The sequence below is a fragment of the Streptomyces ambofaciens ATCC 23877 genome, assembly GCF_001267885.1.
GTDB classification, from domain to species: Bacteria; Actinomycetota; Actinomycetes; order Streptomycetales; family Streptomycetaceae; genus Streptomyces; species Streptomyces ambofaciens.
The window spans coordinates 1,077,779-1,135,449 of the sequence record NZ_CP012382.1; the positions used below are offsets into that span (position 1 = coordinate 1,077,779).

At 72.9% G+C, this 57,671-nt stretch carries 43 protein-coding genes and 2 pseudogenes (2 of these 45 running past the window's edge); 20 read left to right on the plus strand and 25 right to left on the minus strand.

What is annotated here, in order from left to right; all coding sequences use genetic code 11:
* The 6 genes from SAM23877_RS39620 to eccD all read right to left on the minus strand — a co-directional run.
* Window positions 1-254 carry the beginning of an AAWKG family protein gene (locus SAM23877_RS39620; RefSeq protein ID WP_053127216.1) on the minus strand. It extends 3,145 nt beyond the left edge of the window, so only the first 254 of its 3,399 coding nucleotides appear in the window; its start codon is at window positions 252-254; its stop codon lies off the left edge, out of view.
* 12 nt (window positions 255-266) lie between these two features.
* Entirely contained in the window at window positions 267-713 is a 447-nt protein-coding gene (locus SAM23877_RS04790) for a type VII secretion system-associated protein (RefSeq protein WP_053127217.1), read from the minus strand.
* A gap of 28 nt (window positions 714-741) precedes the next feature.
* A complete protein-coding gene (locus tag SAM23877_RS04795; protein ID WP_053127218.1) occupies window positions 742-1,062 on the minus strand; it encodes a WXG100 family type VII secretion target in 321 nt (106 codons plus the stop codon).
* Window positions 1,063-1,129: 67 nt separating this feature from the next.
* Window positions 1,130-1,480 carry a hypothetical protein gene (locus SAM23877_RS04800; protein ID WP_053127219.1) on the minus strand — a complete coding sequence of 117 codons (351 nt, stop codon included), beginning with the start codon at window positions 1,478-1,480 and terminating at the stop codon, window positions 1,130-1,132.
* 363 nt (window positions 1,481-1,843) lie between these two features.
* Complete coding sequence (gene eccB / locus SAM23877_RS04805) at window positions 1,844-3,325, minus strand: type VII secretion protein EccB (RefSeq protein WP_053127220.1); 1,482 nt, start codon at window positions 3,323-3,325, stop codon at window positions 1,844-1,846.
* A 17-nt stretch (window positions 3,326-3,342) separates the two neighbouring features.
* Window positions 3,343-4,740, minus strand: coding sequence for a type VII secretion integral membrane protein EccD (gene eccD, locus SAM23877_RS04810; RefSeq protein WP_053127221.1), 1,398 nt, complete (start codon window positions 4,738-4,740; stop codon window positions 3,343-3,345).
* 357 nt (window positions 4,741-5,097) lie between these two features.
* On the opposite strand from eccD, the gene eccCa reads away from it, so the two are divergent.
* Entirely contained in the window at window positions 5,098-9,036 is a 3,939-nt protein-coding gene (gene eccCa, locus SAM23877_RS04815; protein WP_053127222.1) for a type VII secretion protein EccCa, read from the plus strand.
* Window positions 9,037-9,206: 170 nt separating this feature from the next.
* Here eccCa and SAM23877_RS04820 read toward each other — a convergent pair whose 3' ends face one another.
* A complete protein-coding gene (locus SAM23877_RS04820; protein ID WP_244902918.1) occupies window positions 9,207-10,445 on the minus strand; it encodes a S8 family serine peptidase in 1,239 nt (412 codons plus the stop codon).
* A 74-nt stretch (window positions 10,446-10,519) separates the two neighbouring features.
* Between SAM23877_RS04820 and SAM23877_RS04825 the strand changes: the two genes are divergently transcribed.
* Window positions 10,520-13,843, plus strand: a complete 3,324-nt coding sequence (locus SAM23877_RS04825; protein ID WP_053127223.1) for a right-handed parallel beta-helix repeat-containing protein — start codon at window positions 10,520-10,522, stop codon at window positions 13,841-13,843.
* Window positions 13,844-13,923: 80 nt separating this feature from the next.
* On the opposite strand, the gene SAM23877_RS04830 is transcribed toward SAM23877_RS04825, so the two are convergent.
* The 4 genes from SAM23877_RS04830 to SAM23877_RS04840 form a co-directional block, all read right to left on the minus strand.
* On the minus strand, window positions 13,924-15,273 hold the full coding sequence (locus SAM23877_RS04830; protein ID WP_053127224.1) for a hypothetical protein: 1,350 nt from the start codon (window positions 15,271-15,273) through the stop codon (window positions 13,924-13,926).
* A 63-nt stretch (window positions 15,274-15,336) separates the two neighbouring features.
* Window positions 15,337-18,465, minus strand: a complete 3,129-nt coding sequence (locus SAM23877_RS38875) for a hypothetical protein (RefSeq protein WP_063796770.1) — start codon at window positions 18,463-18,465, stop codon at window positions 15,337-15,339.
* A complete protein-coding gene (locus SAM23877_RS04835) occupies window positions 18,462-19,115 on the minus strand; it encodes a type VII secretion system-associated protein (RefSeq protein WP_063796771.1) in 654 nt (217 codons plus the stop codon). The genes SAM23877_RS38875 and SAM23877_RS04835 overlap by 4 nt, the downstream gene beginning before the upstream one ends.
* Window positions 19,112-20,155 carry a sugar-binding transcriptional regulator gene (locus SAM23877_RS04840; RefSeq protein WP_053127225.1) on the minus strand — a complete coding sequence of 348 codons (1,044 nt, stop codon included), beginning with the start codon at window positions 20,153-20,155 and terminating at the stop codon, window positions 19,112-19,114. Before SAM23877_RS04840 ends, SAM23877_RS04835 begins: the two co-directional genes overlap by 4 nt.
* A gap of 273 nt (window positions 20,156-20,428) precedes the next feature.
* Here SAM23877_RS04840 and SAM23877_RS04845 point away from each other — a divergent pair, with 273 nt between their 5' ends.
* Window positions 20,429-22,129 (plus strand): VanW family protein, encoded by a 1,701-nt coding sequence (locus tag SAM23877_RS04845; protein ID WP_053127226.1) that lies wholly within the window; start codon window positions 20,429-20,431, stop codon window positions 22,127-22,129.
* 21 nt (window positions 22,130-22,150) lie between these two features.
* Here the strand turns inward: SAM23877_RS04845 and SAM23877_RS41120 are convergent.
* The 7 genes and pseudogenes from SAM23877_RS41120 to SAM23877_RS04885 form a co-directional block, all read right to left on the minus strand.
* Window positions 22,151-22,924 (minus strand): annotated as a pseudogene (locus SAM23877_RS41120) (extracellular solute-binding protein); the annotation flags it as partial.
* A gap of 202 nt (window positions 22,925-23,126) precedes the next feature.
* Window positions 23,127-23,465: pseudogene (locus SAM23877_RS42055) on the minus strand (extracellular solute-binding protein); the annotation flags it as partial.
* 103 nt (window positions 23,466-23,568) lie between these two features.
* Window positions 23,569-25,992 carry a glycoside hydrolase family 3 protein gene (locus SAM23877_RS04865; protein ID WP_244902919.1) on the minus strand — a complete coding sequence of 808 codons (2,424 nt, stop codon included), beginning with the start codon at window positions 25,990-25,992 and terminating at the stop codon, window positions 23,569-23,571.
* Window positions 25,993-26,498: 506 nt separating this feature from the next.
* Window positions 26,499-29,090, minus strand: a complete 2,592-nt coding sequence (locus tag SAM23877_RS04870) for an alpha-L-rhamnosidase (protein ID WP_053127231.1) — start codon at window positions 29,088-29,090, stop codon at window positions 26,499-26,501.
* Between the two features lie 115 nt (window positions 29,091-29,205).
* On the minus strand, window positions 29,206-30,111 hold the full coding sequence (locus tag SAM23877_RS04875; protein WP_053127232.1) for a carbohydrate ABC transporter permease: 906 nt from the start codon (window positions 30,109-30,111) through the stop codon (window positions 29,206-29,208).
* Window positions 30,112-30,116: 5 nt separating this feature from the next.
* A complete protein-coding gene (locus SAM23877_RS04880; protein ID WP_053127233.1) occupies window positions 30,117-31,001 on the minus strand; it encodes a carbohydrate ABC transporter permease in 885 nt (294 codons plus the stop codon).
* A gap of 84 nt (window positions 31,002-31,085) precedes the next feature.
* Window positions 31,086-32,405 carry an ABC transporter substrate-binding protein gene (locus SAM23877_RS04885; protein WP_053127234.1) on the minus strand — a complete coding sequence of 440 codons (1,320 nt, stop codon included), beginning with the start codon at window positions 32,403-32,405 and terminating at the stop codon, window positions 31,086-31,088.
* Window positions 32,406-32,671: 266 nt separating this feature from the next.
* On the opposite strand from SAM23877_RS04885, the gene SAM23877_RS04890 reads away from it, so the two are divergent.
* Window positions 32,672-33,721 carry a LacI family DNA-binding transcriptional regulator gene (locus SAM23877_RS04890; RefSeq protein WP_079030027.1) on the plus strand — a complete coding sequence of 350 codons (1,050 nt, stop codon included), beginning with the start codon at window positions 32,672-32,674 and terminating at the stop codon, window positions 33,719-33,721.
* 69 nt (window positions 33,722-33,790) lie between these two features.
* A complete protein-coding gene (locus SAM23877_RS04895) occupies window positions 33,791-34,834 on the plus strand; it encodes a LacI family DNA-binding transcriptional regulator (RefSeq protein WP_235614519.1) in 1,044 nt (347 codons plus the stop codon).
* Window positions 34,835-35,121: 287 nt separating this feature from the next.
* Here SAM23877_RS04895 and SAM23877_RS04900 read toward each other — a convergent pair whose 3' ends face one another.
* Window positions 35,122-36,039: a LysR family transcriptional regulator gene (locus SAM23877_RS04900; RefSeq protein ID WP_053127236.1), complete on the minus strand. Its 918-nt coding sequence runs from the start codon at window positions 36,037-36,039 to the stop codon at window positions 35,122-35,124.
* 127 nt (window positions 36,040-36,166) lie between these two features.
* Here SAM23877_RS04900 and SAM23877_RS04905 point away from each other — a divergent pair, with 127 nt between their 5' ends.
* The 15 genes from SAM23877_RS04905 (at window position 36,167) to SAM23877_RS04975 (ending at window position 51,114) form a co-directional block, all read left to right on the plus strand.
* Window positions 36,167-37,168 carry a fumarylacetoacetate hydrolase family protein gene (locus SAM23877_RS04905; protein ID WP_053127237.1) on the plus strand — a complete coding sequence of 334 codons (1,002 nt, stop codon included), beginning with the start codon at window positions 36,167-36,169 and terminating at the stop codon, window positions 37,166-37,168.
* Window positions 37,165-38,127, plus strand: coding sequence for a cyclase family protein (locus tag SAM23877_RS04910; RefSeq protein ID WP_053127238.1), 963 nt, complete (start codon window positions 37,165-37,167; stop codon window positions 38,125-38,127). Before SAM23877_RS04905 ends, SAM23877_RS04910 begins: the two co-directional genes overlap by 4 nt.
* A gap of 23 nt (window positions 38,128-38,150) precedes the next feature.
* Entirely contained in the window at window positions 38,151-39,281 is a 1,131-nt protein-coding gene (locus SAM23877_RS04915) for an FAD-dependent oxidoreductase (RefSeq protein ID WP_053127240.1), read from the plus strand.
* Entirely contained in the window at window positions 39,278-40,318 is a 1,041-nt protein-coding gene (locus SAM23877_RS04920; protein ID WP_079030029.1) for an amidohydrolase family protein, read from the plus strand. Before SAM23877_RS04915 ends, SAM23877_RS04920 begins: the two co-directional genes overlap by 4 nt.
* Before the next feature lie 7 nt (window positions 40,319-40,325).
* Window positions 40,326-41,258 carry a VOC family protein gene (locus SAM23877_RS04925; protein WP_053127242.1) on the plus strand — a complete coding sequence of 311 codons (933 nt, stop codon included), beginning with the start codon at window positions 40,326-40,328 and terminating at the stop codon, window positions 41,256-41,258.
* A 438-nt stretch (window positions 41,259-41,696) separates the two neighbouring features.
* On the plus strand, window positions 41,697-42,668 hold the full coding sequence (locus SAM23877_RS04930) for a fumarylacetoacetate hydrolase family protein (RefSeq protein WP_053127244.1): 972 nt from the start codon (window positions 41,697-41,699) through the stop codon (window positions 42,666-42,668).
* Window positions 42,665-43,417, plus strand: coding sequence for an SDR family NAD(P)-dependent oxidoreductase (locus SAM23877_RS04935; RefSeq protein WP_053127246.1), 753 nt, complete (start codon window positions 42,665-42,667; stop codon window positions 43,415-43,417). Before SAM23877_RS04930 ends, SAM23877_RS04935 begins: the two co-directional genes overlap by 4 nt.
* A complete protein-coding gene (locus SAM23877_RS04940; RefSeq protein ID WP_063796772.1) occupies window positions 43,417-44,211 on the plus strand; it encodes an SDR family NAD(P)-dependent oxidoreductase in 795 nt (264 codons plus the stop codon). The genes SAM23877_RS04935 and SAM23877_RS04940 overlap by 1 nt, the downstream gene beginning before the upstream one ends.
* A complete protein-coding gene (locus SAM23877_RS04945) occupies window positions 44,208-44,963 on the plus strand; it encodes a CoA transferase subunit A (protein WP_053127249.1) in 756 nt (251 codons plus the stop codon). Before SAM23877_RS04940 ends, SAM23877_RS04945 begins: the two co-directional genes overlap by 4 nt.
* Window positions 44,963-45,613 (plus strand): CoA transferase subunit B, encoded by a 651-nt coding sequence (locus SAM23877_RS04950; protein WP_053127251.1) that lies wholly within the window; start codon window positions 44,963-44,965, stop codon window positions 45,611-45,613. Before SAM23877_RS04945 ends, SAM23877_RS04950 begins: the two co-directional genes overlap by 1 nt.
* Before the next feature lie 167 nt (window positions 45,614-45,780).
* Window positions 45,781-46,995: an FAD-dependent monooxygenase gene (locus tag SAM23877_RS04955; RefSeq protein WP_053127253.1), complete on the plus strand. Its 1,215-nt coding sequence runs from the start codon at window positions 45,781-45,783 to the stop codon at window positions 46,993-46,995.
* A 31-nt stretch (window positions 46,996-47,026) separates the two neighbouring features.
* Window positions 47,027-48,067, plus strand: a complete 1,041-nt coding sequence (locus SAM23877_RS04960) for a cupin domain-containing protein (RefSeq protein WP_053127255.1) — start codon at window positions 47,027-47,029, stop codon at window positions 48,065-48,067.
* 33 nt (window positions 48,068-48,100) lie between these two features.
* Window positions 48,101-48,967 carry a fumarylacetoacetate hydrolase family protein gene (locus SAM23877_RS04965; RefSeq protein WP_053127257.1) on the plus strand — a complete coding sequence of 289 codons (867 nt, stop codon included), beginning with the start codon at window positions 48,101-48,103 and terminating at the stop codon, window positions 48,965-48,967.
* 95 nt (window positions 48,968-49,062) lie between these two features.
* Entirely contained in the window at window positions 49,063-49,506 is a 444-nt protein-coding gene (locus SAM23877_RS04970; RefSeq protein ID WP_053127259.1) for a MarR family winged helix-turn-helix transcriptional regulator, read from the plus strand.
* A gap of 198 nt (window positions 49,507-49,704) precedes the next feature.
* Window positions 49,705-51,114, plus strand: coding sequence for an MFS transporter (locus SAM23877_RS04975; RefSeq protein WP_053127261.1), 1,410 nt, complete (start codon window positions 49,705-49,707; stop codon window positions 51,112-51,114).
* A gap of 42 nt (window positions 51,115-51,156) precedes the next feature.
* Here the strand turns inward: SAM23877_RS04975 and SAM23877_RS04980 are convergent, their stop codons facing one another.
* From SAM23877_RS04980 to SAM23877_RS05005, 6 genes are all read right to left on the minus strand, one after another.
* A complete protein-coding gene (locus tag SAM23877_RS04980) occupies window positions 51,157-53,127 on the minus strand; it encodes a helix-turn-helix domain-containing protein (protein ID WP_053127263.1) in 1,971 nt (656 codons plus the stop codon).
* 109 nt (window positions 53,128-53,236) lie between these two features.
* A complete protein-coding gene (locus SAM23877_RS04985; RefSeq protein WP_053127265.1) occupies window positions 53,237-54,037 on the minus strand; it encodes a 3-hydroxybutyrate dehydrogenase in 801 nt (266 codons plus the stop codon).
* 54 nt (window positions 54,038-54,091) lie between these two features.
* Entirely contained in the window at window positions 54,092-54,571 is a 480-nt protein-coding gene (locus SAM23877_RS04990) for an NUDIX hydrolase (RefSeq protein ID WP_053127267.1), read from the minus strand.
* Between the two features lie 68 nt (window positions 54,572-54,639).
* Window positions 54,640-56,253 (minus strand): apolipoprotein N-acyltransferase, encoded by a 1,614-nt coding sequence (lnt, locus tag SAM23877_RS04995; RefSeq protein ID WP_053127269.1) that lies wholly within the window; start codon window positions 56,251-56,253, stop codon window positions 54,640-54,642.
* 85 nt (window positions 56,254-56,338) lie between these two features.
* Window positions 56,339-56,893 (minus strand): hypothetical protein, encoded by a 555-nt coding sequence (locus tag SAM23877_RS05000; RefSeq protein ID WP_053127272.1) that lies wholly within the window; start codon window positions 56,891-56,893, stop codon window positions 56,339-56,341.
* Between the two features lie 79 nt (window positions 56,894-56,972).
* Window positions 56,973-57,671, minus strand: the 3' portion of a protein-coding gene (locus tag SAM23877_RS05005; RefSeq protein WP_174532193.1) for a glutamate racemase. Its footprint extends 87 nt past the window's final position; the window shows 699 of its 786 coding nt (coding positions 88-786); its start codon lies beyond the right edge, outside the window — the gene reads right to left on this strand; its stop codon occupies window positions 56,973-56,975.

Here is a 57,671-nt window from a genome sequence, read left to right on the forward strand (position 1 = left end):
TCCTGGGAGTCGTCGCCGGGGCGGTAGAACGGGATGGTGTAGTCGGTGTTGTGCGTCTTCCATCCGCTCGAGGACAGGAAGCCCGACGAGTACTCCGGGCCACCGTGCTTGTCCAGCCGGACATGGATCAGCGGGATGCCGTCATTACCCTTCAGATCGTCGAACAACGTCTTCCGCTCCGGCAGGACGTAGCCGGTGAGCAGGTCAACCGCCTTCTTCCAGTTGTCGTTGTTGTTGTCCTCGGGATTGGCCATCGCCGAACTCCGCTACTCTTCCTCTTCGGTTCCACCCGGATTGCCGAGATCACTGTCGACGTCTTCGAAGATGTCCATGAAGTCGTCCGCGGTGATGTTCTCGAGGTTCTTGCCCTGCGCTTCGGCCAGTTCGTCGATGGTGTCCCACAGCGCCTGTTCGAGATCCTCGAAGAGCACCGTCTGGTCCTCCAGGATGCGCAGGACCTCGCCCGCGCCCTGCTGGACGACCTTGTTCAGGGCTCCCCCGCCGACCGCACTGTTCTCGCCGGCCATGAGGCCGATGACGAGCGGCTTCGCGGCGTCGATCGTCGTGGTCGAGATGCTGTCCGCGATGAACGAGATCGCCGGTCCGGCGGTCGGACTGTCCTTGAGGATGTTCTCCAGCGTCGTACGGAAGCCGTCGATCTGGTGGTTGATGAAGTTCTTCAGGAACGTGCTGTCGAGGACCGTGACGGCCACGTGATCACCCCTCCGTCACCGGCCGGCGTCAGCGGCTGCCGATCCTGATGTCGCCCCACCGCTGCGACAGGTTCTGCTCCGTGTAACGGTAGTTGGAGGAGATCTCGGTGAGCAGCCCGGAATGGTTGGCGAGCAGGTTCTTGATGTTCTCGACAGCGTTGTCCCACTTCGCCTGGACCTCGCTGTAGACGTCTTTGTCGTCACCGATCCAGCTGTTCCGGAGTTCGGCCAGCTCCATCTCCAGGTTGGCCAGGATGCTCATGATCGCCTGGGACTGGCCGACCATGTCGTCCGCCGCGCCTTCGGCATGGTTGTAGTCGACGTAGATGTAGCCGTCGGAGAAGTCCATCGGAGTCCTCGATTCACCGGGGGGACGACGAGTGTGGAAAGGGTTGGCTCTGCCGGGTGCCGCGAGATCAGTTCGACGACGTGCTGGTGCCGTTGAGCTCGTCGAACACCTGCGTGGAACGTGAGTACTCCGCGTCGATCGCGTCACTCGTGGACCCCTGCACCAGCCCGTGCTCCCTGAGGGTGCCGTTGAGCTCGTCGACCATCCGGTCCAGGTTGATCAGGATGGTGTCGACGTGCTCGTCCCACTGCTCCAGCAGCTTCTTGTACTTGCCGCCGTCCGCACCCCCGTAGTTCGAGGCGAGCGTGTGCGACGTCGACTGGACATCCTGCTGACAACGCTGGACACCGGTGAAGGCCTGTTCCAGGGCCATAATTCCATTGCGGGTCGCGCGTTCTTCGGACTGCTGCATGGCCATGAGAGAACTCCCTTTTCGGCGAAACTCACCGGGCTGCGGCCCCCACTTCACTCCGTGGGCAGACAGAGTGTCCCGGCGATCACGGCTGACGTACCGGGGCGATGGGGTGGCCAGATGCTATGCAGGTGACAACTTGTTTGGCAATTGCCCGCGGAACCGCCAAGTCCGCCACTCTAAAGCTCAATTGAGCACCGGGCGGGAATTACAGCCGCTCAAGTGAGCGGCGTGGGGAATTCGGCCGGACAGATCGGGTATCGGTGTCGGCCGCCGGGCGGCGCGGATCGCCCGGTTCACCATGAGGTGACCGCCCGGACACCGAGAATTCCCCTCCCGGACGGGTGCCGACGCGACCGATCGCCTTCCTCACGGCCCCGGTCGCCCGGAGCACCGCGTCGTCACGCGCGCCTCGCCCGCGGAGGCCGCCTCGGGGGTGAGATCGGGGCCGCTGGGCAGCATGGCGAGCATCGGGGACGGCATCGTCCGCGCGCGGAGGCCCTCGTAGCCCAGGGCCTTCACCGCCTCCTGGGACAGCAGCCGGTACTTCACACCCTCGTCGGTCACCAGGTACGTGGTGTCGCCCAGCGCACTGCCGCTCGCGCTCGACGCCCGCACCAACGCGCCCTTCCCCGTCCGTACGGCGATGGAGTCGACCTTCAGGCAGCCCGGTTCGACCTCGGGCGCCGGTGGCTGCACGGGCTCGGGCAGGGCAGCCTCGGGCAGCACCGAAGTGCCCACCCGCACACCCGAGTCCGCGGAGTCGACCTCCGCGCAGGCCACCGATCCGGTCGGGGTGGTGACCGCCTCCGGAGGCGTCGCGGGCAGGTCCGCCGCCCCGGAACCGCGCGCGTCGGGGGCGAGATGCCCGGCCAGGGTGTCCGCTCCGAGCGTCGTCACGGCCGCCGCGGCCCCGCCGTACGCCTTCTCACGCGTCCGCTCGTCGCCCAGCAGGAGGGCGGCACCGGTGTCGGTGAGCGGTACCAGCCCCTCGCGCGTGAGCAGGTGGTAGCGGGGCGGGGAACCGGGTACGTCGACCTTGAAGAGTTGCCCGACCCGGGTGCTCCGGCCGGCCAGTTCCGGACCCTTCTCCCCCCGACCCGGCACCTCGGCGGGCGCCAGGTCGGGCCCCAGCGGGAACGCGTCGAGGAACGCCGCGGACACCGGACGCGGAGTGACGTCGCCGTACCCGAGGGCCTCGGCCGCCTTGGCCCGCTCGTCCACGCGCAGCCGGCTGCCCTGCCACAGCAGGTACGTGGCGTCGTCCGGACCGGCGACCAGCATGCCCTCGCCACCGCCCAGTCGCCTGCCGCCGGGCACGTCCTCGGGGGCGTCGGCGCCGAGGGCCAGCGTCGTGGTCGTCGCGACGACGCCCGTCGTCCGGGGCAGGACGCCGGAACACACCAGCCAGGGCGTACGGTCCAGGTCGCCGGTGCCCGGCAGCGCCTCGGGCCCGTCGGGGATGCCGACGGGCGATCCGTGCGGCGTGCCGGCCAGCGAGGACGTGCCCACCGTCGTGACGCCGAGGTCGCCGCCGGTGACCAGCCGGGCCGACGCGTAGTTGCGCACCGGGCGCAGCCGCCCGTCCAGGTACAGGTAGCGCGCACCCGTCTGCTTGTCGACGACCAGATTCTCCCCCGAGCGCCACGAGTCGTTCCCGCCGGGCCGGATGAGTCCGAAGACGAAGGCACCGGCGCACACCAGCACGGCGATGATCACGCCGATCGCGGCACCCCGGTTGGTCCTGCCCAGCGGGCTCTCCGGGGCGTCGGGCTCGGTGCGCAGCATGGCCGACGCCAGTCGGCCCATGATGAACAGGTGCGCCTGTACTTGGTCGCGTTTGCTGTGCATGACGCCGTTCTCCCGGGTCAGCCGTTGATGCCGCGGAGCCGGCCGTAGACGCCCATCGACCAGAGCGTCAGCGGCAGGATGGCGAGGGCGGCGAGTGAGTGCAGCAACTCGGCCGCACGCCCCCAGTACGGGACGAGCCGACGTCCGGGAACGGTCCAGGAGGCGATGGTCAGCGCGGCGGCCAGCCCCGCCAGACCGGCCACCAGGGTCAGCCGGTCGGCCGGGACCAGAGAGCGCTCGGCGACGAACAGCAGCAGGACCGCGCCCCAGGCGCCGGCGGCGGTCAGCGCCAACCGCTGCCAGACGTTGCCCAGCCCCCGGCTGTGCAGCAGCAGGAGGAGCGAGAGGGCGACCACGGTGAGGATCTCGGCGAGGCCCGGCGAGGCCATGAGGGCCGCCAGGCAGGGCAGACAGACCAGGCCGATGGCGCCGTAGAGGGCGGTCATCCAGCCGTCCGCCAGCGCCGACCGCGCGTCGACCTCCGAGGACGAGTAGGGGTCGATGCCCTGCTGCAACTGCTGGACGTTGGTCGGCAGGGGTGGCATCCGCATGCCGGCCAGCCGGAACGACAGCGTCGGGACGAACCCGCCGAAGAGCACCACCACGACGGCGACCACGCCGGCCGCCTGCTGCGGTGCCAGGCCCAGGGTGATCAGGGCGGCGCCCAGCGCCCCCGCCGCCGCGACGCAGGCCGCGCCGATGAACAGCGCCGGATACACACCGACCGCCGCCAGGGCGAGCACCGTACCCGCCCCGCCGGCCGTGGAGGCGGCCAGCAGCCGTGCGCCGAGAACGGCCTCGCCGTCGGCGCCGCCCAGGTCACCACCCGGCAGCAGCCAGCCCGCCAGGGCGAAGTAGGGGGCGGCCATGAGGCCGAGCACCGAGCCCGCTCCGGAGTCCCCGACGGCCCGCGAGGCGGCGCCCGCACCGGCGATCAGCAGCACTCCGGCGGCCGCGGCGGCGACGGCCCGCGCCCAGCCCGCCGTACCCGGCAGGGCCAGCAGCACGACGCCCAGCGCGAGGGTGACCCCGGCCAGTGCGCGCAGCAGGACGCGGCCGGCCTCGGGACTCCAGCCGTACGGCCTGCGGCCCATGCCGTCGAAGACGCCGTCGACCAGATCGTCGATGTGCACCTCGGGGAGCGCCTGGTTGCGCGGCCGCAGATAAAGGTCTTCTCCGTCCCGCAGACCGAGGGAGTCCAAGGTACTCTCGGGATCGAGCGGCGGACCGCCGAGGCGCTGGAGGACCCAACCTCCGTGCTCCAGGCCCGCTTCCTCCAGATCGTCCCCTCCGTAGCCGAGCACTGTGGGCAGCAGATCGGCGACGGGGACGTCCGAGGGCACGGCCAGGTCGACGGTCCTGGCCGGAGCACGTACGGTGACGCGGCACAGGCTTGCCGTCTGAATCTCAGTCATGGGTTCGGAGTTCACACTTTCTGGCGGACCACGCGATAGGCGGTGGCTGGAAGTGGCGACGGCACACCGGTCGGTCGCCGAACGCGACGAAAAAGTCGGACGGGGCATGCGCCGACGAGTTTGACCGTACGCCGGGCTTTTCGCAACACCACTCCGGGAGTTCAGCGTCCCGGCACCCCATGGCAATACTCCCGCCGCCGTCTCGCGGGAATCTGACCCCTTACGGAAAATCTGCGGACGTTCACGAAGAGGTTCCTCCGCAATTCCTTCCGACACCGTCGATTTCCACACCATCGAGGAGGACGTTCGTTGAGCGTGATCCTGTTCCGCCGGCCGGCCCGCCGAAAAGGGCCGGAAATGCCGTCGGGGGAACTGAGTCTTCAGGAGCCGCCGACACTTCCGGAAGTCGTGCCGGACAGCTCCGCGGTGTGGACGTATCTGCCGATGGCGTTGATGTCCGTCTCCATGATGCTGATGTTCATGCGGCCGGGGATGAGTCGGGACAGCGGCGGGTTCATCTACATCGCGCTCGGTGTGATGGTGATCGCGTCGGCGGGGATGATGCTCGGCCAGGTCATGCGCCGCAACGGCGAACGCAAACAGCGAATGAAGGGTGAGCGCCGCGACTACCTGCGGTACCTGCGCCAGACCCGGCGCATGGTCCGGGCGTCCATCGTGGAGCAGCAGCGCGCCCTCGCCTGGCGCCATCCGGAGCCCGACGCGCTGTCCTCCCTGGTGCGCAGCACCCGGCTGTGGGAGCGGCGGGCGTCGGACGAGGACTTCGGCGAGGTCCGGATGGGTGTGGGCGACCAGCGTCTGGCGATGAGGCTGACGCCGCTGTCGACCAAGCCCGTCGAGGACCTGGAGCCGCTGTCCGCGCACGCGCTGCGCAGCTTCACCCGGGCCTACTCCACCGTCAGGGACCAGCCCATAGCGATCTATCTGCGGGCCTGGTCGAAGGTGCTGTTCCGCGGGGACGAGGAGCGGATACGCGGCCAGGTCCGGGCGCTGCTCGGCCAGTTGGCGGTGTTCCACTCCCCCGACGACCTGTGGATCGCGCTGTGCGTCTCGGACGAGCGGCGCGCGCAGTGGGAGTGGGCGAAGTGGCTGCCGCACGGCCTGCACCGGCACGAGGAGGACGGTGCCGGACCGGCCCGGATGATCGCCTCCGCCTTCACCGAGCTGGAGAACCTGCTCGGTGCCGAGTTCCTGGAGCGGCCGGGCGCCGACCCCGACGCGGTCCCGGGACGTGAGGAGCCGTACACGGTCGTCGTGATCGACGGCTGCACCGTGCCGGCGGGACACCGCTTCGACGGCCACGGGTTCCGCAACGCGGTGGTGCTCGACCTCACCGGGGCGCTCACCTGGAAGGCCGGGCGGACCACGTTGCGCCTGGAGGTGGGCGAGGACGGTGTCGCGCTGGTGCGCACCGACCGCGACCGCAAGGAGCAGTCGACCGTGCTCGGCCGGCCCGACCGGCTGGGGACGGTGGGAGCACTGGCGCTCGCCCGGCTGCTGGCGCCGTACCGGACGAGCGTGGGCGGTGACGACTCCAGACCGCTCGCCGACGATGTCGAACTGACGTCACTGCTGAACATCCCCGATCTGCACCGGCACGACCCGGCCACGCTGTGGGAGCGGTCGGCCGGCAGTGCCCGGCTGAGGGTGCCGATCGCGGTGAGCGGCGAGGGCAGGCCCGTGGAGCTGGACATCAAGGAGTCCGCGCAGGGCGGCACGGGCCCGCACGGCATGCTGATCGGCGCGACCGGTTCCGGCAAGAGCGAGCTGCTGCGCACGCTGGTGCTGGGGCTGGCGCTGACGAACTCCTCCGAGACCCTGAACTTCGTCCTCGTCGACTTCAAGGGCGGCGCGACCTTCCTCGGGCTCGACGAACTGCCGCACACCTCCGCGGTCATCACCAACCTCGCCGACGAGGTGGCGCTGGTCGCCCGGATGCAGGACGCCCTGCACGGGGAGCTGATCCGGCGCCAGGAGCTGCTGCGTGCCGCCGGGAACTACACCTCCGCGCTGGAGTACGAGCGGGCACGGCAGTCCGGGACGCCGCTGCAACCACTGCCCAGTCTGTTCGTGGTCGTCGACGAGTTCAGTGAACTGCTGGCCTCGCACCGCGACTTCATGGAGCTGTTCGTGATGATCGGCCGACTCGGGCGCAGCCTCGGGGTCCATCTGCTGCTCGCCTCCCAGCGGCTTGACGAGGGCCGCATGCACCAGCTGGAGAGCCATCTGTCGTACCGCATCGGTCTGCGGACGTTCTCCGCGATGGAGAGCCGGGGCGTGCTGGGCGTGCCGGACGCCTACGAGCTGCCCGCGCAGCCGGGCGCCGGATTCCTCAAGAGCGGCGTCGACGCGCTCACCCGGTTCCGGGCCGCGTACGTCTCGGGTCCGTACCGGCGGCGCCGGGCCGTCGTACAGGCGCAGGTGGCGCGTCAGGTGGTGCCGTGGACGGCCGAGTGGGTGGTGCCGCGGGCGCCCGCGGATCCGGACCCGGCGGGCGGGCCCGGCGAGCCGGAGCCCGATCCGGAGCCCGACGGCGGCGGGGAGACGCTGCTGTCGGTGGCGCTCGACCGGCTGCGCGGCTCGGGGCCGCCCGCCCACCAGGTGTGGCTGCCCCCGCTCGGCCGCCCCGCCACCCTGGACCAGGTCCTGCCTCCGCTGGCACCCGATCCCCGGTACGGCCTGACCACCGCCGACTGGCCTCTGCGGGGACGGCTCACGGTGCCGGTCGGCGTCGTGGACCGCCCCTTCGACCAGCTGCGCGACCTGCTGACCGTGGACCTGTCGGGGGCCGGCGGCCACGTGGCCGTCGCCGGGGGCCCGCAGAGCGGCAAGAGCACCCTGCTGCGGACCCTCGTCACCGCGCTGGCCCTCACCCACACGCCCCGCGAAGTGCAGTTCTACTGCCTGGACTTCGGCGGCGGCACACTGGCCGCGCTCGACGGGCTGCCGCATGTGAGCGGGGTCGCGGCGCGGGTGGACACCGAGCGGGTGGGCCGTACGATCGCGGAGGTCACCGCGCTGCTCGCCGGGCGGGAGCGGTTCTTCCTGGAGCACGGCATCGACTCCATGCCCACGTACCGCAAGCGGCGCGCGGCGGGCGAGTTCCCCGACGAGCCGCACGGGGACGTGTTCCTGGTCATCGACGGCTGGGCGACCGTGCGCCAGGACTTCGACCGGCACATCCCCACCTTCAACGCGCTGGCCGCCCGCGGGCTCAACTACGGCGTCCATCTGCTGGTCACCACCGCCCGTTGGGTGGAGCTGTCGTCCTCGGTGCGCGACCAGACCGGGACCCGGCTGGAACTGCGGATGGGTGATCCGATGGACTCCCAGATCGACTCCCGGAAGGCGGCGACGGTCCCGCGCAGCGCGGGGCGCGGGCTGACCTCCGACAAACTGCACTACCTGTCGGCGCTGCCGCGCGTCGACGGGGTCGAGGACGCCGACGACCTCGCGGACGGTGTCGCGGGGCTCGTCGCAGCGATCGCCGAGAACTGGACGGGGCCCCCCGCGCCGCGGGTGCGGATGCTGCCGGCGCGACTGCCCGCCGAGGAGCTGCCGGAGGCGGAGGGCGAGAACGGCCTGCGGATTGCCATCGGCCTGGACGAGAACGAACTGGCCCCGGTGTGGCACGACTTCGCCGAGAACCCGCACCTGATCGTGGTGGGTGACACGGAGAGCGGCAAGACGAACCTGCTGAAGCTGGTCGCCCGCGGCATCACCGGGCGGTACACGCCGGCCGAGGCGCGGATCATGACGGTGGACTACCGGCGCGAGCTGGTGGAGAGCGTTCCCGAGGCGTACCGGCTCGGGCACGCCGTGTCCCTGGACATGCTGCGCGACCTGGTCGACGGGGCGGCGCGGGCGGTCAGGCAGCGGGTCCCGGGCGAGGACATCGCTCCGTCGCGGATGCGGTCGTGCGACTGGTGGCAGGGGCCGCGGTTGTTCATCCTGGTCGACGACTACGACATGGTGGGCGGCGGGCCGATGACGCAGCCGTTCGCCCCGCTGCTGGATCATCTGGCGCTGGGGCACGAGGTGGGGCTGCACCTCGTCGTGGCGCGGTCGTCGGCGGGTGCCGGGCGCGGGCTCAACGAGGCGCTGCTGCGCAGGTTGCAGGAGGTCAACACCCCTGGGCTGCTGCTGTCGTGTCCGCCGAGCGAGGGGTACCTCTTCGGGAGCGTGAAGGGGCGGGAGCTGATTCCGGGGCGGGCCGTCCGGATCGCCCGGCGGAAGACGTCGCAGGTGCAGACGGCGATCGTGGAGGACGCGCCGTGACGCCTCCTCGGCCGGGCCGGCTCCGGGTACGACCGGCTGCCGGTGGTGCGGCCCGGCGACCGCGGGAGGCCGGTGCGCCCACCGGCGCGGTTTTCGGGGGAGGCGCCCGGTCCGCTCCGAGAGCGGGTGGGGCACGGCGCCCCGCGGCCGCGGCCGGGACTCGGCTGCGGCTAGGGAGCCGTCGGGGGGCGCCACTTCCTCGCCCTGCCGCGCGGGACGACCGCGGCGAGGGCCGCCAGCAGCAGGACCGTCGCCAGGCCCACGGCCGCGATCGTCAGGGCGCGGTCGCGGGGACCGGGGTCGGCGGGCGGCGGCATCCGCGCGGGTGCGGGGGTCGGCGCGGCAGCGGGAGTGCGGTCCTGGAGGAGGGACAGGGCGGCGTACGGGTCCAGGCGGGGGGCGTCCGACGGGTAGGCGCTGTCGAGGAGCCGCCGGGTGACCTCAGGTGCCGTGAGACCGGGGTGGTACGCGCGGACCAGTGCGGCGGTGCCCGCGACGCCCGCGGCGGCCAGCGAGGCTCCGGATCCGATGTAGTGGCCGGAGCCCTCGGGGCCGACGCTGACCATCGCGCTGCCGGGCGCGGACAGTTCGGGCTCGTGGGCGGGCGGCGCGTTCCGCTGTCGTACGCCGCCGGGCCCGAAGTCCACGACGGCGAGCGCGCCGGGCGCGGCGGCCGGCCAGTACGGGCCCACGGGCGGCTCCCCCTGCGGTCCCCGCTCCTCGCGGGGCACGGCGTCCGGAGCGGCGGGGGCGACGACCAGCGCGTCGCGCCGGGTGGCGTGGGCGACGGCCGCGGTGAGCTCGGCCTTGCCGGTGCCGAGGGCCTGGCCGACGTAGATGACCTGTGCGCCGCGGTCCGCCGCGGCCCGGATGCCGGCGGCCACGCGTTCCACGGAGGGGACCCCGCGGTCGTCGGTGCCCGGCAGGGCGAGGATCTCCGCCTGCGGGGCGATGCCGGTGATGCCGCTGCCCTTCTCCGGCGCGGCGGCGATCAGACCCGCGGCGAACGTGCCGTGCCCCACGCAGTCCTCGCCGGCTCCCCCCGCGGACTTCACCCGGCCGGACAGACTGGGGACGCCGGAGGCGACACCGGTGTCGACCACCGCGACGGTCACCCCGCCGCCGCGCGAGATCCGCTGGGCCCGGGACAGTCCGAGCGCCGCCTGCGACCACGCCGCTCCGGTGGCCGTCCGCCCCGAGGCCCCGGTGCACGGACTGCCCTCGCCGAGCCGGACGGGCAGCGGCGGCAGCAGCGTGGCCCCCGGGTCGCCGGAACCGGGACTTTCCGACGGCGCGGCGGGCGCGACCGGCGCGGTGGGGAGAGCGAGGGCCGGCCCGCCGGTGACCGGCAGGACCACGGCGACGGCCAGCACCAGACCTGCACTCCGGCCTTTCATGACATTCCGCATGAGTCGCATGATATGCACACGAGATGTACGGCACACAACGCCAACTACCGCGGCAGCACAAGGAGGTTCGAGGCGTGGCACGCCAGATACTGACGGTCGGCCCGGAACGGTCGGACGGCTTCCCGACGATCGGTGAGGCACTGGCCCAGGCCCGCACCGGGGCGGTGATCCGGGTCCGCCCCGGCCGCTACGCCGAGAACCTCGTCATCCGGCACCGGGTGACGATCGTCGGCGAGGGCGACCCGGGCACGGTCGAACTGTGCCCGCGGGACGGTACCGCCGTCACCCTCATGGCCGACGCCGTGATGCTCGGCGCCCTGACCCTGCGCGGCCGCGACAAGGAGGCCCCGGTCGTGGACGTACCGGCCGGTCAGGCCGCGCTCGACGGCTGCACCGTGACCGGCGCCGGCTGGACGGCGCTGCTGGTCCGCGGCACGGGCTCGCTGGCCGCCCGCGGCTGCCGGATAGGGAACCCCGGCGGCGCCGGACTCGTCGACTCCTCGCAGGCCGAGAGCGTCGTCGAGGACTGCGTGTTCGAGAACTTCGGCACTTCCGCGGTCGTCATCGGCGAGACCGCCGGCCCGCTCATCCGCGACTGCCGCATCCGCGGCGCGCGGGCCAACGGCGTCCTGGCGAGCGGCGAGTCGCGGGGCACCGTGGAGGGCTGCGACATCTCCGGCACCGACAAGCCGGCCATCGCCCTGGAGGGCCACAGCTCGACGCGCGTCCTGCGGTGCACCGTGCACCACACCTCGGTGGGCCTGCTGGTGACCAGCATGTCCCGCCCGGAGATCGAGGAGACCGCCTTCGAGTCCCTCGCGCAGAGCGGCGTCGTCATCTCCGGCGGGGCCGACCCGACGCTGCGCGGGTGCGTCACCCGGCGCACCAGGAACAGCGGGCTGCTCGTCCTGGACCGGTCGCGGGGGACTCTGGAGGGCTGCTCCTTCCACCACTCCACCGAGGCCGCCGTGCGGATCGTCGAGGGCAGCGCCCCGCTGCTGCGGGACACGGTGGTGAGCGACTGCGCCGACACCGCCGGGGCGGTGCAGCTCGCGGACGACTCCACGGCCGAGTTCGAACGCCTGGAGGTCCTCGACGCGGCGGGTGTCGGCATCTCGGTGCGCTCCGCCGCCGACCCCCTGCTGCGCCGCGCCCGGGTGACCGGTGCCGGCGGCCACGGCATCGTGTTCACCGACGACGGCCGCGGGCGCCTGGAGCACTGCGAGATCGAGTCCGTGGGCGGCTGCGCGCTGCACATCGACGACGACTCCGGCCCCGAGGTCAGCGACACCGTCGTGCGTTCCGCCGCCCGCTCGGGCCTGCTCGTCGGCGAACGCGGCCGGGGCACCCTGCGGGACTGCGAGATCGGCGACAGCGCCGACGCAGGGGTCGGGGTGCGGGACGGCGCGGAGATCACCCTGGAGCGGGTCCGGGTGCACGGCTCGCGGGCCCACGGCGTCCAGGTGTCGCGCGGCGGCCGGGCCGTCCTCAGCGCCTGTGAGATCACCGGGAACACGGGCGACGGCATACGGGTCGACAGCGCGGACCCGGTCGACGTCACGCGGTGCGTCGTACGCGACAACCGGGGCGCGGGGCTGCGCGGAAGCCGCGCCGGCGAGCGGCTCACGGTCGAACTGCTGACCAGCGCGGACAACGGCCTGCCGGACAGCTGGGGCGAGTCGGCCGCGACGGCCGCGGAGGACGGCGCCCCGGGCGGCTGCGGCAAGGAGCCGGAACCCGTCGGCCCGTTGGCCGAACTGGAGGCGCTCGTCGGGCTGGAGAACGTCAAGCACCAGGTGAACACGCTGGTCAACCTGAACCAGCTCGCGGAGCGCCGGCGGCGGCTCGGCATGCCGGTCCCGTCGATGAGCCGGCACCTGATCTTCGCGGGACCGCCGGGCACCGGCAAGACCACCGTCGCCCGGCTCTACGGCGGCATCCTCGCGGACCTGGGCGTGCTCAGGAGCGGTCACCTGGTCGAGGTCGCCCGCGCCGATCTCGTCGCGCAGGTCATCGGTGGCACGGCCATCAAGACCACCGAGGCGTTCACCAGCGCGCTGGGCGGGGTGCTGTTCATCGACGAGGCCTACACCCTCACGGTCGAGGGGTCGTCCAACGACTTCGGCCGCGAGGCCGTCGACACCCTGCTGAAGCTCATGGAGGACCACCGCGACGACGTGGTCGTGGTGGCGGCCGGCTACTCCGAGCAGATGGAGTCGTTCCTGACCGCCAACCCGGGACTCGCCTCCCGGTTCTCCCGCACCGTCGAGTTCGGCAACTACGCGGTGCAGGAGCTGGTGACGATCACCGAGAGCCTCTGCCGGCGGCACCAGTTCGAACTCGGCCCGCTGACCCGTGAGGCCCTCGCCGTACGCTTCGAGCAGATGACGCGCGACGCGACCTTCGGCAACGGCCGTGCGGCCCGCGCCGTGTTCGAGGACATGGTGGACCGGCAGGCCCTGCGGCTCGCGGCCATGTCCGACCCGGCGGAGGACGACCTGACGCTGCTCCTGCCGCAGGACGTCGGTGACGCGGAGGCGGCGGCCGTCGGCGGGACGGCCCAGGAGGCCGACGACGCGGCCGATCCGATGACCGAACTCACCGCCATGGTGGGGCTCGGGGCCGTGAAGCGGGAGGTCGCCGATCTGGTCAGTCTGCTGACCAACGCCCGGCAGCGGATCGCCGCGGGACTGCCCGCCCCCCGGATCAGCAACCATCTGGTCTTCAGCGGACCGCCCGGCACCGGCAAGACCACCGTCGCCCGGCTGTACGCCCGGCTCCTGCACTCGCTGGGAGTGCTCCCCCGCGACTCCCTGGTGGAGGTGGCGCGGGCGGACCTGGTGGGCCAGTACGTCGGCCACACCGCCCAGCGGACCAAGGACGTCTTCACCAGCGCGCTCGGCGGGGTGCTGTTCGTCGACGAGGCCTACACCCTCACCCCCGAGGGGTCATCCAACGACTTCGGCCGCGAGGCCGTCGACACCCTGCTGAAGCTCATGGAGGACCACCGCGACGAGATCGTCGTCGTGGTCGCCGGCTACACCGAGGAGATGGAACGCTTCCTGGCCTCCAACCCCGGCCTGACCTCCCGGTTCTCCAAGTTCGTGCGGTTCGAGGACTACAGCACGGACGAGCTGGTGACCATCGTGTCCCGGCACGCCGCCGCCTCCGGGTACGAGTGCGCCGCCGCCACCGTCGAGGCGCTGCGCGCCCATGTGGACGCCGTCCCGCGCGACCGGTCCTTCGGCAACGCCCGGCTCGCCCGGCAGCTGCTGGAGACGATGATGACGAGCCAGGCCCGTCGGCTGGGCGCACTGGATTCGCCCAGTCTCGCCGACCTCACGACGCTCCTGCCGGAGGATCTTCCGTCGGCGCGACGGCAGGGGGCGGCCCTGTGACGCGGTGAAGGCGGACGCCCGCCGGGGTGGACCGGCGGGCGTCCGCGCGCTGCCGCGCACTCACCCGGTGGGCGCGCCGCTCACACCGTGAACCTGACGGCTTCCAGCCAGAGCCGCGGTTCCGTCGACCCACCGAAGATCCAGCCCTGGGGCGACTCGCACGCCAGACCGCCCCAGTCGCGCTTGCCGAGCTTGTGGTTCTGGCACACGTTGCCGGACTCGACACCGACGGTGAAGCCGCTGAGGTTCGGCGCGTTCGAGGCGGCGCTGCCCAACGTCAGGTCCGTGCCGTCGGCCGCGCCGGACCACTTGGTCGTCCATCCGTCCTTCTGGACGAACTCGTTGCCGTTGACCCTCTTCGCGTCCGACACCGCGATGTTGATGGCGGTGACGGGCCGCCCCTTGCCCTCCTGGCCCGCGGTGGCCCCGTCGCACACGGGGGCCGTCCAGCCCGCGCCCTTCGCGTGGACCCGGTAGCAGATGTGCCGGCCGGGGCTCGACGCGGCCAGCCGCTGCACGGCGTAGGCGGCGGTGTTCGGCGGGAGCACGGGAGCCTTGTGCTCCTCGACCCGGGGCTCCGCCTTCTTCTTGGTCCGGGTCTCCGCCTTCTCCGTCACCGCCTCGGCCGGCACCGCGGCGGGGGCCGAGCTCGGCGCGGCGGCCGGTTCCTCGACGACCGGGCTCGGCTCGGCGGACGGCCGCTCGGTGGAGGGCCGCGGTGTGGGCTCCGCCGGGGCGTAGTCCCCCTTCGGCACCTCCAGGGGCTCCTCCTCCAGCAGCGTGTCGGACCCGGCGGCCACCGCCACGTCGTCCTTCTTCTGCCGCGAGTCGTCCGTGGCCCAGATCAGCAGCGGCACCGCGAGGAGGACGACGCCCGCGATACCGGCGGCGGCGACCAGGGGCTTCTTCGGATTCCCGGACGGCGGTCCGTCCGCACCGGCGCCACCGGCCGCGGCGGTTCCACCGGCACCGCCGACCCCACCGGCCGCTTCCGCCTTGGCGTCCGGGACGGTCGCCGCCGCCCGGGCGGCGGCGAGCGGCTCCGTGGCGGCCGGCTCCGTGGTGGTCCCGTTCTCCGCCTCCGGTCGCAGGCGCGAGGCGGACGCGTCGGGTGCGACGGGCACGACGGCCGTCGCCCCCGGTTCCGCGGTCGCGGCCCCCGGTTCCCCGGTCGTGGCCCCCGTGCCGGCGGACTGCTCGGGAGCGGCCTCGCTCTCCGCCGTGCCCGGGGCCGGTCGTGCCGTCTCCGCTTCCCCGGCTCCCCCGGCGCCGCCCTCACCCGGCTCCGGCGCGGCCGTACGCCGTGCGGCCGGTGCCAGCATCGGGCCCGGGTCGGCCGCCGCCGACCCGAGGGAGACGGCCCTGCGGACGGACGGGCCGCCCGTGCCGTCGGGCCCGTCGGGGGCGGGCGGCTTCTTCTGGCTTGCCATCGTTCTCCTCGTTCCGTTCCGTGTGACTGTGGGGTGATGGATGGTCGTACGGGGCCCCGTGCGCTACCCGTCCTGGCCGACGGGTCCCGCACAGCGGTCCGGCCACCACGGTCCGTCGCCCACGCGGAAGCCCTTGGCCAGCGCCTCCTCGAGGTGCGCCCGGGCCTTCAGGTCGAGCCCGCTCAGTTCCTCCGACCCGTCCATGTAGGCGGTCGCGGTCCCGGGGAGCTCACGCAGCAGGACGACCGGGGGGCCGGCGGACGCGGCCCTCACCCCCAGCACCCGGAAAGCGGTCCCGGGCACGAAGACGATCTCCTCGTACGCATCCGTGGAGCCGCCCGGCCGGTCGAGCAGTTGCCGGACCTTGCGTCCGGTGACGGACCAGATCGCGTAGCGCACGGGGGCCCCGGCGGGGAGCGCCGAGGATCCGGCGAGGGCGCTGACCGGGGCGGGGTCGTGCAGCAGCGCGCCCACCGCGGGTCCGGGACCGTCGGCGCCCCCGCCGCGCACGGCCACTCCCCGGTACGAGGGCAGGCGGCGCAGCGCGGAGGCCAGACACCCGGCGTAGGGCAGCAGGCGCCCCTCGCCCGAGCACAGGTCCCTGATCACCTCGCCATGGTGCAGCGGCCCTTCCTCCGCGGTGAGATAGGCGTGTGCGGCGACGAGATCGGTCCGCGCCGCCTCCAGTTCGTGGCCGCGCAGGGCGGGCATCCGGGTGAGCACCCGGGAGACCGCGGCGGCGTGTCCCTCCCAGGCACCGCCGGCGGCCTCCCGGAACGCGGCACGCTCGGTGGCCCCGCTGACATGACCGGGCACGAACGGCAGGGCGGCACGGGGCGCGGCCGACGCTCCACCGACCCGCCCCTGCGGCGCCGGCCGCGCCTCGGCCCGCCCGGTCCCGTGGCCGTCCCGCTCCGGCCCGGCCCCGTCCACGGCGACGCGCCCCGCCCGACCGCCGACTCCGCCTCCTCCTCCGCCGACGGCACCGTCATCGCGAGCACCGACGGCTCCCTGTCCCCCACCACCGGCGGCACCGTCCTCCCCTTCACCGACGGCACCTTCTCCCGTTGCACCGGCGGCTTCACCTCCGCTGCCGCCGAGCGCACCGTCCACCCGAGCACCGACGGTTTCACCCCCTCCTCGACCGACAGCACCTACTCCTCCTCCGCCGACGGTTCCCTCTCCCCCACCACCGACAGCACCGTCATCCCGGCCTCCGCCGGACCGGTCACCCCCACCACCGACGGCACCGTCACCCCGACCACCGTCAGCACCGGTGCGCGGTCCACGTACGGCACCGTCACCCCGACCGCCGACGGCAGCGGCGCGTGCCCCGGCAGAAGGGGCAGCAGCCGGCCGGGCTCTCAGGGCACCCACGGCCTCCGCACCGTCCGGCGGTTCGACGGACGCGGAAGCCCTCTGCCCACTCCCGTCACCGGCCCCGACCCGTGGGGAGTCGGGTGTCGGGACGGGCCCGTCACCCCGAGCGGACACCGGCCGCACGGGGCCCCCGGCACCCTTGACCGGCCGGCTCGGGGCGTCCCCGTCCGTGCGGGGCCCGGCGGCCGCGGGACGGCCGACGCCGCCGCTCGCTCGGGCGTCCTCACCGCTCCGGGGGCCGCCGGGGCGCGCGTCGGGCGCGGTCCGGGCGGCCGACGGGGCGACGGCCGAGCCGGACCCGTGGGCCGGCCCCCCGGACGGCGGTGCCGGGCCGGGCTCCGCAGCCGCGGCCGGCCGACCGGTCGTCCCGCCGGGGCGCGGGCGCCCGGCGGTGACGTAGCGGATGCTCGGTATGCCGTGTTCGGCGGCCAGGCGGCGCAGGCCGACGTCGCCCGCCGGGAGTCTGCCGCGCACCAGCAGGGTGGTGCGTGCGCGGAGGTCCGTCCCGAGGCCGTACAGCAGTCGGGACAGGGCGGGCAGCAGGGAGTCGTCCAACGGCTGTCCCGGCATGCCCAGTTCGATGGCGCACGCCTCCGGGTCGACGGCCGGTCCGAGCGGCCCGGGGCGGGGGCCGTCCGATGCCCACAGGGCGAGACCGGCCCGGGTCACGGTCGCCTGCCAGCGGTCCGTCAGCCGTACCGTCCCTCGGTCGCTGCCGCCGAGCAGCCAGTCGGGCGGGCGGACCTCCGTCGGCCTGGGTACGGGGGCCCGCCCCCGCGAGTCGACCGGCCCGCAGACCACCGAGGTCACGAACGGCCGCCAGGTGGGCTTCCCGTCCCGGCCGACCAGCGTGGGACGGGGAGGCGTACCGGGCGGTGCGTGGTCGTCGAGCAGGGGCGGGCCGGTGAGCACCTCCACCTCGGTCCCCAGCAGGTCGGCGACCGACTGCCCGAGCCGCAGCAGGTCACGCCGGCCGCCGGGCGCCAGCCGGGCACGGGCGCGCTCCGCCCGCGGCAACCCCGCGAGCACGGCGGCGACCTCGTCCGCGGCGACGTCCTCCGCCTGCGGGGCACCGACCAGTACCGTGAGGCGCTCGAAGTCGACGGGCATGGAGAAGCACAGGTCGTCGGGGGCGGGCCGGGGCGCCCCGGCCGGGCGGACGACCACACCCGCCGGGACGCGGTCCACCACGCAGCCACCGGCCGTGCACGTCGGCACCCCGGTCAGCGCCTTCTCCCAGGCGGGTGCCGGTGCACGCCCGCCCGCCCTGCGAGGCTCCGCGCCGGGCGCGAAGCGCCACCACGCACAGCCGGGGCGGGAGTCGTCGTGAACGAAGAGCGTGCCGCCCGGCGTGATCAGCACGGCCCCGTCCGGAGCCGTCACCTCCATCTCCCAGGCGTCGGCGATCCTGCGGGCGACGCAGGGCCGGCCCGGCCGGTCGTCGCCCGCACCGGACATCACGAGCCGGACCCGGTCGGTGCCCCGGGCGCGCAAGGAGTCCAGCAGCGCGCCGAGCCGTGCCCAGTGGTCGGCGTCGGGGCTCCCTCCCCCGGCGGAGCCCACGATCACCGTGACGACGTCCGGCTCCCGCCCGACGGCGCCCGCCACCTCGGCGACCACGTCGAGGGGGAACGAGTCGTCCTCGACGGAGCGCACGAGCAGCACCCCGTCGACGTCCTCGACCGGGGGGCCGCCCGGGCCCCGGTCACCGGCGCCGTTCGCGCCGCCGGCCTGCGGCGCCGTGCCGCGGCGCCCCGTAGCTGAGCCGGACCTGCGGCCCCGGCCCGGCAGCACGGACGACCAGCGGCTCACGCGTCCGTCCCCCGGACCGGGTGCACGGCCTCGGTCAGTATCCGCGCGCCGCGGTTCATGGCGGCGGAGGGCCTCTCCGGCGCACCGCCCCGGACGGCGGCGCGCACGGCGCCGGGGTCCAGCAGCATGCTCACCGCGGCCGTGGGATTCAGGTACAGCACGTGCCCGGCGGGGACACGCGACACGAGGTCGTCCGCCCCGACGAGTTCGAAGGAGAAGCTCCCCGCCGCGCGCAGGAACACCGACGAGGTGAACAGCGGCACCACCGGCGTCCCGTCCGGCGCCGCCGCACTCAGCGGCCCACCGCCGGGCGCCGTCAGCACGGCCACCTCACGCCCCACCAGCGCGGCCGGCACCGCCTCGCCGGGGCCGTATCCGGTCGACGCGAGCTGGACGGCGCGGTCCACCTCGTCCTCGGGTTCGGGCCAGCCGAGCGCGCGCGGGGACGGCCGGTATGCGGGGTTGTCCTCCCACTCGACGATCTCGCCGTCGGGGCCGGACCGCCACCGGCCGGTCATGGCCCACTCCGGGGGCCGCCCCGCGCCGGCCCACATCGGGTCGACCACCCCGAGCCAGTGCTCCGGAGCGAGGCGGCCCGCCTCACGGATGTCGTCCGGAACGGGCACGAGTGCCTCGTCCCGCCGGCTCATCGCGGTCCTCGTTCGGTGGTACGGGACGAGGGCGCGGTCCGGGTCGTGCCGTCCGGGTCGTCGTTCCACAGGAGGCGTCGCGCGGTCGCGGCGTCCGTGACGACGCCGGTGAGCAGCCCGGACCTCAGTACGGCGCGGACCGCGCCGGTGCCGTGCCCACCGCCCGTGACACCGATCAGCTCCTCGACGCCCCGGAGGTCGGCGGCGCCGACGGCGATCGTGCGGGCGGTCAGCTCGGTGGGGACGAAGCGGCCCGCGGCGTCCAGCACATGGCCGGCCACCTCCGCGCACGCCGCCGACCGCCGCAGCGCCTCCCGCTCCCGCTCGGACAGGGCGCCGTACACCGTGGAGTGCGGGGCGTCCCAGGCGCCGATGCCGACGACGGCCTTGGTGACCCTGCCGATCCGCTCCAGCGTCTCGGCGGTGGCGGGCTGGCTGCGCAGGACGGCGGCCGTGGCCGCGTCGGGCAGGAGGAACGGGGTGTGCAGGGGAAACGCCCTCCCCCCGCCCACCGCGGCGGTACGCCGCACCGCGGCGATCGCGGCGTCCTGGGCGAGGTCCCGCCCGTGCACCCCGGTCAGCTGGACCACGTCGCAGAGCGGCAGCCGGGTCACCGCCTCGCTCATGGCGTCCACGGCGTGGCTGCCGTCCAGCCCGAGGACGTCGCCGTCCTCGGCGATCTCCGCGATCAGCCGGGCGGCCGCCGTGCCGAGCCAGCGGGCGCTGTGGCGCGGGTCGGCGGAGGACGCCGTGCCACCGTGCGTCAGGTCGACAACGATGCCGTGCCGCAGGCCGAACCGTTCGGTCAGCGCCCGTCCGAGGGGGACGTCGAGCTCGGCCGGCACACTGATGTCGATCCGCACGATGTCGTGGGCCACGGCCGCGTCGAGGAGGCGGGCCACCTTGAACCGGCTGATGCCGAACTCCTTGGCGATCTCCACCTTCGGCCGCTGCTCCAGGTAGAAGCGCCGGGCGACGGCGGCGGCCAGGAGCGTGTCGACCGGCGCGGGTAACGCCACCGTGTCAGTCGGTTCGGCCATGCCGTCTCTCACGCTCTCCACCCTCGACAACCGCACTGTCTGCGCGGCAAGTTCATCCGTGCGAGATGAGCGGGACATGACGGAGGGACGAAGCGGGAGTGACACATGGGGCCACAGTGACCACTGGGGCCAGGCTGGGCGGCCGATGATCCGGAACGTCCGGTGTGACCTTGGATATACCTTTGGCGGGCGGATGTGCGTAGCTTGGCCCGCGGCGCTCGCTCACCATGCCGCGATGCCGGGTGTACGCCACATCGATCGTTCAGGAGACCTATGCGCCCCCGGATAGCCTCTTTGCCGCCCGTCGCCCTGGCGGGCGGTGCGCTGACCGTCGGCATCGGCGGCCTCTACCTCGTCGGGCTGCTGCTCACCGGCGGTGAGATCGAGACGGGCACGACGGTGCGCGGGGTGGACATCGGGGGCCTGAGCCGCGAGGAGGCCGCCCGGAAGCTGGAGCGGCACCTGGTGGCGGACGGCCCGCGGGAGCTGGCCGTACAGGTCGGCGAGCGCAGGGGCGCGGTCGATCCGCGGCAGGCGGGGCTGGCCTTCGACATCCGGGAGACCCTGGACCGGGCGACGTCCACCGGCGCCGATCCGGTCGGCGTGATCGGCGGGCTGTTCCGCTCGGGCGGTGCCGTCGAACCGGTCGTGCGGACCGACGAGGACAGAGCCCGTGCCACGCTCGGGAAGCTGGCGAAGACGCTCGACACGCGGGTCCGCGACGGCGCCGTCTCCTTCGACGACGGCCGGGTCGAGCAGGTCGCCCCGCGCACCGGGTACGCGCTGGACGTGGACGCCGCGATCGGCGTGCTTCGCGCCCCCTTCCTGCGCGGCGCGGGGGACTCGGTCACGGTGCTGCCCGCACGTGAGACCGCGCCGAAGGTCACGGCGGAGGAGGTCCGGCGGGCGGTGCGCGGGTTCGCGCGGCCGGCGATGTCGGCACCCGTCACACTCACCGCGGGCGGCGAGCGGTTCACGATCACACCGGCCGTGCTGGGCGAGTACCTGAGCATGCGGCCGGACGACACCGGCAGACTCACGCCGAGACTCGACGGCAAGGGGCTGCGCGCCGCGCCGGTGGTGGCCGACGCGCTGAAGAACCTCCCCGCCACGCCCCGGAACGCCCGGCTCGGTCTGGAGGGCGACAGGGCCGTGGTGACCGCCGACGCCAGGGCCGGCGTGGAGATCACCGACAAGGCTCTGGGCAAGGCCGTCCTGCCCCTGCTCACCAGGTCGGGCACCGCCCGCACCGGCGCGGTGACCGCACGGCACACCCAGCCGGAGATCACCCGTGAGAACGCGGCGCGCCTGGGGCTGACCGAGAAGCTGTCCTCCTTCACCGTCCGTTTCGAACCGGCCGCCTACCGCACGACGAACGTCGGCCGGGCCGTGGACCTCATCAACGGCTCCCTCGTCATGCCGGACGAGACCTGGAGCTTCAACCGGACCGTCGGCGAGCGCACCGAGGCCAACGGTTTCGTCGACGGCGTCATGATCTACGACGACCAGTACACCAAGGCGCCCGGCGGCGGCGTCTCCGCCGTGGCCACCACGGTCTTCAACGCGATGTTCTTCGCGGGCGTCAAGCCCGTCGAGTACGGCGCCCACTCCTTCTACATCGAGCGCTACCCCGAGGGCCGTGAGGCGACGGTCGCCTGGGGCAGCCTGGACCTGAAGTTCGCCAACGACTCCGGCAAGGCCCTCTACATCCAGGCCGAGTCCACCGACACCTCGCTGACCGTGAATTTCATCGGCACGAAGAAGTACGACGAGATCACCTCGGTCAAGGGTCCGCGCACCGATGTGCGGGAACCGGAGACCAAGGTGAGCACCGACGAGCGGTGCGTGCCGCAGACCCCCCTCGAAGGCTTCGACGTCACCGTCGAGCGGGTCTTCCACGACGACGGGCGGGAAGTGCGACGCGAACCGTTCCGGACGCACTACTCACCCCGTGACGAGATCATCTGCGACTAGGGGAGGGCGCCTCACCCCTCGTCAGGCCCGGTCCCGATAGGCCCCGTCGAGCGCGGCCAGGGCCGCGTCGACGTCCGTGGTGCCGGCGAGGAGGGCCTCGATCTGGGCGAAGAGCGTCTGCTGGACGGCGGAGTTCGGCCAGCGCTGGTCCATGAAGGGGATGGTGGAGCCGGCCTTCTGCCGCTCCGCGACCTCCCTGATCGCGGGGTCGACGGTGAAGGAGTCGTTCGGGATCGCGGGCAGGGTGGCGCCGGAGCGGTTGTACAGGTTCTGTCCGCGGGCGGATCCCAGGAAGTCGATGAAGGCGAGCGCCTCCTTGCGGTGGGGAGTGCCGGGATCGAGGCCGTAGGCGGCCGAGACGGCACCCGGCATCCACGTGTCGTCGGGGTCGTCGCCGGCGGGCAGTGCGGTCATGCGCAGGGTCAGGCCGGGGGCGGCGGCGCGCAGCTGCGAGAGCACGCTCGCGACCTGGACGACCCCCACCGCCCGGCCCGTGGCCACCTGGTCGAGCGTCTCCTCGTACGTCGTGTCCAAGGGGTCGGCGTTGAAGCAGCCGCGCTCCTCCATCTCCAGGTGCTTGCTCAGCGCCGTACGCCAGCCGGACCCGGCGAAGGTCTCCTTGCCGAGTTCCATGGTCCGGTCGAAGTCCGGTTCGTCGGCGTACACGGTCGTGGCGACCAGGGCGTAGGGGATGAGCTGGGTGACCCAGGGGGTCGCGTTGCCCACGGCGAAGAGGACCTTGCCGTGGTCGCGTGCCCTGTCGCAGAGCGCCAGGAGTTCCGTCCAGGTCCGGGGCGGTGTCCCCCCCGATGTCGTCCAGTGCTCCCATCGAGAAGACCGCGCCGATGCCGCTGAACGTCACGGGCACCGCGAACGTGCCGCCGTCCACGTCGGTGACCGGTTTGACGCCCATGGGCATCGTGAGGTTGAAGCGGCGGAGGCTGAGGTTCTCCAGCAGGTCGTCGCGTTCCAGCGCGGTGACGGAGGCGGGATTGCCGTTGCCGGGCCAGACGGTGAACACGTCGGGGCCCCTTCCGGCGCGGAGCTCGCCCGGCAGGTCCTGCTGAAGGGCGCCGGTGTCGGCGAAGTCGACGGTGACGCGGGTGTCCGGGTGGAGGCGGTGGAACTCGGCGACGACGGCCTCCATCGCGGTCTTGTCGGTGACGCTCGCCTTGACGGACAGCTCGACCGGCTCGTCCTGGGGGTCACCGAAGGGGGCGCAGCCGGCCGTCGTGGTGGCCGAGAGGGCGAGGGCGAGGGTGAGGCCGAGCAGGTGCGAGGTGCGTGTCACGGACGGTCTCCGGGCGGGAAGGAGGGGCGAGGAGGGCTGGAGCACTGTGGCGGGGCGTCGGGACGGGGTCGCCGGACGGCGGTTCGTGGGACGGCCGTTCGAGAGGTGAGGATCCGCACGAACCGCCGGCGGCCGGGGCGCCCGGAGATCAGCCGAGCGTCAGGGTCCGTTGTGCGGTGACGACGCGGGACGAACGCGCCGTGGCGAAGGTGTAGCTGCCGGGGACGAGCGTCATCGCCCCCGACTTCCAGACGGTGAGGTCCTGGACCGGGATCGTCAGGCCGATCCGTTGCGTGCCCGCCGCGGGGAGGGTGACCTTCTGGAAGGCGACCAGGCGGCGCGGTTCCGCCGCCGCCGAGGCGGGGAGGGTGACGTAGACCTGGAGGACCTCGGTGCCCTGACGCCGCCCGGTGTTGGTCACCGTGACCGCGAGGGTGACCTGCCCGGCGGCCGCGTCGTACGTCGCGTCCAGGGAGCCGTGGGCGAAGGCGGTGTACGACAGGCCGTGGCCGAAGGGGAAGCGGGGCTCCTGCCTCCTCGCGTCGTAGAAGCGGTAGCCGACGGCGATGCCCTCGTCGTAGGCGACGGTGCCGTTCGTGCCCGGGTAGGTGGCGGCGGTGGTGCCGGGGCCCTGGCCGGCGTCGAGGGGGAAGGTCACCGGGAGGCGGCCGGCCGGATCGCTGTCGCCGAAGAGGACGGCGGCAAGGGCGGTGCCCGCCCCGCGGCCCGCGTACCACGCCTGGAGCACGGCCTCCACGTCGTTCAGCCATGGGGTGGCGACGGGGCCGTCGGTGTTGAGGACGACGATCGTGCGCGGGTTGGCGGCGGCCACGGCCTCGATGAGCTGGGCCTGGTCGCCGGGCAGCGCGTATCCCGCGTGGTCCATGCCCTCGCCGGCGACCCGGTTGACGAAGACGACGGCCGCGTCGGCCGCGCGGGCCGCGGTCACGGCGGCGGGGATCAGGGACTCCGGCTGCCAGCCGAAGGCCAGGCCGCAGCTGCCGGGCTCCGCGGTGGCGTTGTGGTAGGTGATCTCCACGCCGACGGCGCGTCCGGCGGTCAGTTCGACGGTGCCCTGGAGCGGATAGTCGTAGGGGCCGAGGAAGAAGCGGGCCATCTGCCGGGTGCCGGAGACGACCGTCCTGCCGTCGATCTTCAGCGAGGCCGTCCCCGACGGCAGCAGGGAGAAGCGGTGGAGGCCGGTGGTGGTCGGGGTCAGCGTGCCGGTCCACTTGGCCGACCACACCTGCGGCAGGCCCTCGACCGGAGCGGTGGCGAAGTCGACGGTGGCGTCGGTGCGGGTCGTGACCGGCGTGCCGGTGCCGTCGGCGTCGGCGTAGTAGCTCCCCCTCAGCCCGGCCGTCCCCGTGGGGGTGCGCAGAACGGTGGAGGGGACCGTGGTCAGCGGGAGGTCGCCCTTGGTTCCCTGGGCGTGCGTGACCTTGACGGTGCTTCCGGCGCGGGCACGGATCGCGTCGAGGGGCGTGGTCCAGGTGCCGGGGTCGACGTACGTGGAGCCGGACACGCCGGTGAAGGTGTCGGTCCCCGCCGGGCCGATGACGGCGAGCGACCTCACGGCGCCGGTGAGCGGCAGGGCCGAGGACCGGTTGGCGAGGAGCACCGTGGAGGCGACGGCCGCCTCGTGCGCGAGGTCCTTGTGCGCCTGGGTGCTGACGTCGCCCGCCGGGGTCGGGACGGGGTGGTCGAAGAGGCCGTTCGCGAACATGGTGACGAGGATGCGACGGGCCGCGTCGTCGAGGCGGGCGGCCGGTATCGCGCCGCCGGTGAGGGAACCCGCCGGGATCTGGACGGCGCCGGGACCGAGCCCGGCGAGGTCCATGCCCGCCCGGGCCGCGGCCACCTGGTCGTCCCCGGCCCAGAAGTCGGGCACGGTGTATCCCTGGAGGCCCATCCCCTTCTTCAGGTCGTCGAACAGGCCGGCGTGCCGCGTCGCGAAGGTGCCGTTGATCTTCGGGTACGCCATCATCACCGAGGTGGCGGGGGCGGCTGCGATCACGCGCCGGAAGGGCGCCTGGTAGTACTCGTGGAGCGCGCGGTCGGACACCTTGGTGTCGACGAAGAAGCGGTCGACTTCCTGGGTGTAGGCGGCGAAGTGCTTGAGCGTGGCCGCCATGTGCTGGGACTGGAGGGCCACGGTGAGGGCGGCTCCCAGGCGTCCGGCGAGCACCGGGTCCTCGCCCATGGCCTCGGCCTGACGGCCGAAGTGCCAGGTCCGGATCAGGTCGATGGTGGGGCCGAGGGCGTTGTTGTAGCCCTTGGCGCGGCCCTCGGCGCCGATGGCCCTGCCGATCCTGCCCGCGAGCGCCTCGTCGAAGGTGGCCGCCTGGGCCACGGGGACGGGGAAGGCGGTGACGCCCGTCTCGCCGCGCAGCCCCGCGGAGGCGTCGACCATGGCGAGGGCCGGGATGCCCAGGTGGGCGACGGCGGCGAAGTCGCAGCGTACGAGGGCTTCCTTCTCCTCGGCCGTCATGCGGGCGAGGAGTGCGGCGGCCCTCTCCCGCGCGGCGGCAGCCGGCGCGGCGACCGCTCGGTCGGTGACCGCGGGGGCCATGCTCGCGGCAAGGGCCGTGAAGACTGCGGCGGATAGGAACGTTCGTCGGTTCACAGCGGCTCTCCGGACTGACATGGCGGCTGTACGACACGCCGCCGCGGGTTGGGGGGAGGTGAGGCCGGCCGAGGGGTCAGGTCACGGCCGGCCTCGGCTCGTCGGGCTCTCTGAGCTGCCGGGTGTTCTCGCTTCTGGCCGAAGGAATTCTCATCGCATCCCCGATGAGCTCTCGGCACCGCAGCCGTATCAAGCCACGAGGCTATTCCCAGCAGGCTGGAAACTATGACCTATTCCTATGGGGGTCAAGCTCCCTGCACCTCCTGTTTTAAATGGCCTCTGACCAGCTAGTTTCCCTATCCAGAATTGAATGTCCGCATAAAATTTCAATTGAACGGAACGCCGGAACGCCTTGCCATCGACGCCCTGGATGGTCCGCATTCACAAGACAGATGAAAGCCCGACGCATCGTGTGACGCGTCGGGCTGTCGCTGTTCGTGTGGGCGACGGGGTCAGGCCGCCGCCCCGAGTTCGGCGGTGTTCAGAGTGTGGTCGCCCGGCCCCAGGACGAGCGGTGCGCAGCCGGGCAGTTCTGCCGTGGCCGAGCACCCCTGCGGGACCGTGACGTCGGCCGTCATACCGGTGGCGGTGAGCTCCCAGGACAGTGCGGCCGTCCCGTAGGGCGTGTCGTGGCGGACACGGGCCCAGGTGATTCCGCCGCCCGGGCGGGGGCGGAAGGAGAGCCGGCGGTAGCCGGGGGCGGTGGCGGTGATGCCGCCGACCACGCGGTGCAGCCAGTCGGCGACGGCCCCGAGCGCGTAGTGGTTGAAGCTGGTCATCCCGCCGGGGTTGAGGGTGCCGTCGGGACGCAGACTGTCCCAGCGCTCCCAGATCGTGGTCGCTCCCATGGTCACGGTGTAGAGCCAGGAGGGGCACTCGGTCTGCATCAACAGCCGGTAGGCGACGTCGAGATGACCGTTGTCGGCGAGAGCGTCACAGATGAGGGGGGTGCCGACGAAGCCGGTGGAGACGCGCGCGCCGTCGGCGAGCACGATCTCGGCGAGGCGGTCGGCGGCCGGTCGGCGCTGCTCCGGGGTGAGCAGGCCGAAAGCGAGGGCGACCGCGTACGCCGTGGCGCTGTCGCTGGTCAGCCGGGCCGCGGGCAGGACGTACCGGTGCCGGAAGGCGGCGGCGACCTCGTCGGCGAGTGCCGCGTAGCGTGCGGCGTCCGTGTCGATCCCCAACTCCCGCGCGGCCAGTGCCAGATGCCGGGCGGAGTGGGCGAAGTACGCGGTGGCGACGAGGTAGCGGTCGGTGCGGCCCGCCGCCGGGTCGTCCGGCGGGGCGGCCGGGTCGAGCCAGTCCCCCAACTGGACGCCGGTGTCCCACAGGCGGGTGGGCCCGGCGAGGCGTTCGACCAGGTCGACCCACGCCTTGGCCATGGGGTGGTGGCGGCGCAGGAGTTCCCGGTCACCGAAGCGCTGGAAGAGCGTCCAGGGGGTGAGGGTGGCGACGTCCCCCCAGGCGGCGCCGGGGTGGATCGGCGTCCACATCGGCTCACCCGGGATGACCGGGACGTACCACGGGATCGTGCCGTCCGGGAGCTGTTCGAGGCCGACGTCGGTGAGCCAGGAGTCGAGCAGGCCGGCGCAGTCGTAGAGGAAGCTCGCCGTCGGGGCGAAGACCTGGATGTCGCCGGTCCAGCCGAGGCGCTCGTCGCGCTGGGGGCAGTCGGTGGGCAGGTCGACGAAGTTGCCGCGCATGCTCCACACGACGTTCTCGTGCAGGCGGTTGACGAGCGGGTCGCTGCACTCGAACCAACCGGTGCGGCGCATGTCCGTGTGGTACACGCGGGCGGTCACCTGACCCGCCGTCAGCTCTCCCGGCCAGCCGGTGATCTCGGCGTACCGGAAGCCGTGCAGGGTGAAGCGGGGTTCCCAGGTGAGCGGTCCGCCGCCGGAGAGGACCAGGGTGTCGACGGACGTCGCCTCGCGCAGGGGGCGGGTGGCCAGTTCACCGTCCTGGAGGACTTCGGCGTGCCGCAGGGTGAGGGTGGTGCCGGCCGGTCCGTCGACGGTGACGCGGAGTCGGCCGACGAGGTTCTGTCCGAAGTCGAGCAGGTGACGTCCGTCGGCGGTACGGGTGACGGTGGCCGGGGCGATCTCCTCGGTGCAGCGTACGGGCGGCCCGAGCGGGGCGACGAGGGTGGCGGGGTCGCGTGTGCCCGTGCGGACCGGTGTCCAGTCCCCCGTGCCGGCCGCCGAGGGTGTGGCCCACGCGGGGTCGTGCAGGCGGGCGTCGAAGGTCTCCCCCTCGTAGAGGCCGCTGGTGAGGATCGGGCCGGGCGCCGCTTTCCAGGTTCCGTCGGTGGCGACGACCTGGGTGGTGCCGTCGTCGTACTCCACCTCCAACTGGGCGATGAGGGACTGGTCGGTGCCGTAGATGTTGCGGGTGCCGCCGTCGAAGCCGTACTTGCCGCGGTACCAGCCGTCGCCGAGCCAGGCACCGACGGTGTTCGCGCCCTCGGTGAGGTGGGCGGTGACGTCGTGGGTGCGGTAGCGCAGGCGGTGCGGGTAGACGGTCCAGCCCGGTGCGAGGGTCTCGTCGCCGACGCGGTGGCCGTTGATCTCGACCTCGTACAGGCCGTGAGCGGTGACGTGGAGGCGGGCGCGGGCGACGGTGCGGTGGAGGTGGAAGTCCTTGCGCACACGGGCCGGGCGTCGCTCGCCGGCGGGGTCCTCGTCCCAGTCGGCGCTCACGGGTACGGCCTGCCAGTCGGCGGGATCGAGGAGCCCGGCCTCGACGTCCCTCGGCGCGCTCCACTCCGAGGGGTGGGCGGCGCCGGGGGCCCAGACGCGGACTCGTACGGTGGCGCGTTCCCGGGACGTCAGCGCGTCACCGGGCCAGGGGACCAGGACCTGCTCGGCGCTGTCGACGCGCCCGGTGCGGCGGACGCCGCCACGGCGTTCGACCTCCAGCTCGTACCCGGTCTGGCGGCCGGTGCCTGTCGGCAGGGTCCAGCTCAGTCGGGGGGAGGCGACTCCGATGCCGAGGCCGTCCGGCAGGTGTTCGAAGCTGACCGGGGAGGGCTGAGGGGGGAGCAAGGGGTGACCCTTCTTTCACATGTGGTCACACGCGGGAGCGTGAGGGGGTGCGGGGTGAGCCGTCCTCACCGAAGCGAGGTCCGGGGAGGACGGCTCGCCCGGGCGAGGGCCGGCGTCAGCCCTTGAGCGCTCCCGAGGTGAGGCCCTTCATGACCTTCTGGTTGAGGAAGAGGTAGATCAGGAGGGTGCCGAAGACGTTGATGCAGATGGCCGCGAAGAGGGGGCCGTACTGGGTGGCGCCGAAGTCGCCGGTGAAGTTGAGCAGGCCGACCTGGATGGTGCGCAGGTCCTGGCCGTTGGTGAAGGTCAGCGCGATGAGCAGGTCGTTCCAGATGAAGAAGAACTGCACCAGGCCGACGGTGAGCAGGGCGTTGCGGACCAGGGGGAGGCTGATGGTCCAGAAGGCGCGCAGGATGCCGGCGCCGTCGATGGTGGCGGCCTCGAACAGCTCGCGGGGGACGCCGCGGTAGTAGGTGGCCATCATGAAGACGGTCAGGGGCAGGCCGGTGCCGGTGTAGGTGAGGATCAGCGGCCACAGGGTGCCGGACAGGCCGGTCTGGAAGTACACGGTGAACAGGGGCAGCAGGATCATCTGCGGCGGGACCATCATGCCCGCGAGGAACACGAGCAGCGTGAGGCTGCGGCCCTTCCACACCATGACCTGGAGGGCGAACCCGGCGGCGGTGCCCAGCAGCAGCATCAGGGCGAGGGCGGGGACGACGGCGAGCAGGCTGTTCTGGACGTAGAGGCCGATGTGGCCGGTGGTCCACGCCTCGGTGTAGTTGCCCCATTCCCAGGTGGTGGGCAGGGACCAGGTGGAGTTGTTCAGGTAGTCGTCGTTGGACTTCAGGGAGGTGAGGAACATCCAGATCATCGGGTAGATCTCGACGACCAGGAGGAGGCCGACGACGATCCTGACCCAGAGGCGGCTTCCCCGGCGGCCGCGCCGGGCCCGGGGGGTCCGCGCGGCGTGCCCGGAGCCGCTCACGGGGCTCTTCACGGGTGTGTCGATGGTGGCCATGTCTCTCAGCCCTCCGTGAGGTCGCGCCGCGAGACGCGGTAGACGACCAGGCTCACCAGCAGGCACACGACGGTCAGCAGCAGCGCGATGGTGCTGCCGTAGCCGTAGTCGCCGTAGGTGAACGACGTCTGGAACATGTACAGGGTCAGCGGTGTGGTCCCCGTGCCGGGGCCGCCGCCCGTCAGGGCGACGATCGAGTCGAAGACCTTCAGCGTGCCGTTGATGCTGAAGATCAGCGAGGACATCAGGACGGGCAGGGAGAGCGGCAGCACGATGTGGCGGACGAGCCTCAGGCCCGTGGCCCCGTCCAGGCGGGCCGACTCCAGGACCTCGTCGGGTATGTCGACCAGGCCGGCGAAGAGCAGGACGGCGTAGAAGCCCATGGAGCGCCAGATGTCCATGGCGATCAGCACCCAGAAGGCGCTGCCGGCGCTGCCGAAGAAGTCGACGGAGTCGATGCCGACGGCGTTGAGCAGGGAGTTGACCGGGCCGGTCTGCGGGGCGACCTGGAAGAACTTCTGGAAGAGCAGGCCGACGGCGACGGTGGGCAGCACGACCGGGAAGAACACCAGGGTGCGGACGAGCGCCGAGGCGCGCTTGAGGAAGAAGACGTAGAGCAGCGCCAGCAGATACCCGGCGACCACCTGGCCGGCGGTGACGACGACGGCGTACTTGAGGGTGAACCAGAGCGCGTCGTGGACGGCCGGGTCGTCCATGAGGCGGGAGAAGTTGGCGGCACCGTTGCCGGTGAAGCCGTTGATCGTGTTGCCCTTGGTGAAGGAGTACCCGAGTGACCACACCATGGGGACCAGCATGATCAGGGAGTAGACGAGGAGGGCGGGACCGAGCAGGATCGCGATGGCCCTGCGGTCACCGAGTACGCGGTGCATGGGTGGTGTCCACTTTCTTCGGAGGGACGGGGGCGGCCCGCGCGCGGCGGGGCGGTGAAGGGCGTACGGGCCGTCCCCGGCCGGTCACTGGGCGGCCAGCGCGTCCTGAACGGTCTGCATGAACTGCTCGGGGCTGGTGCTGCCGCTGACCAGGCCCGCCGCGTTCTGCTGGCTGACGGTGGTGGCCTTGGTGCTGAACAGCGCCTCGAACCACAGCACGTTCCGCTTCGAGGCGCTGATGGTGTCGCGCACCTGGGTGGTGACCTCGTTGGCGTCCTTCACCTCGGTGTTCACCTTGAAGCCCGAGATGGAGCCGTGGTCCTTCAGTGCGGTGGAGCCGTAGTTCTTCGCGATGCAGGAGACCCAGTCCCCCGTCTTCTCGTCGAAGGACTTGTCGGCAAGGGTGATGCCCAGGCCGACGTTGGACGGGTACTGGTCGACGGAGCCCTTGCCCCCGGTCACGGCCGGGAAGGGCATGAATCCGGTGTTCTCCGCGCCGATCTTGTTCTGCTGGTCGTCGGAGATGTTCGCCAGTGCCCAGCTGCCCATGTAGAACATGGCGGCCTTGCCCGTGAGGAACTGGTTCATCGCCGTGTCGTAGTCGATGGAGCCGACGCCCTTGCCGAAGTAGCCCTTCTCACCGAGGGCGGCGACCTCCTCGGCCGCCTTCACGTACTCCGGGTCGGTCAGTTTCGCCTTGCCGTCGGCCACCTTCTGCAGCGCGTCCGGGCCGAGGCTGCGGTAGAGGTAGCCGCTGATCAACCGGGTGAGCGGCCAGCCCTGCTGACCGGAGGCGGAGAACGGCTGGACGCCCTCCGACTCCAGCTTCGCCGCTGCCGAGACCAGTTCCTCCCAGGTGCCGGGCACCTTGAGGCCGTTGTCCGCGAAGAGCTTCTTGTTGTAGAAGACGCCCTCGATGTTGTACTCGTACGGCAGGACCTGGAGTTTCCCGCCGTAGAGCGCCTTGATGGTGGAGACGGCGGCCGGCTCCAGCCGGCCGAGGACCCCCAGTTCCTCCAGCTTCGCCTCCAGGTCGGCGACCTGCCCGGACCTGGCCAGCTGCTGGGTGAGCGCGGGGGCGTTGCCGGCGGCGAACTGCACCGGCAGGGCGTCCTGGCCGGCCAGCAACTGGAGCTTCTGGTCCAGGCTCGCCTGCGGAACGGTCTCCACCTTCAGCGGCAGCGCGTCGTTCGCGGCCTTGCAGGCGTCCTTGGACAGGGAGGTCAGCGCCGTCTTCACCGTGGTGTTCTCGGTGACGCTCAGGTAGTCGAAGTTCTCGGGGGCGGAGGCGGAACCACCGGCCCCGCTTCCGCCGCACGCGGTGGCGAGCAGCGCGAGCGAGGCGGTGCCGGCGGTGAGCAGGCTCAGTCGCGCCCGACGGGCGCGGGAGGTACGAAGGGGCACGGGAGACTCCCAAAGATCATGACGAGAGGGCGAGGTGCGTGAAGGAGCGCCATGGGCGACGAGCGGGCCCGGCAGCACGCGGGCAGCGACCCGGCGGAGTGTGTAAAACGTTCTCCGCACCGAGTGGGCAACACCCTGCACCGCTCCCCCGCCACCGTCAAGACACAAGCGGGTAACACCGCGGTGATGAGCAGAAGACTTGACGGCGAGCGGGGAGTAGCGTGTAGACCGTTACACCTACGACTACAGAACCCGGGACGTGGACCATGGACGGGGCTTCCGCAGCCAAGCCGAACAAGCGTGTGACCATCACCGACGTCGCCCGGCACGCGGGCGTGTCCACGGCCGCCGTCTCCAAGGTGATGCGCAACGCCTACGGCGTGAGCGAGGCCATGCGGGAGAAGGTCCAGGCGGCCATCGCCGACCTGGACTACCGTCCGCACGCGGCGGCACGCGGGATGCGCGGCCGGACGTACACCATCGGCGTGCTGCTGGACAACGTCCGCAACGCGTTCTTCGCCGACATCCTCGACGGCATCCGGGACGAGCTCCGCCACACCGACTACACGGTGCTGATCGGTGCGGCCGGCTTCGACCCGGAGGAACAGGCCAGGACCATCCGCTCCCTGGTCGACCGGCAGATGGACGGGCTGATCCTCATCGCCCCGGGAACGCCCCGCGCGGAGGTGCTGGCCACGGCCGCGTCGACGCCGACCGTGGTCATCGGGCACCACGACGCCTCCGACGCCTACGACTCGGTCGTCGACGCCGACGACCTCGGCGCCGGCCTGGTGGTGGACCACCTGGTCTCGCTCGGCCACCGCGACATCGCCCTGGTCTCGGCGCCGGGTACGCGGGCCAACAAGTGGAGGCGCACGCCGGAGGCCGTGCTGAGCGAGGGCTATCTGCACGCGATGGAGCGGCACGGACTCGCCCGGTTCGCGAGGGTCCAGCACACCGCCTACTCCGACGACGGCGGCTTCAAGGCGGGCATGACCCTGCTGACGGCCGACCGGCCGCCGACCGCCGTGATGACCGGTGCGGACGTCGCGGCACTGGGCGTCTACCGCGCCGCGCACGAACTCGGCCTGCGCATCCCCCGGGACCTGTCGCTCGCCGGCTACAACAACACCGCGCTCGCCGCCCTGGCGCCCGTGCAGCTGACCAGCGTGGACCAGGCGGGGCACACCATGGGGTCCGCCGCCGCCCGGATGCTCGTCGAGCGCGTCGAACGCCGAAGGGACAGACCCATGCAGACCACGATGACCCCCCGTCTGGTGGTGCGCTCCACCACCGGCGCGCCGCACGGGGGCTAGGCCGTGGACCGGCGGCCGGCCGGCGCGCCCACGGCACACCGCGAACGCGGTCCCGCCGGAGGAGCGGCCGTGGCCGGACCTGTGGGCCGCGCACGTTCCCGGGTCGGCATCAAGGACGTGGCACGGGAGGCCGGCGTCTCGCTCGGCACCGTCTCCAATGTCCTCAACCGGCCCGAGATCGTGTCCGAGGGGACGCGCTCGCGGGTCCTGGAAGTGATCGACTCCCTCGGTTACATCCGGGCCGAGGGCGCCCGGCAGCTGCGCGGGTGGGCCTCCCGGGTGATCGCCGTCATGGTGCTCGACATGGCGAACCCGTTCTTCACCGCCCTGGCCTCCGGGGTGGAGCAGGCCGCCCGTGAGGCGGACCTCGGCGTCATGGTCTGCACGGGGGCCCACGATCCGACGGAGGCGGCACGCCATCTGGCGCTGATCACCTCGCACCAGGTCCGCGGCGCCGTCCTGGCCTCCGGCGACGGAGTCGGACGCACCGTCGCGGCCTTCCGCCGCAACGCGGTTCCCTTCGTCATGGCCGACCAGTACGCGCCCCAGCCCGCCGCCTGCTCCATAGGTATCGACGACGTGGCGGGCGGCCGGGCCGCCGTACGTCACCTGGTCGAGCGGGGCCACCGCTCCCTCGCCTACGTCAGCGGCCCCGACCGCCTCCAGCAGGTGCGGGACCGGCGGCGGGGCGCCCTCACCGCGATCAGCGAGTCCGGCCTGCCGTCCACCGCGCTGAGGGAACTGCCCTGCGACGCGCTCACGGTGACGGCCGGCAAGGACGCCGGACATCGCATCCTCGGCCTGCCCGTGCGGCCCACCGCCGTCTTCTGTGCCAACGACCTGCTCGCCCTCGGTGTCCTGCAAGCCCTGTACGAGGCCGGCCTCAGAGTGCCGGACGACATCGCGGTGGTCGGATACGACGACATCGAGTTCGCCGCGTCGGCCGTGGTACCGCTCACCTCGGTACGCCGGCCGGCGTCCGCCATGGGACGCCGGGCCGGCCGACTGCTGATCGAGGACACGGCCCACGGGCTCGGCCACACGCACAGCCACGTCGTGCTCCAGCCCGAACTGGTCGTGCGCCGGTCGACGATGGCGGCTCCCGCGCGCTGACCGGACCCGCTCGGGGCGGCGGGGAACGGGTGGGGGACCGGCGACGGGAACGGCGGGGGAAGCGGGCACGACGGTTCTCCGGCTGGCGGTACGGGAGTTCGGCCCCGGAGCCGACGAAGGGATCCGGCCGACGGCGGACGGCGTCGGGCGGGGGCGCGCCGACGTGCCTCGTCCGAGCATGCGTCCCGTCGGGCGGTCTGCGACAGCCCTGCCGTGATGCACGTCGCGGATGGCTTCCATCCGTCCCGTGGATGACGCCCCGCCGTTCAAGGGCGACGGGCCACCGCTCACCCCTCGGGCTCGTCGGCCATCCGTCTGCCGACCCGGGCGGCCGTCTCGCGCAGCCAGATGTGGGCCGCGTCGTGGGTGTGCACGGGATGCCACCACATGGCCTCCCGCAGCGGCACGGCCTCGTAGGGCGGCTCCACCACGCGTACGCCGGCCAGCGGTGCCAGGAGCCGGGCCAGGCGGGCCTGGATGAGGGCGATGCGCCGGGTACCGGCCACCAGCAGCGGGATGATCTGGAAGCTGTCCACCGAGACCTCGACCTGCGGCTCGATCCCCAGCATGCCGAGCTGGCGCACGGCCGGGGCGTCGTAGGTGCGCTGGTAGGTGACCCAGGGCAGTCGGGCCAGGTCCTGGCGGGTGAGACGGTCGTCGACGCTCGGATGGTCGTCGGCGACGAGGAAGACCCAACGGTCCCCGTACAGGTCGGTGGCCGGGAAGTCGCTGATGACCCCGTGCGGCATCAGCAGACCGTCGGACGTGCTCAGCAGCGAGTCCGTGGCGTCCACCACGGTGGTCGGCGTCTGCGCGAACCGCAGCCGGATGCCCGGCGCCTCCTCGTGCATGACCCGGGCCAGTTCGGCACCGAAGACCGCGACGGCGTAGTCGGACGCGATCAGCTTGAACTCCCGGTGCTCTCTGGCGGGGTCGAAGTCCGCCTGGCTGGCGAAGAGGCGCTCCAGGACGTCGTACGCCGTGGAGGTGCGGTCCAGGAGGACCTGACCGAGAGCCGTCAGCTCGTAGTGGCCACCGACGCGGGCGAGCAGGTCGTCGTCGAAGTGGCGGCGCAGCCGGGACAGGGCCGCACTCATCGCGGGCTGGCTGAGACCGACGCGCCGTCCGGCACGGGTGACGTTGCGCTCCTCCAGGAGGGCGCGCAGGGCGACGACGAGATTGAGGTCCAGGCGACTGAGATTCACAGCGTTTTCCCTAGCTGTCCGGCGGTGACCTGCGGAAATTCGTTGAGTGGATGACTGTCATCCACAGAATCGATTTCCGTGATCACGAGGGGCGGGTCCAGATTAGTGCCATCGCAATCAGGAGGACATGTCCGTGAAACCTGAAGCCGCGTCCGCCCTCTTCGCCGGACCCTTCGCCCTGGCCACCCTTTCCGCCCCCGAGGGCCACGCCTTCCCCGCTCTCGTCACCCCCGACGCCCAGGTGCTCGACCTGCGGCCCGCCCTCGGCGACGCCGGCCTGACCATGCGCGGGCTCCTCGACGCATGGGACGCGGTGGCGCCGCGGCTGGCCGCGCTGGCCGGCGACACCGTCCCCGGGCGCAGGCCGCTGGCGGAGTTCCGCGTGCACGCGCCGGTGGAGCCGCGCCAGGTGTTCCAGTCCGGGGCCAACTACCGGCAGCACGTCATCGACCTGCATGTCGCGCACCGCGCCCCGGGCGACGAACGGCCCGAGGCGGAGCGGCGCGAGGAGGCCGCTCAGATCATGGACCGGCGGGCGGCCGAGGACCTGCCGTACGTGTTCATCGGCCTGCCGAGCGCCGTCACCGGGCCGTACGACGACGTGGTGCTGCCCGCGTGGGCCGAGAAGCCCGACTGGGAACTGGAGCTGGCGGCCGTGATCGGCCGACCCGCGCACCGGGTGTCCGTCGAGGAGGCCCTCGACCACGTCGCCGGGTACACGATCGCCAACGACCTGACCGACCGTGCCACCGTCTTCCGGCGGGACATGCCGCAGATCGGCACCGACTGGCTGCGCAGCAAGAACGCGCCCGGTTTCACCCCGCTCGGCCCCTGGATCGTGCCCACCGCGTCGATCGCGGCCCCGGACGACCTGCGCCTCACGCTGCGGCTCAACGGCGAGACCATGCAGGACGAGTCCACCAAGGACATGATCTTCGACGTCGCACGGATGGTCTCCTACGCCTCGCAGACCGCCCGGCTCCTCCCCGGCGACCTGGTACTCACCGGCTCCCCCGCCGGCAACGGCATGCACTGGGGCCGGCTGCTGCGCGACGGCGACGTCATGGACGCCTCCATCACCGGGCTCGGTGCCCAGCGCACCCGCTGCGTGGCGGAGGTGGCCCGGTGACGCTCGACCGCACGGACCCCGCGGGCTCGGTCGCCCGTGCCGCGAAGGCGTACTCGAACTGGGGCCGCTGGGGCGCCGACGACGTCCTCGGCACAGTGAACTTCCTCGACGAGGCCAAGCGCCGCGAGGGCGCCGCGCTGATCCGCAAGGGCGTCAGCTTCTCCCTCTCCCAGCGGTTCGACATCAACGGCCCGCAGAAGGGCTGGCGGCGCCGTACCAACCCGGTGCACACCATGCTGGACACCGGCACCGACGCCGCGCTCGGCAACCAGGGGCTGCCGCACGGCATCGGCGGCGCCGACGACGTCATCGCGATGCCGTTGCAGTGCTCCACGCAGTGGGACGGGCTCGGCCACATCTTCGACCACGGCAAGGCGTGGAACGGCCGTGCCGCCGAGCAGGTCGTCACTTCCGACGGCGACCTGGTCACCGGCATCGAGCACATGGCCCCGCACGTCGCCGGACGCGGAGTGCTCCTCGACGTCGGCCGGGTGGTGGGCGAGGACGGTGAGCTGCCGGACGGGTTCGCGATCACCGAGGAGCACCTGACCGCCACCGCCGAAGCCCAGGACGTCCTGGTCGGCCGCGGCGACCTCGTGCTGGTACGGACGGGCCAGCTCGCCCGGGTGCGGCGCGACGGCTGGGGCGACTACGCCGGTGGGCCCGCCCCGGGGCTGTCGTTCACCGCGGCGGGCTGGCTGCACGGCAGCGAGATCGCCGCGATCGCCACCGACACCTGGGGCTTCGAGGTCCGCCCGAACGAGTTCGAGCACGCCTTCCAGCCGCTGCACCAGGTCGCCATCCCGCACATCGGGCTGCTGATCGGCGAGATGTGGGACCTGGAGGCGCTCGCCGAGGACTGCGCGGCCGACGGCGCGTACGCGTTCTGGCTCACCGCCGCGCCCCTGCCCATCACCGGTGCGGTCGGCTCGCCCGTCAACCCGATCGCCGTCAAGTAGACAGAGGAACAAGGGAGTTCCCCATGACCCAACCCCGCACGGTCCTCGTCGTCGGCGGCGGCGCGGCCGGCAACGCCGTGACGATCCTGCTGCGCCGCGCCGGTCTCACCGTGGACCTGGTCGAGGCCAAGGACGACTGGAACGCCACCGCAGGCTCCGGCATCACCCTCCAGGGCAACGCCCTGCGCGTCCTGCGCGAACTCGGCGTCTGGGAGCAGGTGGAGGCAGCCGGCTACGGCTTCGGCTCGGTCGGCATCACCGCCCCCGACGGCACCGTCCTGCACGCCCAGGACGACCTGCGCACCGGAGGCGACGACCTGCCCGCCACCGTCGGCATGCAACGCCCCCGCCTCCAGCGGATCCTCATCGACGCCGTGCGCGCCAGCGGCGCCACCGTCCTGCTCGGCACCACCGCGGAGATCCTCGACCAGGACCCCGACGGTGTCCTGGTCCGTCTCTCCGACGGCTCCCGCCGCCGCTACGACCTGGTGATCGCCGCCGACGGACTGGGCTCCACCACCCGCTCCGCGATCGGCATCACGGACAAGCCCGAGCCGACCGGCATGGCCATCTGGCGCGTCGAGGCCCCGCGTCCGGCCGGTGTGACCCGTACCGACCTCGCCTACGGCGGGCCCGCCTACATCGCCGGCTACTGCCCCACCAGCGAGACCACCCTCTACGCGTACGCCGTCGAGGCCAACCGCGACCGCGCCTCCATACCGCCCGCGTCCTACGCGGACGAGATGCGCCGCCTCACCCGGCACTACGGCGGGTTCTGGCCCGAGATCACCGCACACATCACCGACCCGGCGAAGGTCAACTACACCTGGTTCGACCGGATGCTGGTCGAGGGCTCCTGGCACCGCGGCCGGGTCGTCCTGGCCGGTGACGCCGCCCACTGCTGTCCGCCCACCCTCGCCCAGGGCGCCGCCCTCTCCCTGGAGGACGCCCGGGTGCTCGCCGAGCTGCTCACCGAGTCCGACACCTGGGACGACGCGCTGTTCCAGGCGTACTACGAGCGGCGGATCGCCCGGGTCCGCCCGGTGGTGGAGGCGTCCGTGCAGATCGGGCGGTGGCAGCTCGACGGGGTGCGGGACGCCGACGTGCCGGGCCTGATGGCCCGCACCATGACCATGCTCCGGGAGCTGCCGTGACGTCCCCGGTGCCACGGGCGAGCGCCCCGCGGACGCGGGCGAGCGCCCCGACGGTGGACGTGCACGCCCACGTCCTGCTGCCCGAGATCGAGGCCCTGGTCGAGGGCCGGCCGGGTCTGACCGAGGCACGGGCGCTGGACGCCCGACGCAACGGCCCGGCCGCCCTCGCGGTCAGCGGGCCGATGGTCCGCGAGCGCTTCCCGCGGCTGACGGACACGGCCGTGCGCCTCGCGGCGATGGACGCCCAGGGCGTGGACGTCCAACTGGTCAGCCCCTCCCCGTCCCACTACCACTACTGGGCCGACGAGCCGACCGCGGAGAAGGTGTACCGGCTCGCCCACGAGGCGACGGCCGCCCACTGCGCCGCCGCCCCCGACCGGCTGCTCGGGCTGGGGCTCGTCCCGCTCCAGCACCCCCGACTCGCCGTCGAGGCGCTCGACCACGCCCTCGCGCAGGGGCTGCTCGGCGTGGAGATCTCCAGCCACGCCCCCGGCCGCGAACTCTCGGACCCGGCGTACGAACCCTTCTGGTCCCGAGCCGCGGAGACCGGTGCCCTGCTTTTCCTGCACCCCTTCGGCTGCACCCTCGACGAGCGCCTGGACCAGTGGTACCTGTCCAACACCGTCGGCCAGCCCACCGAGAACGCCGTCGCGCTCTCCCACCTGATCTTCTCCGGCGTACTCGACCGGCACCCCGGCCTGAAGGTGATCGCCGCGCACGGCGGTGGCTACCTGCCCACCCACATCGGCCGCTCCGACCACGCCTGGTCGGCCCGCCCCGACGCGGGCGCCGGCTGCGCCCACCCGCCCAGCAGCTACCTGAAGCGGCTGTACTTCGACTCCCTCGTCCACGACCCGCACGTCCTGCGGGAACTGGTGCGCGTCGCCGGGGCCGACCGGGTGCTGCTCGGCTCCGACTTCCCCTTCGACATGGGCTCCGAGGACCCCGTGGGCGCCCTGCGCGCCGCCCGGCTGACCGACTCCGACTTCCACGCCGTACGAGGCGGCAACGCCGCCGCCCTGATCGGGAAGGACTGATCCCGCCATGCGCCTGCTCACCCACCTGAGGCACGTCGACCTCGCCGTGCCCGACTACGACAAGCAGCTCGACTTCTACTCGGGCGTCTGGGGCCTGTCCAAGGTCGCCGAGGACTCCGGCGTCTCCTTCCTGGCCGCCGAGGGCTCCCCCGAGCAGTACGTCGTCCGGCTCCGCAAGGCCGACGAGAAGCGGCTCGACCTGGTCTCCTACGGTGCCGCGTCCGCCGCCGACGTCGACACCCTCGCCGAGCGGCTCCTCGCGGGCGGCGTACAGCTGATCTCCCGGCCCGGCAAGGTCGACACCCCCGGTGGCGGATACGGCTTCCGCTTCTTCGACGTCGACGGACGCACCATCGAGGTCTCCGCCGACGTCGAGGTCAGGCAGCACCGCAAGATCGAGGAGAAGGAGTCGATCCCGGTCAAGCTGAGCCACGTCGTCCTCAACTCCCCCGACCTGAACCGCACGCGTGAGTGGTACGAGCGCCACCTCGGTTTCGCGCTCTCCGACACCCTCAGCTCGCCGCACATGGGCGAGGTCATGCACTTCATGCGGATCAGCAGCCAGCACCACTCCATGGCACTGGCCAAGGGCCCGCACACCTCGCTGCACCACGTCTCCTTCGAGATGCGCGGCATCGACGAGTACATGCGCGGCTCGGGCCGTGTCATCCGGGCGGGCTTCAAGAAGGTGTGGGGTCCGGGCCGGCACATGGCCGGGGACAACACCTTCACGTACTTCCTCGACCCGCACGGCAACACCGTCGAGTACACCACCGAGCTGGAGAACCTGGACGAGGACACCTGGCACCCCCACGTCTACGACTTCTCCCAGCCCGAGGTCACCGACCAGTGGGGCACCGCCAACCCCATGAACGAACTGGTCGCCAAGGAGTCCTTCAACGACCCCGACCGCGGCGTCTTCGTCGCCCCGCCGGTCTGAGCCACTGCTCCGACTCCGGGGACGCGGCGGTACGGCCCTGCCCTGACGCGCGCTGCCGCGTCCCCGGTACCTCGTGCCCCACTCGCGTGTGGTGGCGCACCACCTGTCGGGCGCGGCGGACGGTCTCCCGCCGTCGGCGGGCGCACGGCTCTCGTTGCCCGGCCGGTGCGGGATCACGGTCTGCCCGCAGCCGTGGTCGGCGCACGCGCCAGGCACACACCGATGCCGGAGGGGTCGACGGGGCACCGGCCGCCACGTGTGCGCGGACGCTGCGCCCGGCCATCCGGCGCCGGCCGGTCCCACACGGTTCACCGACCGCCGGTGGCCAGGCGGCGGCCCGCGTCCCCGCCCGGGCGGCCGGACACCGGGCCGTAGCACCGTGGGCCACGACCTCATGCGCATCCCCCTCCCCCGAACACCCACCGCTGGAGCCGCACCATGCGTTTCGCCGCGTACGAACACCGACAGCGCCACCGGGTGGCGGTCGTCGAAGAGGACGGCACCCTCCTCCCCCTGCCGGGTGTCACCTCGCTCACCGCACTGATCCAGGAGACCGGCGGGCTCCCCGGACTGCTCGCCGCCGGCGCGGCGGCCCTCGACGTGCCTCCCGGCCCGCACGTCTCCCAGGTCCGGCTGCTGCCCCCGCTGCGGCCCGCCTCGGTACGGGACTTCGTGACCTTCGAGGAGCACGTCGAAGGGGTGCGCCGCTCCGTGGAGGGCACCGGCGGCGTCCCCGAGCAGTGGTACGCGGCCCCGACCTTCTACTTCACCAACCCGCACGCGATCTACGGCCCCGGGGAGGGCGTCCCCGTACCGCCCGGTTCGGCCGTGCTCGACTTCGAACTGGAGGTGGGCGCGGTGATCGGCCGGGAGGGCCGGGACCTCACACCCGAGCAGGCCCGCGACCACATCGTCGGTTACACCGTCTTCAACGACTGGTCCGCGCGGGACCTCCAGAGCGCGGAGATGAAGGTGGGCCTCGGCCCCTGCAAGGGCAAGGACACCGCGACCACCCTCGGTCCGTACCTGGTCACCGCCGACGAGCTGGAGCCGCACCGGGACGCCGACGGCTTCCTGCGGCTGGCGCTCACCGCCTCGGTGAACGGCGAGACCGTCGGCGAGGACCTGCTGTCGCACATGAGCTGGACGTTCGAGGAGATGACCGCCTACGCCTCCCGCGGCACCCGCGTCGTCCCCGCCGACGTCCTCGGCTCCGGCACCTGCGGCAACGGCGGCTGCCTCGCCGAGCTCTGGGGCCGGCGCGGCGAGCGGACCCCGCCGCCGCTGCGGCCGGGCGACACCGTCACCCTCACCGTCGAAGGCCTCGGCACCCTCACCAACACCGTCGTCCCCGGCGTCGAGCCCGTCCCCCTCCCCGCGGGCCGCCGCCGCTCCCGGGAGCGGACGTGAGCGACCTGCACCCCAAGCGGCTGCTCGGCAAGGTCGTCGTCGTCACCGGCGCGGCGCGCGGACAGGGCGCCGCGGAGGCGGAGTTGCTGACCCGGGAGGGTGCCCGGGTCATCGCCACCGATGTGACCGAGGCGCCCGGCTGCCGGCGGCTCGACGTCAGCAGCGAGCAGGACTGGGCCGAACTCGCCGCCGAGCTGCGCGCGTCGTACGGGCAGGTGCACGGCCTGGTCAACAACGCCGGCGTCACCTGGCGGGCCCGCCTCGCCGACGTGCGCCCCGGCGACATGGCCCGTGTCCACGCGGTCAACGTCACCGGTCCGCTCCTCGGCATCCAGCACCTGGCCCCGCTCATGCCGGCGGGCTCCTCGGTCGTCAACGTCGGTTCCTCGGCGGCCCTCACCGCGCACTACCCGGTCGCCTACACCACCAGCAAGTGGGCCCTGCGCGGCCTGTCGAAGACCGCCGCCCTGGAGCTGGGCCCCCGCGGCATCCGCGTCAACACCATCCACCCCGGTCACATCGAGACCGAGATGACCGCCTCCGCCGCGCCCGCCTTCCGCGAGGCAAGCATCCGCGAGACACCACTCGGCCGCACCGGCACCGTCGGCGAGGTGGCGCCCCTGGTGGTGTTCCTGCTCTCCGACGACGCGTCGTTCATCAGCGGCGCGGAGATCCCGGTGGACGGGGGCATGACCGCCCACGGCGGCGTCAAGTCCGTCTCTGACGCCCTGCGCGGGGGGACGCCGTGATGCGGCTGGAAGGCAAGGTGGTCCTGGTCCCGGGGACCGCGCGCGGCCGGGGCCGGGCCGCCGCGCTGCGGTTCGCCGCCGAGGGTGCCCTCGTGGTCGGCGGCGACCTGCTGCACGAGGAGGCCGTGGAGACCCGGCGGCTCATCGCCCGTGAGGGTGGCACCGCCCTCACCCCCGGCCCGCTCGACGTCACCGACGAGGAGGCCGTGCGCGCCTGGGCCGAGGAGGCGGTGGACGCGTTCGGCGGCATCGACGTCGTGTACGCGGACGCGGATGCCCCGCGGCGCGGGGCGACCGGCGGCCGGCCGCACACGGACTTCGCGGACACGACGTGCGCCGGGCTGCACCCGGTGCGGCTGACCGTCCGGGCGGCCTGGCCGCACCTGGTGCGCAGCCGCGGCTGCGTCGTGACCGTCGGCTCGACCGCGGGACCGGCCGGCTCGCCCGCCCACCGCAGGACGGCCCGGTCCGCGGCGAAGGGCGCCGTCGTCGCCCTCACCCGCCGACTCGCCGCCGAAGGAGCACCGCACGGCGTCCGTGTGAACTGTGTGCGCCCCGGGAGCACCGACACCGAGGGCTCGCAGGGCGGCCCGCTCGCCGGCGAGCACCCGAGGAGCGACGTCCGCGGCCACGTCCCGCGCGGACGACCGGGACATTTCGACGACTTCCTCGACGCGGCCGTCTTCCTGGCCTCCGCCGAGGCCTCCCACCTCACCGGCGCCGACCTCGTCGTGGACGGCGGCTGGTCGACCGTCCTGCCCGGCGCCCCGAACCGAAAGGCGATGCACACGTGAACAAGGTCCGCGCCGGCGCCGTCGAAGCGGTCGCCGACATCCCCGACGGCGCCTCGCTCGCCGTCGGCGGCTTCGGCCTCAGCGGCGTCCCCGAAGTCCTGATCCGCGCGCTGTACGAGCGCGGCACGTCCGGCCTGGAGGTCGTCTCCAACAACTGCGGCGTGGACGGACGCGGCCTCGGGGTCCTGCTCGCCGCCGGCCGTATAGCCCGCGTCACCGGCTCCTACGTCGGCGAGAACAAGGAGTTCGCCCGCCAGTACCTCAGCGGGGAACTGGAGGTCGAGCTCACCCCGCAAGGCACCCTCGCCGAACGCCTGCGGGCCGGCGGCGCGGGCATCCCCGCCTTCTACACCCCGGCAGGCGTCGGCAGCCAGGTCGCGAACGGCGGCCTGCCCTGGCGGTACGCGCCCGACGGCACCGTGGCCGTCACCTCCCCGCCCAAGGAGACCCGCGACTTCGCCGGCCGCGCACACGTCCTGGAGCACGGCATCACCACCGACTTCGCCCTCGTACGGGCCTGGCGCGGCGATCACCACGGCAACCTCGTCTTCCGCCGGGCCGCCGCCAACTTCAACCCCCTCGCCGCCATGGCCGGCCGCGTCACCGTCGCCGAGGTCGAGGAACTCGTCGAACCGGGCGCGCTCCACCCAGACGAGATCCACCTGCCCGGCATCTACGTGCAGCGGGTCGTCGCGCTCACCGCCGGCCAGGCCGCCGACAAGCAGATCGAGAAGAGGACGGTAAGCAACTGATGGCCTGGACCCGCGACCAGATGGCCGCCCGCGCCGCCGCCGAACTCACCGACGGCTCCTACGTCAACCTCGGCATCGGCCTGCCCACGCTGATCCCCGGCCATCTCCCGCCCGGCGTGCACGTCGTGCTGCACTCCGAGAACGGCATCCTCGGCACCGGTCCCTACCCCACCGAGGACGAGGTCGACCCCGACCTGATCAACGCCGGCAAGGAGACCGTCACCGTCCTGCCCGGCGCCTCCTTCTTCGACTCGGCGCTCTCCTTCGGCATGATCCGCGGCGGCCACATCGACACCGCCGTCCTCGGTGCCATGCAGGTCTCCGCCCGCGGCGACCTCGCCAACTGGATGATCCCCGGCAAGATGGTCAAGGGCATGGGCGGCGCCATGGACCTCGTCCACGGCGCCCGCCGCGTCATCGTCCTGATGGAACACACCGCCAAGGACGGCACCCCCAAGGTCCTCGACGAGTGCACTCTCCCCCTCACCGGCGAGCGGTGCGTCCATCGCGTCATCACCGACCTCGGGGTCCTCGACGTCACCCCCGAGGGCCTCGCCCTGGTCGAGACGGCTCCCGGCGTCACCGTCGAGGACATCACCGCCCGCACCGGCGCCGTCCTGCGGGTGGACAGCGCCTCCGCCTCCTGCTGACCGGCGACGTCCGGAAGCCCCACCCACCCACCGACCGACCATTGACACGGAGGGAACACCCTCGCAATATGATCCGTACACCAATGATTGATGTACGGATCATTTTGGGGGTCGGCCCCGCCCGCCTCCGCCCCCGGTGCCCTCCCGTGCCGCCTCAAGGAGGCCAAGTGCCCGTCACCACCTCTCCACTCCACATCGCCGTGGTCGGCGGCGGCATCGGCGGACTGGCCGCCGCGCTGGCCACCGCCCGCGCCGGCCACCGCGTGACGCTCGTGGAGCGAGCCGCCCGGTTCGCCGAGATCGGGGCCGGACTGCAACTCGCCCCGAACGCCTCCCTCGCCCTCGACGAACTCGGCGTGCTGTCCGCCGTCCGGCACACCGCCGTGGCGCCGCCCCGGCTGGTGATGATGGACGCCCTCACCGGGGAGGAGATCACCGCCCTCGACCTGCGCGGCGCGGCCTACACCGACCGCTTCGCGCACCCCTACCTGGTCACCCACCGCACCGACCTGCACGCCGCGTTGCTGGCCGCCTGCCGGGAGCATCCGGCCGTCACCCTGCACACCGGACACACCGTCACCGAGGCCGACCAGGACGGCTCAGGCGTTCACCTGCACTTCGCGGAGGCCCACGCCGGGCTGACCGCCGACGCGGTCGTCGCCGCGGACGGACTGCACTCCCGGCTGCGCCGGGCACTGGTGGGCGACGGGGAACCGGTCTGCTCCCGCTACGTCGCCTTCCGCGGCGCCCTGCCCACCGCGAGGATGACCGGCCGGATGTCCCAGCACGCCGCCTCGGAGGCGGTGATGGTCTGGGCCGGACCGCGCATGCACCTCGTGCAGTACCCGGTGCGACGCGGTGAACTGTACAACCAGGTCGCCGTGTTCGAGAGCGACCGCTACACGCCCGACTCCGACGACTGGGGCACCGAGGCCGAACTGGAGGAGCGCTTCGGCGGCTCCTGCGACGCCGTGCGCGATGCCCTGCCCCTCGTCTCCCGCGACCGGCGCTGGCCGCTGTTCGACCGCGCCCCGGTCGACTCCTGGGTGCACGGCCGGATCGCCCTCCTCGGCGACGCCGCCCACCCCATGCTCCAGTACCTCGCGCAGGGCGCCTGCCAGGCGCTCGAGGACGCCGTGGCGCTCGGCGAGGCGCTCGGCCGGTGCGCGGACCCCGCGGACGCCTTCACCGCGTACGCCGACCGGCGCCGTGCGCGGGCGGCCCGCATCCAGACCAACGCCCGCCGTTTCGGCGAGATCTGCCACCTGGAGGGCATGGGAGCCACCCTGCGCAACATGCTCCTGGCGTCCCGCGGCCCCGAGGCGTTCGACGACATCTCCTGGGTGTGGACCCCGGCCCCCGCCCCTGTTCCCGCACCGTGACCCGGCCCGCGACCCCGCGAAGGAGAAGACCGTGACGACCGACGACCTCGCCTACAAGGCCCTGGAGGGCCTGGGCGCCGCCCCGCTGTGGCGCTTCTACGGCAACCTGTTCCCCGCCCAGCCCAAGAGCCGCGCGGTGCCCTACCGCTGGAGCTGGCGCGCACTGCGCCCGCATCTTCTGCACTTCTCCCGGACCCTGTCCCTGGAGGAGGCCGAGCGCCGGGTGCTGATGCTCGTCAATCCCGGCCTCACCGATCCCCCGGCCACGGTCAACACCCTCTACGCGGGGCTGCAGATCATCCTGCCCGGGGAGACCGCGCAGGCCCACCGGCACACCTCCAACGCCTTCCGCTTCATCCTCGAGGGCGACGGTGCGTGGACCACCGTCGACGGCGAGCGGGTCTTCATGGCCCCCGGTGACCTGCTGCTCACCCCTGGCTGGCACTGGCACGACCACACCCACGAGGGCGACGCGCCGATGATCTGGCTCGACGCACTGGACCACCCCCTGGTCAACGCCCTGGAGGCGGGCTTCTACCAGCAGTACCCGCAGCGGCTCCAGCCGGTGACCAAGCCCGACGACGCCGGCAGCCGCCAGTTCCTGCACGGCCGGCTCACCCCCGCCTGGCTCTCCCAGGACGGCCCCCACTCCCCCGTCACCCGCTACACCTGGCAGGAGACCGAGCGAGCCCTGGACGCCATCGCCGACACGGCCGACGGCAGCGACGTCGACGGCGTCGTCCTGGAGTACACCAACCCCTGGACCGGCGGCCCGGTCATGCCCACCATCGGCTGCCGCGTCCAGCGACTGCGCCCCGGCTTCCAGGGCGCCGGCCGCCGCCACACGGCCTCCACCGTCTTCAACGTCGTCCGCGGCGAGGGGGCCACCATCGTCGACGGCGAACGGCTCGAGTGGTCCGAGCACGACTCCTTCGCGGTCCCCGGCTGGGCCTCCTACCGCCACGTCAACACCTCGACCGCCGCGGACGCCGTTCTCTTCTCCTACAGCGACGAGCCGGTGATGCGTTCCCTCGGCCTCTACCGCTCGGAAGACGCCGACCCCGGCGCCTGACCGCTCCCCTCCGACACCCACAAGGAAGCCACCATGCGACTGGCCCTGTTCGACAAGGGACGCCTCGGCGTCGTCGACGGCGACGACCTCGTCGACGTGACCGACCAGCTCACCGGAGCCGGCACCGCCGGCCCGGCCGGCGCGGTGCAGCGGTACATCGAGACCACCGCCCGCGGGGAGGCGGTCCGGTTCGACCTCGCCGGCCGGCCCCGGACCCCGCTGGCCGAAGCGGCCCTCCAGGCTCCGCTCCCCCTCCCCGGGAAGATCATCGGCGCACCGGTCAACTACCTCGACCACAAGGCCGAGATGGAGTACACCACGTCGGTCGCGGACCTCGGCGTCTTCCTCAAGGCGAACTCCTCCGTCATCGGACCCGGCGAGGACATCCTGCTGCCCTACTCCGACAAGCGCACCGATCAGGAGGGCGAGCTGGGCGTCGTCATCGGCCGTACCGCTGCGCACGTCAGCGCGGACGACGCCCTGGGCCACGTCTTCGGCTACACCTGCGTCCTGGACATCACCGTCCGCTCCGGCGAGGACCGCTCCACCCGCAAGTCCTTCGACACCTTCACGCCCCTGGGCCCCTGGGTCGTCACCGCCGACGAGATCCCGGACCCCGACACCCTCGACCTGCGCTGCGACGTCGGCGGCACCACCCGGCAGCGCACCAACACCGCCGACCTGATCTTCGGCGTCCGGGAGCTGATCGCCTACACCTCCTCCGTCATGACGCTGCACCCGGGCGACGTGATCGCGACCGGAACACCGGCCGGAGTCGGTCCGCTGGCCCACGGTGACCGCGTCGTCCTGGACATCGAGAAGGTCGGCCGCCTGGAGGTGGGGGTCGACGGCTCCCGTGCCACCCCCTACGAGCGGCGCCCCGGCCGTCGCGACCGCTGACCGCACGGCCGGGTGGTGCCGGACCCTCGTAGACTCCCTCACACCGGCCGTCCACCCGGCCGGCACCACCTTCGGCGGCAGACGGACGGAACACTGTGGCGCGCGCACTGGAACTGCACAACTACGTCGGGCACCTGATCCGGCGCGCGGAACAGGTGCACACCGCTCTGTGGTACCGGCACGTGTCCCAGGAGATCACCTCCCAGCAGTTCGCCGTCCTCAACGCCCTCAGCCGGGACCCCGGGATCGACCAGCGCACGCTCGCGCGCCTCACCTCGCTGGACCGCTCCACGGTCAACCACATCGTCCGCCGCCTGACCGATCAGCACTACGTCAGCCAGGTGCGCGACGAGGAGGACCGCCGACGCACCCTGCTCAGCCTCACCGACGAGGGAGGCGACCTCCTCGACTCACTGATCGGCCCCGCCGAGGAGATCAACGAGCAGCTCCTCGACTCGCTCCCCGGCGACCAGCGGCAGCAGGCCGTGGACATCCTCCGCAGGATCGCGTCGATCGAGTCACCCACCGGCGGACCGTGAAGCCGGTGGGAAGCGCTCGGCAACATCAGGGCTCACTCGGGATTCTGGTCAGCACCCCACCAGCACGGGTCGGCATGGTGGCCACGCGCATAGCCGTCTCTCGAACTATGTTGCCCCGCCACATGTGCGTCTGACCTGCGGGTTCCTACGGTATGGCGACACGCAACCGTCCCCGCAGATCCCCAGGAAGTGGTGCCGATGTCGTCGCCCGCAACCGCCCCACCAGCTCCGAACAACCTCAAGCGCATCGTCGCCGCGTCCCTCATCGGCACCACCATCGAGTGGTACGACTTCTTCCTCTACGGTTCCGCCGCCGCCCTCGTCTTCAACAAGCTGTTCTTCCCGGACTCCGACCCGCTGGTCGGCACGCTCCTGTCGTTCCTGACCTACGCCGTCGGATTCGCGGCGCGTCCGCTGGGCGCCCTGGTCTTCGGGCACTACGGCGACCGGCTCGGGCGCAAGAAGCTGCTGGTGCTCAGCCTGCTGATGATGGGCGGGGCGACCTTCGCGATCGGGCTGCTGCCCACGCACGCCACCATCGGCACGGCCGCTCCCGTGCTGCTGACCGTGCTGCGGCTGGTCCAGGGCTTCGCCCTCGGCGGTGAGTGGGGCGGGGCGGTACTGCTGGTGTCGGAGCACGGGGACGCGCGGCGGCGCGGGTTCTGGGCCTCCTGGCCGCAGACCGGTGCGCCGGCGGGCCAGCTGCTGGCGACCGGCGTGCTGTCGCTGCTGACGGCCGTGCTGTCCGACGCCGCGTTCAACAGCTGGGGCTGGCGGATACCGTTCCTGCTCTCCGGCGTCCTGGTGATGGTCGGCCTGTGGATTCGACTCTCCGTCGACGAATCGCCCGTCTTCAAGCAGGCGTTGGCGCAGGCGGAGACGCGCAAGGCCGAGGCCGAGACCGAACCGCTCCCGCTGGTCGCCGTGATGCGGCACCACTGGCGCGACGTCCTGATCGCGATGGGCGCGCGGATGGCGGAGAACATCAGCTACTACGTCATCACGGCCTTCATCCTCGTCTACGCCACGACCGCTGCCGACGTGTCCAAGCAGACCGCGCTCAACGCGGTGCTCATCGCCTCGGCCGTGCACTTCGCGGTCATCCCCGCCTGGGGCGCGCTGTCGGACCGGATCGGCCGGCGCCCCGTGTACCTGCTGGGCGCGGCCGGGGTCGGACTGTGGATGTTCCCGTTCTTCATGCTGATCGACAGCGGCGGCTTCGGCAGTCTGCTCCTCGCGGTCACCGTGGGCCTGGTGCTGCACGGCGCGATGTACGCGCCCCAGGCGGCCTTCTTCTCGGAGATGTTCGCGACCCGGATGCGGTACTCGGGTGCCTCCATCGGCGCGCAGTTCGCCTCGGTGGCCGCCGGTGCCCCCGCGCCGCTGATCGCCACCGCGCTGCTCAGCGAGTACGACAGCTCCACCCCGATCTCCCTCTACGTCATCGCCTCGGTGGTGCTGACGCTGATCGCCGTGGGGGTGGCCAAGGAGACCCGCCACCGCGACCTCGCCGAGGTCGTGCCCTCCCCCAGGGACGGGGACGGGGGCGGGATCGGCGAGGAGACGGAGGCCGCCGCATCGCGCGCACCGGGTGCACGCAGTCTCTGACCCGTCCCGGAGCCGGCCCCCGTACGCCCGTGCGTGCGGGGGTCAGTGGCGTGCCGGCGCCGACAACCGGTGCAGCCGGAGGGCCAGTTGGATCTCCAGTGCGCGCTCGGGGCTCTGCCAGTCCTCGCCCAGGAGGCGGCCGACGCGTTCCAGGCGCTGGGCGACCGTGTTCACGTGCACGTGCAGTTCGTCCTTGGTGCGGGCGGGGCTCATGCCGCAGGCGAAGTAGGCGTCCAGGGTGCGCAGGAGTTCGGTGCCGCGGCGCGCGTCGTAGGCGACGACCTGGCCGACGGTGCGCTCGACGAAACCCGTGACGTCCTGGTCGCCGGCCAGCAGCAGCCCCAGGAACCCGAAGTCCTCGGCCGCGGCGCCGTCGCCGGAGCGGCCCAGCAGCCGCAGGGCGTCGAGGCAGCGTCTCGCCTCGGTGTACGCGGTGGCCACCGCGTCGGGACGGGCGGCGAGGTCCTCCACGGGGGCCGAGGCGCCGACCGTGACCGCCTCGTGGACGGCCGTGCCGAGATGCCGGGCGGTACGGCGGGCCAGGTCGGTGGCGCCGTCCCCGGACGTGAGGGGCAGCAGCAGCACGGTGCCGCCGTCCCGGGCGGCGGCCAGGCCGTGGCGGGTCGCGGCGAGGTGGGAGGCGGCGGCCCACAGGCGTCTGCGCGCCTCCGCCTCCTGGTCGGCGTCGGGCGCGGTGGCGTCGAGGCGGGCGGCGAGCACGACGTGTGTGGCGTCCAGGTCCGCCCGCAGCCGTCGGGCGCGGTCGCCCAGGAGGCGGGGGTCGCGGTCGCGGGCGTCGAGCAGGTCGTCCAGCAGTTCGCCGCGGACGCGCTGCTCGGCCTCGGCGGCGGAGCGACGGGCGAGCAGCAGGAGGGAGGTGACCATCGCGGCGCGCTCCAGGGTGCGCTGGTCGACGGGGTCGAGCCCCGGGTGACCGCGCAGGACGAGAGCGCCGAGCAGTTCGTCGCCGGCGGCGACGGCGGCGATCCAGTCCGCCTCGTGGGGCACCGCGTGTCCCTCGGCGCGGGACGCCTCCAGGGCGTGCGCCGGTGCCGCGGCGGCCTCGGCGAACTCGACCGTGCCGTCCAGCACCTGGGAGACGGCGGCGGCCACGTCGTGGACACCGCCGCCGCGCAGGACCAGTTCGGCGAGCCGGTCGTGGACGTCGGAGGCGCGCTCGATGACGCCGCTGCGGTCCTGGATGATCTCGTTGGCCCGCTCCAGGTCCGCGAGGGCCGAGCGGGTCTCGGCGAGCAGGTTCGCGGTGTCGATGGCGGCCGCCGCGAGGGCGGCGAAGGAGCCCAGCAGGGCGATCTGCTCGCGCTCGAAGACCCGGGCCCGCCGGTCCGCGGCGAACAGCACACCGATGACGTGGCGGCCGAGCATGAGGGGCACGCCCAGGATCGCGACCAGGCCCTCGTCGCTGACCCCCGCGTCGATGGTGCGGGTGTGCTGGAAACGGGCGTCCTTGAAGTAGTCGTCGGTGACGTAGGGGCGGGCGGTCTGGGCGACGAGGCCGCCGAGCCCCTCGCCCATGCCGAGCCGCAGCTGCTGGAAGCGGGCCGCCACCGAGCCCTCGGTGACCCGCATGTAGGTGTCCCCGCGGGCCGGGTCGTTGAGGCTGAGGTAGGCGACGTCGGTGCCGAGCAGCGAGCGGGCCCGCTGCACGATCGCGCGCAGTACGGCGTCCAGGTCGCGCAGTCCGGCCAGGTCGTGGGCGGTCTCGAACAGCGCGGACAGCTCGGCCTCGCGGCGCCGGCGGCCCTCCAGCTCCGAGCGCACGCGCAGCGCGAGGCGCTTGGCCTGTTCGAGCGCGGCGAGTCGCTCCGCCGGTCCCCCCTCGGCGCGGGCGAGCAGCACCGGCTGCTCGTAGGCGTCCGCGGAGGCGCCCCGGGCCAGCAAGTCCAGGAAGGGGGTCTCGACGGTGGCGGGCCTCAGGTCCACGGCGTCGCCGGCCGGCGCTCCGGCATCGTGGGCGGAGCGCTCGGCGGACTGCACGTGATCGCGGGACATGCTCACAGGATTCCCCATCGCCCGGTCGTCCCGGCAGCCCTGTGGACAACCCGGCACGGGTGGGCCGGGTTGTCCACAGGGGTGCCGGGGGCGCGGAGCGCCACGCTGCTCAGTGCGCGGTCCAGCCGCCGTCCAGGACGAGCGAGGTGCCGGTGACGAAGGACGCCTGCGGACCGCACAGGTAGGCCACGGCCTCGGCGACCTCCTCCGGTTCGATGAGGCGGCGCAACGCGCTGTCCCGCAGCATCACGTCGGTCAGCACCCGCTCCTCGGGGATGTCGTGCGCCCGGGCCTGGTCGGTGATCTGCTTCTCCACCAGCGGGGTGCGCACGTAGGAGGGGTTCACGCAGTTCGAGGTGACCCCGTGGGCGGCGCCTTCGAGGGCGGCGGTCTTGGACAGGCCCTCCAGTCCGTGCTTGGCGGACACGTAGGCCGCCTTGTAGGCCGAGGCGCGCAGTCCGTGGACGGAGGAGATGTTGACGATGCGCCCCCAGCCCTGCGCGTACATGTGGGGCAGGGCGCCGCGGATGAGGCGGAAGGGGGCCTCCAGCATCACGGTGAGCACGGTGTGGAAGACGTCGGGCGGGAACTCCTCGATGGGCCGGACCAGCTGCAGCCCGGCGTTGTTGACGAGGACGTCCGTGCCGGCGGCGGCGCGTTCGGCGGCGTCCAGGTCGGTCAGGTCCAGAACCTGGGTCCGCACACTGCCCGGGAGGTCCGCACAGCTCTCGGCGAGCGCCTCCAGACCACCGGCGTCCCGGTCGACCGCTCTGACCTCGGCCCCGGCCGCGGCCAGCCGCAGCGCGCAGGCACGGCCGATGCCGCCGGCGGCGCCGGTGACGAGGGCGGTACGCCCACCGAGGTCGAGCGAGGAGGCGTGGGGGGCCGGGAGGACACTGGGCGAGGTCATGTCCTGACCCTAGGGAGCGTCCCCCTCGCGCCCCATGTGGGCACGCCCCATAGTTCAGAGGCAGTCAGTGGTCTCGAACCATGTGGGGGCGTCGGACAGCGCCTGCTTGACGCGGAGCTGCCCGAACGTCCCCAGGTCAGGCAGGGCGTCCACCGCGAACCAGCCCACCTCCAGCGACTCGTCGTCGTTGACACGGGCTTCACCGCCCACGGCCCGGCAGCGGAACGTGATGTCCATGAACTGGCAGACGTCCCCGTTGTCGTACGTGACCGGGTTCAGTGCCTGGACGAGGACCAGTCGCTCCACGGCACACCGGACGGCGGTCTCCTCCTCCACCTCGCGCACGGCGCAGGCGGCGGGCTGCTCCCCCGGGTCGGGGATGCCGCCGATGAGCGACCACCGCCCGTTGTCGGACCGTCGGCCGAGCAGGACCCGGCCCTCGTCGTCGAAGACGACGGCGGTGACGCCGGGGAGCCACAGCAGCTGATGCCCGGCGGTGGCGCGCAGTGCGAGGAGGAAGTCGGGAGTAGCCATGCCCCCGACCCTAACGGGGCTCGAGCGACACACCCGGTGCCGTCGCGGGGCGTGCGGTCGGCGTACGGCTACACGCCACGGGCGCGCCGCCCGCGCACACCGGCGCCGACGGCCCAGCCGAGTCCGCCGGCCGCGACCAGCACCAGGGCGATCTCGGGCGCCACGCCGAGCCGGGTCGCGGGTGTCTGGGAGGAGCGCAGGGGCACCTCCTGGACCAGGGAGTCCGCCACGAACATGCCGGTCCGCTGCGTGATCCTCCCGTCCGGCATGATGATCGCGCTGACGCCGCTGGTCACCGGCACGGTGACGGTCCGGCTGTGCTCGACCGCGCGGACACGGGACATGGCGAGCTGCTGGTAGGTCATCTCGCTACGGTCGAACGTCGCGTTGTTGCTGGGTACGGAGATCATCCGGGCGCCGTCGAGGACCTCGGAGCGCACGGCCCAGTCGAAGGCGGCCTCGTAGCAGGTGACGAGCCCCACCTTGGTGCCGGCCATGGTGAACACCCCCGGCTCGGTGCCCCGGCTGAAGTCCTGGCTGACCATCGAGGTCCAGTCGTCGTTGATCGCTCCGATGAGCGAGCGCAGCGGCAGGTACTCGCCGAACGGCTGGATCTGCCGCTTGTCGTAGGTGTCGACGGGACCCTTGTCCGGGTCCCACAGGATCTGCTCGTTGAGCAGTTCGCCGTCGCGTTCCACGACGCCCCCGACCGAGACGGGCGCGCCGATCGCCTTGACGGCCCGGTCGATGACCGCGCGGGCGTCGGCGTTGGCGAACGGGTCGATGTCCGAGGAGTTCTCCGGCCAGAGCACCAGATCGGGCCGGTCGACCTTCCCCGCCCTGACCTCGGCGGCCAGACGCTCCGTCTCGCGCGCGTGGTGGTCCAGGACGGCCCGCCGCTGGGCGTTGAAGTCGAGGCCGGCTCGCGGCACGTTGCCCTGGATCACGGCGACGGTCGCGGTGCCGTCCTCCGCCTCGTCGCCGACCAGGGGATGGGCCGCCACGGCGCCCACGACGGGCACGGCCACGCCGAGCAGGGCCACCGCGGCCGCGCCGCGCCGTACCTCGCGGGTGCGGCGCGCCCGCACCGCCAGCCGCGCCGCCTCCGCGAGACCGAAGCCGCACAGCACGACCGCGAACCCGAGTACCGGGGTGCCGCCGACCGCGGCGAGCGGCAGGAACACGCCGTCCGCCTGCCCGAAGGCGACCTTGCCCCAGGGGAAGCCCTCGAAGGGCACCCGCGCGCGTGCGGCCTCTCCGGCGGTCCACAGCGCGGCGGCCCACACCGGCCACCCGGGGAGCTTGGACACCGCGGCGACGCCCGCTCCGACCAGCGCGAGGAAGACCGCCTCGATCACGGCCAGGGCGAGCCAGGGGCCGGGGCCCACCTCCACACCGGTCCACACCAGCAGCGGCAGCAGGAAGCCCAGACCGAAGAGGTAACCGAGTCCCAGGCCGGCCTTCCAGCCCCGCCCGCGCAGGACTCGGCCGAAGACGGCGAAGGCCGGCAGGGCCAGCCACCACAGGTCGCGCGGCGGGAAGCTGACGTAGAGCAGCACTCCGGCGAGTGCGGCGGCGGCGGCCGGGAGGAGACGCGGGAGCCGGGCGGCGACGCGCGAGACGGGCGTGGTCCGCGGCTGCGTCCGGTCCGGCTCGCCGACGGATGTTGCGGTGGCTGTCACCCCCCGGAGTGTACGGCGGGTGAGCGCGCCGCCGACAGCGCGGTGGCCCCGTGACCGGGCCGGACGCGCTGTCCGGCGCGGTGCCCTACGGTGCGCGCTCGGCGGGCGGGCCGGGGGCCTTCGGACGCAGCCGGTTCTTGATGACCTGGACGGCCGCCTCCGCGTCGTCCACGGTGATCGTGAAGGTGTGGCCGTCCCCCAGGCGCAGGACCACGCCCTCCCCGCGCCGCACGACGACCGCGGTGCCCTTCTCGGGCCGCCAGCGGTATCCCCAGCCGCCCCAGTGACGCGGGGTGACGTGCGGGGCGAACTCCGCTCCCACCACGTGGGAGAGGGGGATGCGGCGACGAGGCACACCGATGTGGCCGCAGCGCACCTCCAGGCACTCCTCGTCGACCCTCAGCGCGACGTGGACGAAGGCCAGCGTCCCGAAGAGCACCAGCAGCCCCGCCGCGATGCAGCCGACGACGGCCATGGCCAGCGGGGCGACGCCGGACTCCCAGGCCGACTCGACGGCCAGCGCGATGCCGAACGCCACACTGGCGGCGCCGATGAGTGCCAGGAACCACTGGATCCGGTTGGTGGCGCGTCCGGTCCAGACGTCCGGTGGGGGGATGGTCTCGCCGTGGCGATGCCTCATGGCTATGAGGTTACTCAGGTTTCGCTGCGCGGGTACTCGGTCGCGCAGGGTGACTGGGCCGACCGGGCGTGCCCGCCGGTCAGCGCGCGGGGGTCACCGTACGCAGGAGCCGGCCCTCGTCGTACGTCAGCGCGGCCGCGGGCAGCGCGCCCTCGCGTCCGCTCAGCAGCACGGTGAGGGTGCCCTCGGCCGGGGCTCCGGGATCGGGACGGACACCGATCCGGCGCAGGGCCTGTGCCGCGACCGCACCGGCGGAGCCGTGCAGGACGAGGCGCGGGGCCCCGGGGCGCTGCACGGCGGCGCGGATGCGTTCGGCGACCAGTTCGTAGTGGGTGCAGCCCAGGACGACGGTCGTCACGTCGCCGGGGGTGAGGGCGGCCGCCGCGGCGACGGCCGCGGTGATCGCGGCCTCGTCCGCGTGCTCGACGGCGTCGGCGAGCCCCGGACACGGCACTTCGGTGACCGTCGCTTCGCCGCCGAACCTCTCGATGAGATCGCGCTGGTACGGGCTGCCGGTGGTGGCGGGCGTCGCCCAGATCGCCACGGGCCCGCCGCCCGCCGCGGCGGGTTTGATCGCCGGCACGGTGCCGATGACCGGCAGTGCGGGTTCGAATCGGGCGCGCAGCGCGGGCAGCGCGTGCACGGTGGCGGTGTTGCAGCCGACGATCAGGGCGTCCGGACGGTGCGCGGCGGCGGCCTCGGCGACGGCGAGGGCGCGACCGGTCAGGTCCTCGGGGGTACGCGGGCCCCAGGGCATGCCGTCGGGGTCGAGGGAGAG

What these genes read in the sequence shown, in the direction of transcription:
- SAM23877_RS04875 (WP_053127232.1), bottom strand. Translation starts at nt 30,111, where the DNA reads ATGGCCACCATCGACACACCCGTGAAGAGCCCCGTGAGCGGCTCCGGG.
- SAM23877_RS04865 (WP_244902919.1), bottom strand. Translation starts at nt 25,992, where the DNA reads ATGGCCCCCGCGGTCACCGACCGAGCGGTCGCCGCGCCGGCTGCCGCC.
- SAM23877_RS04915 (WP_053127240.1), top strand. Translation starts at nt 38,151, where the DNA reads ATGACCCAACCCCGCACGGTCCTCGTCGTCGGCGGCGGCGCGGCCGGC.
- SAM23877_RS04840 (WP_053127225.1), bottom strand. Translation starts at nt 20,155, where the DNA reads ATGGCCGAACCGACTGACACGGTGGCGTTACCCGCGCCGGTCGACACG.
- SAM23877_RS04835 (WP_063796771.1), bottom strand. Translation starts at nt 19,115, where the DNA reads ATGAGCCGGCGGGACGAGGCACTCGTGCCCGTTCCGGACGACATCCGT.
- SAM23877_RS04990 (WP_053127267.1), bottom strand. Translation starts at nt 54,571, where the DNA reads ATGGCTACTCCCGACTTCCTCCTCGCACTGCGCGCCACCGCCGGGCAT.
- SAM23877_RS04880 (WP_053127233.1), bottom strand. Translation starts at nt 31,001, where the DNA reads ATGCACCGCGTACTCGGTGACCGCAGGGCCATCGCGATCCTGCTCGGT.
- SAM23877_RS04930 (WP_053127244.1), top strand. Translation starts at nt 41,697, where the DNA reads ATGCGTTTCGCCGCGTACGAACACCGACAGCGCCACCGGGTGGCGGTC.
- SAM23877_RS04890 (WP_079030027.1), top strand. Translation starts at nt 32,672, where the DNA reads ATGGACGGGGCTTCCGCAGCCAAGCCGAACAAGCGTGTGACCATCACC.
- SAM23877_RS04980 (WP_053127263.1), bottom strand. Translation starts at nt 53,127, where the DNA reads ATGTCCCGCGATCACGTGCAGTCCGCCGAGCGCTCCGCCCACGATGCC.
- SAM23877_RS04845 (WP_053127226.1), top strand. Translation starts at nt 20,429, where the DNA reads ATGCGCCCCCGGATAGCCTCTTTGCCGCCCGTCGCCCTGGCGGGCGGT.
- SAM23877_RS04965 (WP_053127257.1), top strand. Translation starts at nt 48,101, where the DNA reads ATGCGACTGGCCCTGTTCGACAAGGGACGCCTCGGCGTCGTCGACGGC.
- eccD (WP_053127221.1), bottom strand. Translation starts at nt 4,740, where the DNA reads ATGACTGAGATTCAGACGGCAAGCCTGTGCCGCGTCACCGTACGTGCT.
- SAM23877_RS05000 (WP_053127272.1), bottom strand. Translation starts at nt 56,893, where the DNA reads ATGAGGCATCGCCACGGCGAGACCATCCCCCCACCGGACGTCTGGACC.
- SAM23877_RS04800 (WP_053127219.1), bottom strand. Translation starts at nt 1,480, where the DNA reads ATGGCCATGCAGCAGTCCGAAGAACGCGCGACCCGCAATGGAATTATG.
- SAM23877_RS04830 (WP_053127224.1), bottom strand. Translation starts at nt 15,273, where the DNA reads ATGGCAAGCCAGAAGAAGCCGCCCGCCCCCGACGGGCCCGACGGCACG.
- SAM23877_RS04925 (WP_053127242.1), top strand. Translation starts at nt 40,326, where the DNA reads ATGCGCCTGCTCACCCACCTGAGGCACGTCGACCTCGCCGTGCCCGAC.
- SAM23877_RS04940 (WP_063796772.1), top strand. Translation starts at nt 43,417, where the DNA reads ATGCGGCTGGAAGGCAAGGTGGTCCTGGTCCCGGGGACCGCGCGCGGC.
- SAM23877_RS04950 (WP_053127251.1), top strand. Translation starts at nt 44,963, where the DNA reads ATGGCCTGGACCCGCGACCAGATGGCCGCCCGCGCCGCCGCCGAACTC.
- SAM23877_RS04905 (WP_053127237.1), top strand. Translation starts at nt 36,167, where the DNA reads ATGTCCGTGAAACCTGAAGCCGCGTCCGCCCTCTTCGCCGGACCCTTC.
- SAM23877_RS04820 (WP_244902918.1), bottom strand. Translation starts at nt 10,445, where the DNA reads ATGCGGAATGTCATGAAAGGCCGGAGTGCAGGTCTGGTGCTGGCCGTC.
- SAM23877_RS04795 (WP_053127218.1), bottom strand. Translation starts at nt 1,062, where the DNA reads ATGGACTTCTCCGACGGCTACATCTACGTCGACTACAACCATGCCGAA.
- eccB (WP_053127220.1), bottom strand. Translation starts at nt 3,325, where the DNA reads ATGCACAGCAAACGCGACCAAGTACAGGCGCACCTGTTCATCATGGGC.
- SAM23877_RS04975 (WP_053127261.1), top strand. Translation starts at nt 49,705, where the DNA reads ATGTCGTCGCCCGCAACCGCCCCACCAGCTCCGAACAACCTCAAGCGC.
- SAM23877_RS04985 (WP_053127265.1), bottom strand. Translation starts at nt 54,037, where the DNA reads ATGACCTCGCCCAGTGTCCTCCCGGCCCCCCACGCCTCCTCGCTCGAC.
- eccCa (WP_053127222.1), top strand. Translation starts at nt 5,098, where the DNA reads ATGCCGTCGGGGGAACTGAGTCTTCAGGAGCCGCCGACACTTCCGGAA.